Origin of the sequence: Streptomyces sp. NPDC088812, from assembly GCF_044750285.1 — a bacterium.
GTDB lineage: Bacteria > Actinomycetota > Actinomycetes > Streptomycetales > Streptomycetaceae > Streptomyces.
This window is the reverse complement of sequence record NZ_JBIVJP010000009.1, coordinates 1-55,466: the sequence shown is the minus strand read 5'-3', so window position 1 is coordinate 55,466 and position 55,466 is coordinate 1. Positions and strand designations below refer to the sequence as shown.

Sequence of the window (55,466 nt, the reverse complement as noted above, 5' to 3'; positions counted from 1 at the left end):
TCCCCCTCAGGACATGAAGCGCGTCTTCCGTATCGCGCTGCACAGGAGACTCATGGGTGCCAGAGGCAGTTGCAGCGATCTTGATTACGATTCAGGCATGGCGAAGAAGCTGGTGATCAAGGTGACGGCGGGGGCCGACGCCCCCGAGCGGTGCTCGCAGGCGTTCACGGTGGCGGCGGTGGCCGTGGCCAGCGGGGTCGAGGTGTCCCTGTGGCTGACCGGGGAGTCCGCCTGGTTCGCGCTGCCGGGGCGCGCCGCCGAGTTCGAGCTGCCGCACGCCGCGCCGCTGCCCGACCTGATCGACTCGGTCATGGCGGGCGGCCGGCTCACGCTGTGCACGCAGTGCGCGGCCCGGCGGGACATCACGGAGAAGGACGTCCTGGAGGGCGTACGGATCGCGGGCGCGCAGGTGTTCGTGCAGGAGTCACTCGCCGAGGACACCCAGGCCCTGGTCTACTGACGGCGCTTCTTGCCGTCCAGCTCGTCCCACCACTCGTCCGACGTGGGGTCCCCCGACGGGTCGTCCCACCAGCGGTCGTCAGGGCCCCGGCGGTTGGCGACCATCGCGGCGAGCGGCGGGATGACCATCGCGACCACGCACATCCCGACGGCCACGGGCACCGACCACAGGCGCACGACGCCCCAGGCCAGGACGAAGAGCCCGATGCAGACGCCCATCATGGCGAAGTACGTGTGGCGCCGCCGTGCGTACATACGTTCAGGGTAGGTCCGTGCCGCCGGCCCGGGCAGCCCGAAGGGCCGCACCCCTGGCGTCCAACCCGCGGGGTGCGGCCCTTCGGTCGTTCATCGGTCCGTTCAGACCGTCACCGGTCCGTCCGGACCGTCAGCGGTCCGTTCAGACCGCGATCGCGACCTCCGCGAGGCCGCCCTTCTGGGCGACGACCGTGCGGTCGGCGGTGCCGCCGGGAACGAGCGCACGGACGGTCCAGGTGCCCTCGGCCGCGTAGAAGCGGAACTGGCCCGTGGCGGAGGTCGGGACCTCCGCGGTGAACTCGCCGGTCGAGTCCAGCAGACGGACGTAGCCCGTCACCGGCTCGCCGTCGCGGGTCACCTGACCCTGGATGGTGGTCTCACCGGGCTTGATCGTCGAGGCGTCCGGGCCGCCGGCCTTCGCTCCACACATGTCTTTCTCCAGAAGGGGTCTGACCAGAAGGTCGGTCGGGTGGGGTTACTTGTTGGCGCCGAGCTCGATCGGCACACCGACGAGGGAGCCGTACTCGGTCCAGGAGCCGTCGTAGTTCTTGACGTTCTCCACGCCCAGCAGCTCGTGCAGCACGAACCAGGTCAGGGCCGAGCGCTCGCCGATGCGGCAGTACGCGATGGTGTCCTTGGCCAGGTCGACCTGCTCCTCGGCGTAGAGCTCCTTGAGCTCGTCGTCCGACTTGAAGGTGCCGTCGTCGTTGGCGTTCTTCGACCACGGGATGTTGCGGGCGCTCGGGACGTGGCCCGGGCGCTGCGACTGCTCCTGCGGCAGGTGGGCCGGGGCGAGCAGCTTGCCGGAGAACTCGTCGGGCGAGCGGACGTCGACCAGGTTCTGCGCGCCGATCGCGGCGACGACGTCGTCACGGAAGGCGCGGATCGACGTGTCCTGCGGCTTGGCCTTGTACTCGGTGGCCGGGCGCTCGGGCACCTCGGTGCCGTCGACCAGCTCGCGGGCGTCCAGCTCCCACTTCTTGCGGCCGCCGTCGAGAAGCTTGACGTTCTCGTGGCCGTACAGCTTGAAGTACCAGTAGGCGTAGGACGCGAACCAGTTGTTGTTGCCGCCGTAGAGGATCACCAGGGTGTCGTTGGCGATGCCCTTCGCCGACAGGAGCTTCTCGAAGCCCTCCTGGTCGATGAAGTCACGGCGGACCGGGTCCTGGAGGTCCTGCGTCCAGTCGATCCGGATCGCGTTCTTGATGTGATTCTTGTCGTACGCGGACGTGTCCTCGTCCACCTCTACGACGGCGATGTTCTCGTCGTCCAGGTGGTCCTGCAGCCAGTCGGCGTCGACCAGGACGTCGCTGCGGCTCATGCTCGTTCTCCTCCGGGGCAGTTGCGGCGGGGGTGTGCAAGAAAGAGGGTGCGCGACCGGGCTTCGCCGGCGGCCGGCGCACGGATGCCCTCGAGCGAGGGCGCCGGGAGGCGCGGAAGGCCGGCGGCGCTTCCGCTCAGGAGGCAGGGCGACAGAGCATGGCGGCGACGCGGCACAGGTCTACTGCCCGCCGCTTCGTGAGATCCGCCTGTCGCTGCATCATGCGGTCGATCGTAGGGACGGACAGGCGGGCATGTCACCGGCGTGTCGTATGGTGAGACGCGATCGTCCGAATGGCGGAAGGCGGAGGCGATCCGGGAGGTCGCCGCGGGCACGCCGACGGTGCGCGCCCGCCGTCCCATCTGCGGTGCGGACGCGGGCGTCTCGCCCTTCGGACCGAGGTCGCCCGGTGGGGGCGTCGAAGGCGCTCCTACCCGGCCAGCCGGACGTCGGAACCCTTCACGGAGATCTGCACGCCGTTCGCCCCCGCCTCGACCTTGTCGAGCTGGATGCCACCGGGCAGGTCGTCGATCTTCTGCTCGAAGTCGGTGATGGAACGGACCTCGTCCTCGGCGGTCTGCACACCGCCGAAGCTGGGCAGCGAGTCGGCGTGGACGCGGACGGTGTCGCCCTCGACGGCGACCGAGCTGAGGAGGGGGTAGGTCTTCTTCGCGCCCAGCGCGGTGACCTCGACATCGACCTTGATCTTGCCGTTGCCGCCGTCGGAGAGGCCGACGACCTGGGCCGTCACCCCGGGGAAGACCTGCGTCGCCTCGGGCTTCGCGGCCTTCAGCAGCTCGGTGTAGGTGAGGGAGGCCGTACCGGTGGCGGTGGCCGCGGTGGCGGAGCTGTAGTCGCCGGAGAACTCGACGCCCTTCATGTGCGCCTCGAGGTCGTCGATGCGGATCGTGCCGCCCTCGGTGCCCGCCGCCTCGTAGGTCGGGATGCCGACCTCCACGTCGTCCAGCTCACCGCCGACGACCTGGGTGAGGAAGGGGAAGCCGTTGATGGACACGTCCGGGGTGGCCGCGAGGTTCTCGCTCGTCTTCAGCCGGTCCGCGACCTCGCCCTCCGCGAAGTTCACGGCGAGGCGGTCGGCGAGCACGAAGAGGCCGCCGAGGACCACCACGAGGACCAGCAGTATTCGAAGCGCGCGCATTGCGGTCGTTCCCCCACCCGGACGGTCTGACAGTCAGTTCATGGACGAGTCACGGTAACCCCGCGCGGAAGGGGCGCCACCGGATTGTCGATCACCTGTGACAGACGACGCGGGGGGCGGCGGTCGGCGGCGGCGCGCCCCGGCCCGCCGCCGCCGACCGCTCAGCCCAGGGCCCGGCCGAGGACGTAGACGGCCGGTGCCGCGGCCGCCAGCGGCAGTGCCACACCCGCCGTGAAGTGGACGAAGCGCGACGGGTAGTCGTAGCTCGCGGCCCGGTGGCCGATCAGGGCGCACACCGCCGCTCCCGCGCCGAGGAACGCGCCCCGCGCGCCCAGATCCGTCAGCCCGCCCACGGCGACGCCCGCGCCCGCGGCGGCGAGCAGCGAGACGACCACCGACGCCGGGGTCGGCAGAGGCAGCGCACGGGCCAGGACGGCGACCGCGACCGCGGCGGCACCGACCGTCACCGCATCCGGGTCGGCCCCCAGGTGGCCGGTGGCCATGATGGCGAGCGCGGCCGAGGCGACCGTCGCCATCAGGCCGTACATCCGCTCGTCGGGGTCCGCGTGCGAGCGGAGCTGGAGGACCAGGCAGAGCAGGGCCCAGACGCCGAGCGTGCCGAGGATGGCGGCGGGCGCGTGGGCGCGGCCCGCGACGAGGAGCGCCACGTCGGCGACCAGCGCGCCCAGGAAGGCCAGGGCGATGCCCTGCCGGGCCGGCCACATGCCGTTCAGCCGGAACCAGCCCGCCGCCGTCACGGCCTGGAGGGCGACCAGCGGGACGAGCAACGCGTACGTGCCGACGGCCGCCGTACCGGACAGCAGCAGGCCGAGGAGCGCGGTGAGCGCGGCCGGCTGCATACCGGGCTCGATGATCGGCGAGCGGCCCTCCAGGCGGGCCCGCTGGGCGTCGGTGACGCGGGCGTTGCCGGCGAGGGTGGCGGGACCGTAGGAGGAGCGGTCGGAGCGCTCACCCTCCTGTTCCGGCCGGGGCTCGGGGGTGGGAGCGGGGGCCGCTGAGGGGGCGTGCGCGGAGGCGGAGGCGGCAGGCGCGGGAGCCGGGGCGGTGGGTTCGGCGGCCGGGGGCGTGTAGGACGCCTGCGGCCGCCCGTAGGAGGTCTGCTGCCCGCCGTACGACGCCTGCTGCCCGCCGTAGGAGCCCTGCTGCCCGCCGTACGACGCCTGCTGCCCGCCGTACGAGTCCTGCCGCCCGCCGTACGAGTGCTGCTGACGTCCGTCCGGCGCCTGCTGCTGTCCATGCGGCTGCGGCTGCCCGAGAGGCGGTGTCTGCTGTCCGTACGGTGTCTGCTGCTGCCAGGCCGGGGACGGTGCCGGCGCCGCGGCCGGGCCGGCCGGGGACGGGCTCTGCGGGCCGCCGTACGACGGGGCGTCGCCGGTCTGCGGCGGCAGGTACGCCGTCTCGGCCGCGTCCACGGCGGGGACCGGCGATTGCAGGCCGGTCTCCCAGGTCTGGCCCTGCCACTGCTGCGTGTGCTGGAGCCGGTCCTGCGGGTCCTCGTACCCGGGCCGGTGCTGTCCGGGCCACGCCTGCGGATGCTGCGGCTGCGACTGCGGCACCGGCTGCTGCTGATGCTGTGGCTGGTAGGGGTCGTAGCCCTCGTACCCCTGCCCGTACGGCTGGTCGGTCATCGTCACCCTCCTGCGAACGGCGGGAGCACCTCGACCGTGCCGCCGTCGGCCAGCCGTACCGTCTCATGTGCGCGGGTGCCCACGGGGTCGCCGTCGACGAGGAACGAGCACCGCAGCAGCACCCGCACGAGTTCACCGGGGTGCCGCCCGCGGGCGGCCTCGAGCGCCTCGGCGAGCGTGGCCGCGTCGTACGGCTCCTCGGCGACTCCCGCCGCGGCCTTGGCGGCCGCCCAGTAGCGCACCGTGCCCTTTGCCATCTCGTTCCTCAGTCAGTCCATCGACGGTCAACAGGGTCAGGCTAGCCCGCCCGGGAGACCGCCCACTCCCCGATGCGGGCCAGCAGGCCGTCGCCGGCGGCGTGCTCGGCGTGGCCCATTCCGGGCTCCAGCCAGAGTTCGCCGTGTTCACCGGCGGCCTCGGCCAGCATCCGCGGGTGGTCGACCGGGAAGTAGCCGTCCCGGTCGCCGTGGACGATCAGCAGCGGTGTGGGCGCGATCCGCGGGACGGCCTCCGTCGGGGACAGCGGTACGGGGTCCCAGTCCCGGTGGTGGATGCGGGTACGGAAGCCGTAGCGGCCGACCAGGCGGCCCTCGGGGCGGGTGACCAGCCAGTGCAGGCGGCGCATCGGGGCCGTGCCCCGGTAGTACCAGCGGGCGGGCGCGCTGACCGACACCACCGCGTCGACCGTGCCCGGGTGCAGTGCCGCGTGCCGCAGCACCACCGAGCCGCCCATGGAGAAGCCGACGGTCACCACGCGCGCGTGCCCGAGCGAACGCGCCCACTCCACGGCGGCCGCCAGGTCCAGGACCTCGCGGTCGCCCACCGTGGAGCGTCCGCCGGAGCGGCCGTGGCCCCGGAAGGAGAAGGTGACGACAGCCCCGTGGCGGCGGAGGACCGAGGCGATCCGGCGCACGTGCGGACGGTCCACGTCACCGGTGAAGCCGTGGGCCACGACGAACACGGGGTGACCGGAGGGTGGCGTGGAGGCGTCGTATACGACGGCGCCCGGATCGTATACGGAATCGACGGACAGGCCGTCGGCCGTGTGCAGAAACGTCCGCAATGGTGCGCGTCTGCTCGTCTCGGAGTGCGGACGAGCGGTGGAACGCGCCACATGACCTGCCCGGCTGTTGCTCATGTGGGCTATTCTGCTGGGCAGAGGACTCGGGCAGCGTAGCCCCCGGGTCCTTTTGTGCTTTCGGAAGCGTTGTATACGAAGCGGGAAACCGCAGGTGTACGGGGCCCCGGGATCGCAGAGCAGTGCCGCACCGCACACGTCCTCGCAGGGACCGAGGAGGAACCAGACGTATGAGTTCTCTGCTGCTCCTGACCAACGCCCTCCAGCCGTCGACGGAGGTGCTCCCCGCACTCGGCCTTCTGCTGCACAACGTGCGGGTGGCTCCGGCGGAGGGCCCCGCCCTCGTCGACACCCCGGGTGCCGACGTCATCCTGATCGACGGGCGCCGTGACCTGCCGCAGGTGCGCAGCCTGTGTCAGCTGCTGCGCTCCACCGGACCCGGCTGTCCGCTCGTCCTCGTGGTGACCGAGGGCGGTCTCGCCGCCGTCACCGCCGACTGGGGCATCGACGACGTGCTGCTCGACACCGCCGGCCCGGCGGAGGTCGAGGCACGGCTGCGGCTGGCCATGGGCCGCCAGCAGATCGTCAACGACGACTCCCCCATGGAGATCCGCAACGGCGACCTCTCCGTCGACGAGGCCACCTACTCCGCGAAGCTCAAGGGCCGCGTCCTCGACCTCACCTTCAAGGAGTTCGAGCTCCTGAAGTACCTCGCGCAGCACCCGGGCCGCGTCTTCACGCGCGCGCAGCTGCTCCAGGAGGTCTGGGGCTACGACTACTTCGGCGGCACCCGGACGGTCGACGTCCACGTACGGCGCCTGCGCGCCAAGCTCGGCCCCGAGCACGAGTCGCTGATCGGAACCGTCCGGAACGTCGGTTATCGATTCGTTACCCCCGAAAAGATCGACCGTACCGCCGAGGACGCCAAGGGCAAGGCGGACCGGTCAAAGGCGGACGATGCGGACAACGCGGTCTCCGTGGGCGCGGAAGAGGTCGCGGCGGAGGCGTGACGCCGCCCGGGCCGGGCACCGCTCCCTCGGGCCGGGGCGGGCTCCGGCGACGGGAGGGTGCTCCACGCCCTGCCCGTGACAGGTCCATCCGCGTAGACTCCGCGCGTGGCCAAGGTAACCAGGGATGACGTGGCGCGGCTGGCGGGGACGTCCACTGCCGTCGTCAGCTATGTCATCAACAACGGACCCCGGCCGGTCGCCCCGGCCACGCGCGAGCGTGTCCTCGCCGCCATCAAGGAGCTGGGGTACCGGCCCGACCGGGTCGCGCAGGCGATGGCCTCCCGGCGCACGGACCTCATAGGCCTGATCATCCCCGACGCCCGCCAGCCCTTCTTCGGGGAGATGGCGCACGCGGTCGAGCAGGCCGCCTCCGAGCGCGGGAAGATGGTCCTCGTCGGCAACACCGACTACGTCGCCGAACGCGAGGTCCACTATCTGCGCGCCTTCCTCGGGATGCGCGTCTCCGGGCTGATCCTCGTCAGCCACGCGCTCAACGACCTGGCGGCCGCCGAGATCGACGCCTGGGACGCCCGGGTCGTCCTGCTGCACGAGCGACCCGAGGCCATCGATGACGTCGCCGTCGTCACCGACGACCTGGGCGGCGCCCAGCTCGCCGTACGGCATCTGCTGGAGCACGGCTACGAGTACGTCGCCTGCATGGGCGGCACCGCCGAGACGCCCTCCGTCGGCGACCCCGTCTCCGACCACGTCGAGGGCTGGCGCCGGGCCATGGACGAGGCCGGCATCGGCACCGAGGGCCGGCTCTTCGAGGCGCCGTACAACCGCTACGACGCCTACCGGATCGCCCTGGAGCTGCTGTCGGGGCCGGACCGGCCGCCCGCGGTCTTCTGCTCCACCGACGACCAGGCCCTCGGCGTGCTGCGGGCCGCCCGCGAGCTGCGCATCGACGTCCCCGGCGAGCTGGGCGTGGCCGGCTTCGACGACATCAAGGAGGCGGCGCTCGCCGATCCGCCCCTGACCACCGTCGCCTCGGACCGCTCGGCGATGGCCCGCGCCGCGGTGGACCTCGTCCTCGACGACGGGCTGCGGGTCGCGGGATCACGCCGCGAGCGGCTGAAGGTGTTCCCGTCGCGGCTGGTGGTGCGGCGGTCCTGCGGCTGCTCCTGACGCCTCGCTCCGCACGGGAGCTGTCTCATGAGGGCTTTGTGACATGAGGGCTTTGTGACATGAGGGCTTTCTGAGAAGCGCGGCGCCCCTTCCCACGGCCCCTTTATATCGGGCGAAGGAGCTTCTGCCGGGCTTCTCAGGGAGCGCTCAGGGAGCTCTCATCGTCAGGCGACAAGCTCATTGTCATGACCGAGAGCATCCGCCGCGACGGCGAGTACGAGACCGCGTACCAGACCCCCTACCAGGGCGCCCAGCTGCACGCCTCCGCCCCCGTCGACCCGGAGTGGCCGCCCCCGCCGGCCCACCAGCCCGCGCCGGGCGCCGACAGCGGCGGCACCGCTCTCCTCACCCACCCCGCCCCCGCCGCGCCCGCCGTCCCCCCGGTCGCCGAGCCCCCCGCCCGGAAGAAGCGCAACCGGGGCCCGATCGCCCTGCTCGCCGCCGTGGCGATCGTCGCCGCGGCCATCGGCGGCGGCACCGCCTACGGCATCCAGGAGCTGACCGGCAAGAACGACGTGGTCTCCTCGTCCACGACCACCAGCGTCGTCCCCTCCAGCAGGACGGGTGACGTGGCCTCGATCGCCGCGGCGGTCAGCCCGAGCGTCGTCGAGGTCAACGCCACCCTCAGCAGCGGCACCTCCACCGGCTCCGGCGTGATCATCACCAGCGACGGCGAGATCGTCACCAACAACCACGTGATCTCCGGCGCCTCCTCCATCAAGGTGAAGACCAGCGACGGCAAGGAGTACACCGCGCAGGTCGTCGGCACCGACAGCGCCAAGGACCTCGCCCTGATCAAGCTGGAGAACGCCTCCGGCCTGAAGGCGGCGACCCTCGGCGACTCCGACGGCGTCCAGGTCGGTGACACGGTCGTCGCGATCGGCTCCCCCGAGGGCCTCACCGGCACCGTCACCAGCGGGATCGTCTCCGCCCTCGACCGTGACGTCACCGTCTCGACCGACGAGAGCCAGGGACAGCAGCAACAGCAGCAGGGCGGTGGCTGGCCGTTCGAGTTCGGCGGACAGCAGTTCAACGGCGAGACCGGCTCGTCGACCACGACCTACAAGGCGATCCAGACGGACGCCTCCCTCAACCCCGGCAACTCCGGCGGCGCCCTGATCGACGCGAGCGGCAACATCATCGGCATCAACTCCGCGATGTACTCCGCCGCCGACGCCACCTCCTCCTCCGAGGCCGGCAGCGTGGGCCTCGGCTTCGCCATCCCGATCAACACCGTCAAGTCCGACCTGGCCACGCTGCGGGCCGGCGGCTCCGACAGCAACAGCTGACCCGTCCGTCCCACGCCCAGGGAGCACGTCATGATCAAGCAGGTTCCGCACACGGTGACCGGCGTCGGCCCGGCCGACCTCGCTCTGGCCCTCGGCGTGGCGTACGAGCTGCACCCGCCCGTGCGGCGGGCCCCGCGGGCCCCCGAGGTGGCGTCGGCCGCCGCCGGGACCACCGCGGGGCGGCGGACCACGGCCCACCGCCGCAGGACCGCCCGCGCCTGAGCACCTTTAGGCTGAATGAGTTCGTTCAGCCCCGACGCCCCACCGCACCGAGGAAGCCACGCCCATGAGCCCCGCCGAAGGCGACCGTGACCCCCAGCGCATCCTGATCGTCGACGACGAGCCGGCCGTGCGCGAAGCCCTCCAGCGCAGCCTGGCCTTCGAGGGCTACGACACGGAGGTCGCCGTCGACGGCGCGGACGCCCTGGAGAAGGCCACGGTCTACCGCCCCGACCTGGTGATCCTCGACATCCAGATGCCCCGCATGGACGGTCTGACCGCCGCCCGCCGCATCCGCGGCGCCGGCGACACCACCCCGATCCTCATGCTCACCGCCCGCGACACGGTCGGCGACCGGGTCACCGGCCTCGACGCGGGCGCCGACGACTACCTGGTCAAGCCCTTCGAGCTCGACGAGCTCTTCGCCCGCGTCCGCGCCCTGCTGCGCCGCAGCTCCTACGCTTCGGCGCAGACGGAGGACGTCCACGATGACGAGGCGCTCTCCTTCGGCGACCTGCGCATGGACCTCGCCACGCGCGAGGTCACTCGGGGGGCGCGGCCCGTGGAGCTGACCCGCACGGAGTTCACCCTCCTGGAGATGTTCATGGCGCACCCGCGCCAGGTCCTCACCCGGGAGCAGATCCTCAAGGCGGTCTGGGGCTTCGACTTCGAGCCGTCGTCCAACTCCCTCGACGTGTACGTGATGTACCTGCGCCGCAAGACCGAGGCGGGCGGCGAGCCGCGGCTCGTGCACACCGTGCGGGGCGTCGGGTACGTGCTGCGCCAGGGCGGGGCGGAGTGAACGGGTTCGTCCGCCGGTTCCGGACACTGCCGATCCGGGCGCGGCTGTCGATGCTGGTCGCGGCGGCGGTCGCGTTCGCGGTGGCGGCGGTGTCGGTGACGTGCTGGTTCATCGTGCAGGGGAAGTTGTACGAGCAGGTCGACGACGACCTGCGGCAGGCGAGGATGAAGGGGCCCGAGCAGCTCGCCCAGGTCACGGCCGCGGTCAACAACTGCACGCAGACTCCGCCGCAGGACGACGCCCCCTTCCGCAACAACCTCTACTCCCAGGTGGTCACGGCGGACGGGACCGCCTGCGTCATCGACGACTCCCTGGGCCTGGTCAAGGTCACCCAGGCCGACAAGAACGTGATCGAGAACGCCAGCTCCGGTGAGGGCGTCATCCGCAACGGCACCGACGAGGACGGCAACCCGGTACGCGTGCTCACCATGCCCCTGCCGCTGGAGAACACCAGCACGGGCGCCCACTCCTACGCCGCCCTCACGGTCGCCGTCTCCCTCAAGGGCACCCAGTCCACCCTCAACGACCTCGCCCTCATCCTCCTCCTCGTCTCCGGCATCGGAGTCGTCGGCGCCGGTGCCGCCGGTCTCGCCGTCGCGCGGGCCGGTCTGCGTCCCGTCGACAAGCTCACCGAGGCCGTCGAGCACGTGGCGCGGACCGAGGACCTGGGCGTCCGCATCCCGGTGGAGGACGACAGCGACGACGAGGTGGCCCGGCTCTCCCGGTCCTTCAACTCGATGACCTCCTCCCTGGCCAACTCCCGCGAGCTGCAACAGCAGCTCATCGCGGACGCCGGGCACGAACTGCGCACCCCCCTGACCTCCCTGCGCACGAACATCGAACTGCTCACCCGCAGCGAGGAGACCGGCCGGCCGATCCCCGCCGCGGACCGCAAGGCGCTGCTCGCGTCGGTGAAGGCGCAGATGACGGAACTGGCGTCGCTCATCGGCGACCTCCAGGAACTGTCCCGCTCCGAGGGCCAGCGCGGTGAGCGCGTCCAGGTGGTCTCGCTGGAGGACACCGTGGAGGCCGCCCTGCGCCGGGCGCGGCTGCGCGGGCCCGAGCTGTCCATCACGGCCACGCTCGAACCCTGGTACACCCGGGCGGAGCCGGCGGCGCTGGAGCGCGCGGTGGTCAACATCCTGGACAACGCGGTGAAGTTCAGCCCCGAGGGCGGCACGGTCGAGGTGCGGCTCAGCGAGGGTGTCCTGACCGTGCGGGACCACGGCCCCGGCATTCCCGAGGACGAACTCCCGCACGTCTTCGACCGGTTCTGGCGCTCCCCGAGCGCCCGTGCCCTGCCGGGATCGGGGCTGGGCCTGTCGATCGTCGCCCGCACCGTCCAGCAGGCGGGCGGCGCGGTGACCCTGGCCCGCGCGGAGAGCGGCGGCACGGTGGCCACCGTACGGCTGCCGGGGGCGCCGACCCCGCCGCCGGAGACCCCGGCCGTCTGACCCTCCGCCCTTCTCGCTCCCCGTCCCCGGCAACCTTTCCGTTCCGTGTGGCGACCCATCAGCGGTCCCCATCCCCCACACGGAACGGAAGAGCCGCATGAACGCACCCCGCGTCACAGACCCCGGCAAGCCCCGCCACCGCCGGCGCAGGCAGGCTCTCACGGCCGGTGTACCGCTGGCCCTGACCGCGGCCTGCGCGCTGGCGTACGGCACGGTGTCCGGACTCGGCGCCCCGCAGACCGCGTCCGCCGCCACCGCCGCCGCGCCCGCCTGGGCGACCGCCACCGCCGACGGGTTCGCCTCCGTCGACGCGCTCGGGCAGAACGGGACGTACGGCGGGCGGGACGGCGCGACCGTGACCGTCCGGACCCTCGCCGATCTGGAGAAGTACGCGACGGCGGCCGAACCGTACGTCATCGTCGTCGCCGCCGCCATCACCCTGGACACGGTGGGCAGGGAGATCAAGGTCGCCTCCGACAAGACCATCGTGGGCTCGGGGACGTCCGGGCAGATCGTCGGGGGCGGCTTCTTCCTCGGCACCGGCGTCCACAACGTGATCATCCGGAACCTCACCATCCGGGACACGTACCAGGGCACCTGGAACGACAAGGACCACGACTACGACGGCATCCAGATGGACGGCGCCCACCACGTCTGGATCGACCACAACGACATCCGGACCATGGCCGACGGCCTGATCGACGTCCGCAAGGACAGCACGAACGTCACCATCTCCTGGAACGAGCTGAGCAACGACAACAAGGCGCTCGGCATCGGCTGGACCGACAACGTCACCACCGACATCACGCTGCACCACAACTGGATCCGCGAGACCGAGCAGCGCAACCCGTCCGTCGACAACTGCGCCCACGCGCACCTCTACAACAACTACCTGGAGGACGTCTCCGGGACGAGCATCACGTCGTCGTACGGCAACTACGCGCGCGGCGGCACCAAGATGCTCCTGGAGAACAGCTACTTCCAGGGCTTCAACAACCCGGTCATCAAGGACAGCACCGCCTCGCTCGTGCAGAAGGGCAACGTCTTCTCCGGCACCTCGGGTCGCAACGAGTCCGGCGGCACGGCCTTCGACGCGACGTCCTACTACGCGTACACGCTGGACTCCGCCTCCACCGTGCCGTCCGTGGTGAAGGCCGGGGCGGGCCCGACCGGTTCGATCGGCACGACGTCCGCCTCCACCGTGGGCGCCTCCACCCTGGCCGCCGCCGCGACGACGCTGACCGTCGCCAAGGACGGCAGCGGCCAGTACACGACCGTGCAGGCCGCGGTGGACGCCGTACCCGCGAACAACACCTCGCGGGTCGTCATCTCCGTCGCGCCGGGCACGTACCGCGAGACGGTCAAGGTGCCCTCGAACAAGCCGTACGTCACCATCCAGGGCAGCGGTTCCAGCCGTAAGGACACGGTGATCGTCTACAACAACGCGGCCGGCACGCAGAAGCCCGACGGTTCGGGCACGTACGGCACCTCGGGCAGCGCCACCGTCGCCGTCGAGGCCGACGAGTTCCAGGCCCGCAACCTGTCGATCACCAACGACTTCGACGAGGGCGCCAACCAGTCCCTCTCCGGACACCAGGCGGTCGCCCTGCGCACCGCCGCCGACAAGATTTTCCTGGACAGCCTCATCATCACCGGTGACCAGGACACCCTGCTCCTGGACTCGGCCGCCAAGGACAAGATCGGCCGGGTCTACGTGACCAACTCCTACGTCCTCGGCAACGTCGACTTCATCTTCGGCCGCGCCACGGCCGTGATCGACAAGTCGATCATCACGCTCCGCAAGCGCTGGGACGGCTCCTCCGCCGGGTACATCACCGCACCCAGCACGGCCGCAGACCGCAAGGGCTTCCTCATCAACAGCTCCACGGTCAACGGGGACGTCTCCAGCAGCAGCTTCTATCTGGGCCGGCCCTGGCACGCGGGCGGCGACACGACCCTCGACCCGCAGACCACCGTCCGCAACACCAGCCTCAGCGCCGCGATCAAGTCCACGCCGTGGACCGACATGAGCGGCTTCTCCTGGAAGGACGACCGGTTCGCCGAGTACAAGAACACCGGCGCCGGCGCGGGCAGCGCGAGCAGCGACCGGCCCCAGCTGACCGACGCCCAGGCCGCCGACCAGGAGGTCGCGGACTGGCTGGCGGGCTGGACGCCCACCGCGTCCTGACCGGGGGCCGGGACGCGGGCGGGTGTCGCGACGGGTGTCCCGGCGGGTGTCCCCGGCGGGTGCCCTGGCAGGTGTCCCGGTGAGTGTCCCGGTGAGTGTCCCCGGCGGGTGTCCCGGCACGCCTTCGGCCGGACCGTGTCGGTCCGGCCGAAGAGCCGTCAGTGGGGCCGTGGGGCCGTCGACGGGGCCGTCGACGGGGCCGTCGACGAGCCTCCCCGCTCATCTGCGCAGCATCAGGGTGTCGTCGGAGAGGGTGCCGCCCGGCGTCGGCGCCGTGGGCCAGGGGGTGGCCAGCCGCGCGTAGGCGGGGCACCGCGCCATCAGCTCGTCGTGCGTGCCGGCGTCCAGCAGGCGGCCGTCGTCGACGACGAGCACGCGGTCGGCGTCCGGCGCGAGGCTGAGGTCATGGGTGATCATGATCGTCGTACGGCCGGACATCAGACGGCGCAGGGGCTGGACGACCTGGCGGGCGGCGACCGAGTCGAGGCCGGCGGTCGGTTCGTCGAGGACGAGGACGGGGGCCTCGCGGAGCATCGCGCGGGCGATGGCGATGCGCTGGAGCTGGCCGCCGGAGAGGGCGGCGGTACCGGGGGCGATGAGGGTGTCGTAGCCCTCGGGGAGCGCGGCGATGAAGTCGTGCGCCGCCGCCGACCGCGCCGCCCGTTCGATCTCCCGGTCCGTGGCGCCCGGCCGGCCGCACCCGATGTTCTCGCGGATCGTGCCGTTGAGGACGAGGGTCTGCTGCGGGAGCAGGGCGACGTTCTCCCGGAGGAACTCCAGCGGGACGTCCGTCAGCGGGACGCCGTCCAGGCAGATGACGCCGGTGCCGGGGTCGTAGAAACGGGTCAGGAGCTTGGCGAGGGTCGACTTGCCGGCGCCGCTCGGGCCGGTGACGAGGAGCAGTTCGCCCGGCCCCGCGGTGAAGGTCAGGCCGCGCGTGGAGTCCTTCGCCGCTCCGGGGTAGCGGAAGGTGACGTCGTGGAAGGCGACCCAGCCGCGTACCGGCCAGGGGGCGACCGGGTTCTCGGGGTCCCGTACGGCCGGCTCGGCCTCCAGGAGTTCGCCGATGCGTTCCGCGCCGGCCGTGGCCGCGGTGACCGTCAGGCCCAGCTGGCCGAGGTCGCGGACGGGCGGGTACAGGTAGCCGATGAAGGCGGCGAAGGCGAGCAGGTCGCCCAGTGACATACGGTCCGCGGAGATCTCCCAGACGCCCAGGCCGATCACCGCCAGCACGCACAGCGTCTCGACGACCTCCACGAACTGCTCGTACATCTCGCTCAGCCGCGCCCCGCGCACGCTCGCCCGCATCCACGCGCGGGCCTCCTTGTCGAGGCGCCGTTCCTCGTCCCGGCGCCGGTTGTACGCCTGGGTGAGGACGATGTTGCCGAGGGACTCCTCCACCACCGAGGTGATCGCGCCGTCCGCGACCCGCTCGTCCTGCGAGGCCTGCTTGATGCGGCCGGAGAAGCGGCGGGCGGCGAGGAGGAAGAGGGGCGCGAGGACGAAGGTGGCCAGGGCCAGGTCCCAGCGGAGGTAGAGGGCGGCCGCGGCGTAGAACACGGCGGAGAAGGCGGCGGAGACCGTGCCGACGACACCCGAGACGACCATCTGCTCGATGGCCTCGACGTCACCGGTGAGGCGTTCCACCAGGTCGCCCTGGCGGTGCCGCTGGAAGAAGTGGGGCGGCAGGTCCTGGACGTGGCCGAAGACTCCCGCACGCAGGCGGAGCACGAATCTCTCCGCCGTCCAGGTCGCGAGCGAGTTGCCGAGGTAGCCGACGAGCGCGCCGAGCACGGCGACGCCCAGCCAGGCGCCGGCCGGTCCCCAGAACGCGGAGAGCGACCCCGCCTCCAGGGCGTTGTCGGTCAGTTCGGCGAACAGCAGGATGGACGCCGTCTCGGCGAGCGCGGAGACCACCACGCACGCGATGATCACCAGCATCCACTTGCGGTCGCCGCGGGTCAGCGGCCAGAAGCGGCGGAAGGCCTCCCGGGCCTCTCTCATCTCAGCGACTCCCTCGTTCGAGCGCGGACACGGTGGACACGGCCGCAGACACGGCGGACACGGCCGCGGACACGGCGGAGGCGGGGCCCGGTGCGGGCTGGTTCGCCCGCACCGTCGGCCCCGCCTCGGACACCGCGTCAGCCCTTGTTGCCGACCGGGCGCTTGGCGGCCTTCTTGACGGCCTTCTTCTTGGCGGCCGGCTTCGGGGCGGCGGCCGTCTTGCGGGTCTTCTTGACCGGGGTGATCTTGTGGAAGCTCATGGACGTGTCCCTCTCTCGGTGATCAGTTGTGAATTGCTGTGCTTAAGCGGCGTTTACTTACGGCCGCCGACGGGGCGCTTGGCCGCGGTCTTCTGGGCGGCCTTCTTCTTGGCGGCCGGCTTCGGGGCGGCGGCGGCCTTGCGGGTCTTCTTGACGGGGGTGATCTTGTGGAAGCTCATGAGAGTGCCCTTTCGCTGATGATTAGCTGTGATTAGCTTTGCTCAAGCCAAGTGCTACTTATGGCTACCGACCGGGCGCTTGGCGGCGACCTTCTTGACGACCTTCTTCTTGGGCGCGGGCTTCGCGGCCTGGGCAGCGGTCGTGCGGGTCTTCTTGACCGGGGTGATCTTGTGGAAGCTCATGGTCTGTCTCCTTGTCCTGTGTTCGCGACTTCGCTTTCGCGTCGTTCGCTTTCGACATGGAAAACACTACGGGACGCCGAAGCCGAAAAAAGCCAATTCCGCTGAGACCTCGATGAATTGCGGCTGAGACAGTTTTCAGGCGCCCCGGGGAACCAAACCCGCCCTTACACAGAATTGATAAAACGCGAAAGGGGCCCGGTCCGTACGCGTGTCGCGTACGGGCCGGGCCCCTGCGGGCCGTGGAGCCGTGGAGCCGTGGAGCGGTGGAGCCGTGGGGCCGTGGGATCTACTGCACGATCGTGATCCGGTTCGCCGCCGGGGGAGCGATCGGCGCCGAGGCCGAGGAGTTGGCCGTCAGGTACTGCTCCAGGGCGGTCAGGTCGTCCGCACCCACCAGGTCGTTCGTGCCCTGGCCCAGGGTGGTGAAGCCGTCGCCGCCGCCCGCGAGGAAGCTGTTCGTCGCGACGCGGTAGGTGGCGGCCGGGTCGACGGCCGCACCGTTCAGCCGGACGGAGTCGGTGACGACCCGGTCGGCGCCGGTCTTCGTCAGGTCCAGCGTGTACGTCAGGTTGGCGGACGGCTGGAGGATCTTCGGCGCGGCCGCGTTCGTCCCGCTCACCTGCTCCTGGAGCACCTGGATCAACTGGGCGCCGGTGAAGTCCTGGAGGTTCACGGTGTTGGAGAACGGCTGCACGGTGAATCCCTCGGCGTACGTCACCACCCCGTCGCCCTCGGTGGCCTTGGCCGCGTAGGTGAGGCCGGCCCGGACACCGCCCGGGTTCATCAGCGCCAGGTCCGTCTCCGCGTCGAGCTCCCTGCCGTACCAGAGCTGCGCGTCGGCGATCAGATCCCCCATGGGGGACTCGGTGCCCGTGTTCGGCACGTCACCGGATATGTAGCCGATGGCGCGGTTGCCGATGGGGGCGGCGAGGGTGTTCCACTCGCCGATCAGCTCGGTCATGTCCGGCGCCTTGGCCACGGTCCGGGTGACCACGTGGTTCGCCGACTTCACCGCCGTGCGGGCGATGTCCCCGGTGAAGCGGTCGTACGTCAGCGTGGTGTCGGTGTAGAGCCGGCCGAACGACGCGGCCGAGGTCACCGTGCGCGGCGTGCCCGACGGGTCGTCGATCGTGCACGCGTACGCGGCGTGGGTGTGACCCGTCACCAGCGCGTCCACCTGCGGCGTGATGTTCTTCGCGATGTCCACGATCGGGCCGGAGATGCCGTCACCGGCGCCCGGTGAGTCGCAGTCGTAGTTGTACGAGGCGGAGGCGGGCTGGCCGCCCTCGTGGATCAGCGCGACGATCGACTTCACGCCCTGGCGCTGGAGCACCTTGGCGTACTTGTTGATCGTCTCGACCTCGTCCTGGAACTTCAGGCCCTTGACGCCCTCCGCGGAGACGATGCCGGGGGTGTCCTCCAGCGTGACGCCGATGAAGCCGATCTTGACGTCCTTCTTCTTCCACACCCAGTACGGCTTCAGGATCGGCTTGCCGGTCTTCTCGTCCAGCACGTTCGCCGCGAGGTAGGGGAAGTCGGCGCCCTCGAACGTCTCGTCCGTGTAGCAGCCGTCCGTCGGGTGGCAGCCGCCGTTCTGGAGGCGGGCCAGTTCCGTGGCGCCCTCGTCGAACTCGTGGTTGCCGACGGAGGTGACGTCCAGGTCCAGCTTGTTCAGCGCCTCGATGGTGGGCTCGTCGTGGAAGAGGCCCGAGACCAGCGGGGAGGCGCCGACCATGTCGCCGCCGGCCGCGGTGATCGAGTACGCGTTGCCCTGCCGGGCCTGGCGCAGATGCGTGGCGAGGTACTCCACACCGCCCGCGTCGATCGTCTTCGTCGTGCCGTCGGCCTGGGTCTCCGTGACCCGGCCGGACGAGCCGGACGGCGGCTCCAGGTTGCCGTGCAGATCGTTGAAGGACAGCAGCTGCACGTCCTGGTAGCGGCTGGGCAGCGGCTTGCCGTGCTTGCCGTCGTGCGCGTCCGCGGGGAGCGCGGCGACCAGGGCGCCGACGGTGGCCAGGCCGGCGGCCGCCGCGAGCAGACCGTGACCACGGCGTCTGCGGGTCGGATACGACTGGGAAGTGGCTGGCATGCGCCCCCCTGTGGTGTCGGCGTCCTCCGGGCCGGGCGGCCCTGAGAGGCGGTCGGGATGAGTGGCCCGGCGTGTGGGACGCGTGGCCACGTCCGGCCGCAGCCTAGAGTCAACGCGCGTAGCGCGACAGGGGGTTCACGGTTACATCCTGGTTTCCCTTTGCCCTTCGCCCGTCGCACGCTTTGGCTTCCCGTTCCCCTCCCTCCCGTGCCGCCACTTTGCGGGGTCCGCCCCTTACCCTCGTACGCATGACCAGCGACGACACCGCACGGATCCACGGCTCCCGATCCATCGAGACCCACTCCGCGCTCTCCCCCGAGCAGACCGAGGCCGTCCTCGCCCTGCTCGCGGACGCCGCTCACAGCGACGGTCAGCAGGCGGTGTCCGAACAGGGCCGGCTGCAGCTGCGCGGTGGCGCCCGGGAAGGCGTCGGCCATCTGCTGCTCTTCGTGGGCGACGACCTCGTCGGCTACGCCCAGTTGGAGGACACCGACCCCGTCGAGGCCCCGGCCGCCGAACTCGTCGTCCACCCCGCCCACCGCGGGCACGGGCACGGGCGGGCACTCGGCTCGGCCCTGCTCGCCGCCTCCGGCAAGCGGCTGCGGGTGTGGGCCCACGGCGGCCACTCCGCCGCGCGGCACCTGGCGCAGGTGCTGGGGCTGACGCTGTTCCGCGAACTGCGCCAGATGCGCCGGTCCTTGACCGACCTCGAACTGGCCGAGCCGGTGCTGCCCGACGGCGTGACCGTCCGCGCCTTCGTCCCCGGGCAGGACGACGGCGCCTGGCTCGCCGTCAACAGCGCCGCCTTCGCCCACCACCCCGAACAGGGCTCGCTCACCCAGCGCGACCTCGACGACCGCAAGACCGAGCCCTGGTTCGACCCCGCCGGCTTCTTCCTCGCCTTCCGCGGCACCGAACTCGTCGGCTTCCACTGGACGAAGGTCCACGCCGAGGAGCAGCTGGGCGAGGTGTACGTCCTCGGCGTCGCGCCCGGCGCCCAGGGAGGCGGCCTCGGCAGGTCCCTCACCACCATCGGCCTGCGGCACCTCGCCGCGCAGGGGCTGCCCACGGCGATGCTGTACGTCGATGCCGACAACAAGGCGGCGGTGTCGGTGTACGAGCGGCTCGGATTCGTCACGCACGAGACGGACCTGATGTACCGGACCGAGACGTGAGGGAACGTCCGGTTGAGGGCTGCCGCCCCCAGGCCTCCCAGGCCCTGAGCCCCCCGCTTCGGCCCTGAACGGGCCTCGTCCTCGGACTCCCCCGGAGGGCGCGTCCCCGGACGGGCCGGAACGCCCTCACCGGCGCCGAAGGGCCACCGTGGAACGAGCCGGGCTATCCGATGCGTGGGGACCGGCGTCGTAGGGGTTCCGGTGTGCAGACCGCCGTCGTCGCGACGGCGCCTGCCAGCAGCAGCGCCCATCTCATCTGCGTCGCCTCCCACCACGGCTCTCCCGGCATCGCCGACAGCCCCCACCGTGCGGGGACGAGCACGACCAGGGCCGCGGCGGTCCCGAGGCGGACCGCCGTCCGTCTGCCCACCTCCGCCGCGCTCGTGAAGCGGACGGCGACGGTGGCGAGGGCCAGTGCGGAGGCGGCCGTCGCCGCGGCCTCCACGGTGGCGTGGCCGAGGGGCGGGCGGGTCGGCGTGGGTATGAGCAGCAGGGCGGTCGTCCACCACAGGGCCACGAAGGGAGCGGTGAGCGCCAGCCGCAGACCGGCCCGGAGCGGCCGGCCGAGCGGGGTCGTCCAGGTCGTCCGGCGGGCGGGGTCGTCCAGCAGGAAGGCCAGCCCGAGCGCGCCGCTCAGCGCGACGAGCCGCAGCAGAACCAGCCCGACCTCCTCGCCCGGCGCCCGCTCCCGCAAGCGCACCACCACGGCCGGCAGCAGGCCCAGTCCTCCCGCCACGGCCAGTGCCCGCCAGGGGAGCGTCCGCCAGACCAGGGGGAGAAGGGACCGGAGGAGGGCGGGGGCGGGCATCGTCCACCGCGCCCCGTCCCGGGAGACCGTCCTGGTCCTCGCTACTCCTCGCACGATTCCGCTCCCTCCGGTGCGGCGACGCCCAGCAGCTTCGCCGCCTCGGCCGTGGACGTCTCCGGTGACGTCAGCTGCGTCCAGTGGGCCTTGACCCGCGCGGAGACCTCCGCCCGCGGGCGGGCCGCCAGCTCACGCACGACGGTCGTCTGCTGCGCCGTCAGAGACATCCCGTCGGTGGGCGACAGCACTATTCCGGAGCCGGTGATGCTGTCGTCGAGGCGCACGTCGCCGAAAGTGGACAGGGGGGTGGGGTCGGTGCCCAGGACCAGCCACATGACCGTCACCGCCCGCGCTCCGCACATCTGCTGGGCCGCGTCCTCCGACCCGGCGACCAGGACCGAGGCGACGCCGACCGCGAACTCGGGGACGCGGTTGCCGCCCCAGCGGGTGCCGACGGTGACCTCGGCCGGAGTGGTCGAGGGAGTCAGCGAGGTGTCGACCTCCACACCGCCGCTGGTGTCGATGTGCTGCCGCACCGTCAGCGGGGTGCGTGCGGCGGTGCCGCCCGCCGCCGACCGGACCCGGTCGACGACGCGGGCCCAGTCGTCGCGCACGCCGGTCCACTCGGGGAAGGAACAGTACGTCGACCCGCCGTACGTCGTGCACGACTGGACCTTCCGGGGCGTCGTGGACGCCGTCGTCCGCGCCGCCTCGAGGGCCGCCGTGTCCCGCGGGAGCTGGCCTGCCACGCCGGCCGCGGTGGCGGCGAGGGCCAGGGCGGTGGCCGTCCTGACGGCACGGGTGCGCCCGCCGGACGTCAGGAGTGCCGCGCACATCAGCAGGGCGCACAGTCCGGCCAGGTAGAGCGCGTGCCAGGCGGCCGGGCGGCCGATCAGGGCGGAGGGGACCGGGTCGCCGCCGGCGATGTCGGAGACGACGATCGGCGAGAGCCACACGGCCCAGGTGTCGTCCGCTCCGGCCGCCGAGGCCATGACACCGCCCACGTACACCGCCACCACGAACAGCATGGGCACGAAGGGCGAGGGCAGCAGTCGCGCCAGCAGCACGCCCGTGACCCCGGCCAGCAGGACGGTCAGCGGGCCCGCGGCCAGTTCGCCCACGGAGCCGTGGCCGATCGCGCCGGGCTTCAGCGCCTCCCGGGTGAACTCGACGCCGACGACGATCGCCGTGAACGCCGCGTACGGGAGGACGGAGAGCAGGTGGGCGAGGGTGCGCCGCCAGGGCTCCATGGCCAGGACGTCGAACTGCTGGACCGTGCCGTGTCTGCGGGAGCGCAGGACGGCCGCGTTGCTGCAGACGAGCAGCGCGATGGCGAGCAGCAGCGGCGGTGTCTGGGTACTGCGGTCCACCACGTGGAGGACGGGGTAGTCGTCCATGCCCTCCTGGCGCGTCATGCGCAGGGCGATGAGGCCGATGTAGAGGACGGAGAAGAACAGCACCGGGATCTGGGAGAAGAGCTCGCGGGCCTCGAAGCGGGCCAGGGCGAGGACCGCGCCGGTGCGGCGGGGAGGGCGGGGAGCGTCGGGGAGCGCGGCGGCGGATGCGTCGACGGGTGTGATGGTGGCGCTCACGCGGTCACCGTCCTGTTCTCGCCGTCGAGAGCGAGCAGATAGCCGTCCTCCAGGGTGGGTTCGAGGAGGTCTGCGCCTTCCGGTGGGTCGCCGATGTTGCGGAAGGTGCCGGTTCCGGTGCGCCAGCCGGCCAGGGCTTCCGGATCGCGTTCGGTACTGCTCCAGACCCGGCCGTCCGCGCGGGCGGTCAGCTCGGCGGGGGTGCCTTCGAAGCGGACACGGCCGTCGGCGAGGACCACGACGCGGTGGCAGAGCATGGCCACGTCCTCCGTCTGATGGGTGGACAGCAGGACCGTGCGGCCCTCACCGGCCTCGGCGATCAGCTCTCTGAAGCGCATGCGCTGTTCGGGGTCGAGTCCGACGGTCGGCTCGTCCAGGACGAGGAAGCCGGGGTTCCCGACGAGCGCGGCGGCCAGGGCGACGCGCTGCCGCATACCGCCGGACAGCCGCTTGATGCGCTTGCCGCGCACGGCGGACAGGTCGACCGCCTCCAGCACGCGCCGGACCTCCTGGTGCCGTGCGCCGCGGTCGGTGAGCTCCTTCAGGATGGCCACGTAGTCGACGAACTCGAAGGCCGTGAAGTCCGGGTGGAAGCCGGGGGTCTGGGGCAGGTACCCGAGGCCGCGGCGCAGGGACAGACGGCCGGCCGCCGTCGCCGGGTCGTGGCCCAGGACGGTGAACTCGCCCCGGTCGGGCGGCACGGCGGTGGCCAGCACCCGCAACAGGGTGGTCTTCCCCGCACCGTTGGGTCCGAGCAGGCCGGTGACGCCCCGGGCCAGCCGCAGCGACACGCCGTCGAGGGCGTGGGTGCCGCCGTAGCGCAGGGACAGGCCGGAGGCCGTGACGGTGGTGGGCTCGGAGGTGGGCGTGGTGGGCGTGGTGCTCATGGGTGCTCCTGGTGGTCCGGGCGGTCGGCGGGAGGGGCGGGGGCGGCGGCGAGAGCGGGGACAGGGGCGGGGGCGAGAGCGGGGACAGGGGCAGGGGCGAGAGCGGGGACAGGGGCAGGGGCAGGGGCGGGGGCGGGGACGGGGACAGGGGCAAGGGCGGAGGCGGGGGCGGTGTCAGAGGGCGCCCCCGTCTGGGAAACCTCCGACGGGACGGACGTCGAAGCGGTCGCGGGTCTGGTGGAGCAGCACGGCGGCGAGCACCGCGACCGCCGCCGCGGCCGACTGTCCGCCCGCCGTGAACGGGGCGAGCGTGCCGTCGCCGTGGGCCCGGACCTGGGCCACCACCAGCAGCGTCAGCCAGACGGCACCGACCAGGGCGGGCGCGAGGGCCGGGCCCAGCCGGGGGGTGAGCGCCAGTCCCGTCGCGGTGAGGGCGAGCGCGGGCAGCAGCCAGGCCAGGGCCAGCAGCCCGTACCCCGGCAGGGCGAGCGTCGCCAGGCCGTTGCACACCAGGCCCGCGGTGAGCACGGCGACCGTGCGGATCATCAGCAGCCGGAAGCCGTGCATCGGGGCGACGAGTGCCATCTCGTGCGTCGGGTCGAGCGCCGGGCCGTAGGAGAGGGCGACCCCGGCGAGCGGGAGGAGCGGGGCGAGGGCGAGGAACAGCCCGGGCCGGTCCGCCAGGTGGACCGCGAGGACGGTCATGACCAGCAGCGACACCACCGCCAGCAGCCAGGAGCGGCGCAGCACCGGGGTCGCCGTCAGCAGCCGCGCGGTGTGGTCGGCCATGCCGAGCCGCACCAGCAGCCGCTCGCACAGAGCCGGCCGCGGCGCGTCCAGCTCGGCGTCCAGCCGCTCCCAGCCGGCGTCCAGCGCGACCGGGTCGACGGCGCCCGCGAGCCGGTCCCGGCACCGCACGCATCCCGTGAGATGCGTGTCGGCGGACCACAGCAGGGGCGGCGCCAGTTCGCCCCGCGCATAGGCGCGCAGGTCCTCTTCTGCCACGTGCCACGTCATGCCAGCGCCTCCCGCAGTTGCTTGCGGGCCCGCAGCGCCCGCGTCTTGACCGTGCCCGCGGGGATGCCGAGCAGGACGGCAGCCTCCCGGGTGGTGAGTCCGTCGATGACGGTGGCCTGCAGGACCGCCCGCAGCTCCGGCGAGAGCCGGATGAGGGCCCCGGCGAGGTCCCCGTGCTCCACCCCCGCGAGCACGCGGTCCTCCGCCGACACCTCGTCGCGGTGCCGCAGCCGGGCGAGGGCCTGGCGCAGCCGGCCGCGCGCGCCGTCGCCCCGCAGGGCGTCGACCAGCCGGCGGGAGCCGATGCGCCACAGCCAGCCGGCGGCGTCCTCGGAGGCGCCCTCCTGCCGGTAGCGCGCGCTGCCCCGCCAGACCGCGAGGAACGTCTCCTGGACGACGTCGTCGACTATCCCGGCGTCGGCGCAGCGGCTGCGCATGCGCGCGGTCAGCCACGGCGCGTATCGCCGGTACAGCTCCTCGAAGGCGTGACGGTCCCGGTCTGCCGCGATGGCCCGCAGCAGCTCCGCGTCACTTCGCGTTTCGCTCACACCCCCTCATCGGACGGGCCCCGCCGATCGGTTCACGGTTGGCCGCACGATTTTTGCGCCTCCGCGTCCAGCGCCGTCTCTTCCGCCTCTCCGCCTCTTCCGCCTCTCCGCCTCTTCCGCCTCTTCCGCCTCTCCGCCTCTCCGCCTCTCCGCCTCTTCCGCTCGGGGCACCGACCGCCCCCGCCATGCCCCTCCGCCCCGCCGGCCCCTCCCGCCCCTCTCCTCCGAGACACCGCTTGACGCACCCACCCCCCCTGCACCACCCTTTCACTACTCAATTAGTGAAAGGGTGGTTGTCGAAGTGGTCGAATACCGCATCGACCGGCACAGCGGCGTGGCCACCTACGTCCAGATCGTCCAGCAGACCAAGCAGGCCCTCCGCCTCGGCCTGCTGCGCCCCGGCGACAAGCTGCCCACGGCCCGTGAGGTCGTCGAGGCGACCGCCATCAACCCGAACACCGTGCTGAAGGCCTACCGCGAGCTGGAGCGCGACGGACTCGTCGAGGCCCGCCGCGGCCTGGGCACCTTCGTACGGCGCGGGCTGAGCACCGCTCCGGCCGACTCGCCCCTGCGCACGGAGCTGGACGCGTGGGCGGACCGGGCCCGCGAGGCCGGCCTGGACCGCGACGACGTGGCCGCGCTCTTCACCGCCGCACTCGACAGACATTTCAACGGCAACGGCAACAGCAACAGCAACAGCAACAGCACCGGCCACGGCCACGGCAGGCCCGACGACCGTCAGCCCGCCCACGACCAGCACTCCCAGGGGGACGCTTCATGACCGACACCGCCATGGCGGCGACCGCGCTCGGCAAACGCTTCGGCCTCGGCCGGCGCCGGGGCTGGGCGCTGCGCGACTGCGCGTTCCGGCTGCCAGCCGGGCGCGTCTGCGCCGTCGTCGGGCCCAACGGAGCGGGCAAGTCCACGCTCCTCGCCCTCGCCGCCGGACTGCTGGCCCCCACCGAGGGCACGGTCACCGTCCTGGGTACGGACCCGGCGTCGGCACGCGCGCGTGTCGGCTACGTGGCCCAGGACAAGCCGCTGTACCCGCAGCTCACGGTCGCCGAGACGCTGCTCGTGGGCGCCGATCTCAACCCGGGCCGCTGGGACGCCGAAACCGCCGAGCGGATCGTTTCCGCAGGGGATCTCGACCCCAAGGCGCGGATCCGCTCCCTCTCCGGCGGCCAGCGCACCCGCGTGGCCCTCGCCCTGGCCCTCGGCAAGCGGCCCGAACTGCTGCTCCTGGACGAGCCGATGGCCGACCTCGACCCGCTCGCCCGGCACGAGCTGATGGGCACCCTGATGGCGCAGGCGGCGCAGCACGGCACGACGATCGTGATGTCCTCGCACGTGGTCGCCGAACTGGAGGAGTCCTGCGACCGCCTGCTCCTGGTGGGCGGTGGACGGATCCGCCTGGCCGGGGAGATCGACGACCTGCTCGCCGCCCACGCGCGCGTGCACGGGCCCTCGGACTGCGTGGACCTGAGCCGGCACACGGTCGTCGAGTCCCGTGTCACCGGACGCCAGCTCACCGCGCTGCTGCGCCCGACGGGCCAGCTCCCCGAGGCCTGGCAGCCAGCTTCCCCGTCCCTGGAGGAGCTCGTCCTCGCCTACCTCCGCAACCCGCAGGCGGACTCCCTGGTCCCCGCGCCACCCGGGGAGGACGAGAAGACCCCACCCGCGGGAGACAACAAGAAGAACGAGAAGAACGAGAAGAACGAGAAGAACGGGAAGAACGGGAAGAACGGGGAGAACGAGAAGAGCGGGGAGGACGCCGCATGACGACCCTCGCCCCGTCCGCCGCCCCCCGCGCCGCCGGACACCCCGGTCCCACCCGGCGGCACCTCCGCTGGCTCCTGCGCCTCCACCGCCCCGGCCTGCACGTCTGGACGGCTCTCGTCGCCCTCCTCGCGCTGGCGCTGCTGTGGCTGTGGGGGCCGCTCACCGAAGCCGCCGCCGGAAGCTGGCGGCAGTACAACGCCTGCGACGACTACGACCCCTGCGCCTACTACCAAGAGCCGATCCTGCGCTACAAGGACGTGTACGCCTACACGACCGCCGCCCTGAACGCCCTGCCCTTCCTCGTCGCCGCCTGGTCGGGCGCCGCGCTCGTCGGGCGCGAACTGGAGCACGGCACCGCGCACCTCGCCTGGACCCAGGGCCTGACCCCGCTCCGCTGGCTGACCCTCAAGCTCGCTGCCCCGGCCGTCCTGATCACCGCCGGCACCAGCCTGCTGGTGCTGCTGCACCGCCTCGCCTGGACGGCGGGCCGGGGCCGCATCGACACCGCCAAGAGCTGGTACGACGGTCCGACCCTCTACGCCAACGGCCCCACCACGGTCGCCCTGGCCCTGGCCGGCCTCGCCGCCGGCGCCCTCGCCGGCCTGCTGCTGCGCCGTACGCTGCCCGCGCTGCTGACCGGCCTGGCCGTCACCGCCGGTCTGCGCCTCCTGGCCGACCTGGCCATGCCGCACCTGTGGCCGGCCGTCACCCGCGTCACCAGCCGGAACACCGGCTACCTGTACGAGGGCCCGGTGGCCGACTCGGGCCTGGTCACCTCCTCCGGCGCGCACATCGCCGACCCCGGCTGCGGTCCGGCGTTCGCCGAGGACTGCCCCACGCTGTACGACCGGCTCGACGTCACCGGCTTCTACACCAGCTACCACCCCGAGTCCCACCACTGGGCCCTCCAGTTCACGACCTCGGCCCTCCTCCTGGCGGTGGCCGCCGCCCTCACCGTGGCCGCGTTCGTGCTGCTGAAGCGATCGACGGCCCCTTCCCCCGCCGCCGACGCCACCCGCGCGCCCCGCGCCAAACGCGCCACCCGCGCCACCCGCTCCACCCGTCAGGGGCCCGCCGTATGACCGCCGCGGCCGCAGCCGACGCCTCCGCCGACGGCACCACGGGCCCGGCGCCCCGCCGGGACGCCACGGACCCGGCGCCCCGCTGGGGCACCGCCCGGACCGTGCTGCGGGTGCACCGCACCGCCCTCGCCGTCTGGGGCCTGGCCGTGCTGGGCCTGACCGGATGGCTGGTGTGGCTCACCGAGGTCACCGCGGACGAGGCACGGGCGCGGCAGGAGGCCTGCCACCTCACGGCCCCGGTCTGGTGCGACCCGACGTACGGCACCGGCTACGACCTCGGCAGCTCCCTCGACCTGGCCGCTCTGCTGACCGCCCACGCCTTCCTCGCCGTCGCGGCGTTCGCGGGCGGGGCGCTGATCGGCCGCGAACTGGAGAACCGCACCGCGCACCTCGCCTGGACCCAGGGCGTCTCCCCCGTCCGCTGGCTGGGCGCCAAGCTCGCCGTCGCCGCGTTCTTCGTGGCCCTCGGCACGACCACGCCGGTCCTGGTGTTCCGCTGGGTCCGGACCGCCGACGAGGACCTGCTGGTGGGCACCGGGTGGACGGCGGACCACATGTTCGCGGCCGGCGGCCCGGTCACGGTCGCGTACGCCCTCTGCGCCCTCGCCCTGGGCACCCTCACGGCGCTCCTGCTGCGCCGCGCGCTGCCCGCGCTCGGTGTGTCCGTCGCCGCGACGTGGCTGCTCGGCCTCTTCCTGGCGGCGCACCGCGCGTCCCTGTGGCCGGCGGCGTCCCGTTTCTCGGCGACCCGCCCGGTCGAGGCGCCCGACTCCGCGTGGGCCCTGGAGACCGGCGCCCTGGTCCACGGCCGCCGCGTGCCGGACGTCCAGTTCTGGCGGTGCGAGAGCGCCGCCGAGGTCCGCAGCCGCTGCCTGGACGACCTGGGCGTGACCGGTTTCTACACCACGTACCACCCCACCTCCCATTTCTGGCCCCTCCAGCTCGTGGAGACGGCGATCGTCCTCGTCGTCGCCGCCCTCGCGACCACGGCGGCGTTCCGCCTGCTGAAGCACCGCACGGCCTGACACGGGCTCCGCCTGGCCCCTGGAGAACCCTCCCCCAGGCCCCCGTCCCCCTCGGCCCCCGCCCCTCCGCTCCGGGCCGGGGCCCGAGGGACGCACTCGCCCCCGCCCCTCCGCTCCGGGCCGGGGCCCGAGGGGCGCACTCGCCCCCGCCCCCACCCGCGCCCCCACCCGCGCCCCCACCCGCGCCCCCGCGAGCCGCCCCCCGATATCCCACACGCCATGTCTCCGTAACCATTGGTTCAGACGGCCTTGCGACGCTCGGTCAATGAACCCCGCCGTGCCCGAGGCTTCGCCACCCCCCGAGGGGAACCGCCCCGACGGGAAGGCCGCCGCGCTCCCGCCCGCACGTTCCGACGCGCCTGTGCCGGTCCTGGCGCGGAAGAATGGGTCCATGAGCCAGCACACCCAGGCAGACGTCCAGCACGCGCAGCCCTCCGTGGGCTCCATAGCCGCGCACCGCCCGCACACCGTGGCCGCCGTGGTCTCCGACCTCGAACCCGACATCGACGCCGATCTCGACGCGTACGAGGAGTCCCGGGAGGACGGGGCGGAGCTGCCGCAGGGTCGTTTCCTCGACCGGGAACGCAGCTGGCTCGCGTTCAACGAGCGCGTCCTGGAGCTCGCCGAGGACCCGAACACGCCCCTGCTGGAGCGGGCGAACTTCCTCGCCATCTTCGCCAGCAACCTCGACGAGTTCTTCATGGTCCGGGTGGCCGGCCTGAAGCGCCGTATCGCCACCGGCGTCGCCACCCGCTCCGCGTCCGGCCTCCAGCCCCGCGAGGTGCTGGAGATGATCTGGGCCCGCTCCCGCGAGCTGATGGCCCGGCACGCCGCCTGCTACCACGAGGACGTCGCCCCCGCGCTCGCGGAGGAGGGCATCCACCTGGTGCGCTGGAGCGAGCTGACGGAGAAGGAGCAGGCCCGCCTCTTCACCCTGTTCCGGCACCAGATCTTCCCGGTGCTGACCCCGCTGGCGGTCGACCCGGCGCACCCCTTCCCGTACATCTCGGGCCTCTCCCTGAACCTCGCCGTCGTCGTCCGCAACCCCGTGAGCGGCCACAAGCACTTCGCGCGCGTCAAGGTGCCGCCGCTGCTGTCCCGCTTCCTGGAGAGCTCCCCCGGCCGGTACGTCCCCCTGGAGGACGTCATCGCCGCCCACCTGGAGGAGCTGTTCCCGGGTATGGAGGTCCTGGAGCACCACGCCTTCCGGCTCACCCGCAACGAGGACCTGGAGGTCGAGGAGGACGACGCGGAGAACCTGCTCCAGGCGCTGGAGAAGGAACTCATGCGGCGCCGCTTCGGACCGCCGGTGCGGCTGGAGGTCGAGGAGTCGATCGACCGCGAGGTCCTCGACCTGCTCGTACGGGAGCTGAAGATCACCGAGGCGGAGGTCTACCCGCTGCCCGGTCCCCTGGACCTCACCGGCCTCTTCCGCATCCACGGCCTGGACCGGCCCGAGCTGAAGTACCGCAAGTTCATCGCCGGCACCCACCGCGACCTCGCCGAGGTCGAGTCCGCGACGCCGCCGGACATCTTCGGCGCGCTGCGCGCCCGGGACGTCCTCCTGCACCACCCGTACGACAGCTTCTCCACCTCCGTCCAGGCCTTCCTGGAGCAGGCGGCCGCCGACCCGGACGTCCTGGCGATCAAGCAGACCCTGTACCGGACCTCCGGCGACTCCCCGATCGTCGACGCGCTCATCGACGCCGCCGAGTCCGGCAAGCAGGTCCTCGTCCTGGTCGAGATCAAGGCCCGCTTCGACGAGCACGCCAACATCAAGTGGGCCCGCAAGCTGGAGGAGGCGGGCTGCCACGTGGTCTACGGCCTGGTCGGCCTGAAGACCCACTGCAAGCTGTCCCTGGTGGTCCGCCAGGAGGGCGAGACGCTCCGCCGGTACAGCCACGTCGGCACCGGCAACTACCACCCGAAGACGGCCCGGCTGTACGAGGACCTCGGCCTGCTCACCGCCGACCCGCAGGTCGGCGCGGACCTCTCCGACCTCTTCAACCGGCTCTCCGGCTACTCCCGCCGCGAGACCTACCGCAGGCTGCTGGTCGCCCCCAAGTCGCTGCGCGACGGCCTGATCTCACGGATCAACAAGGAGATCCAGCACCACCGTGCCGGACGTCCGGCCTACGTCCGCATCAAGGCCAACTCGATGGTGGACGAGGCCATCGTGGACGCCCTCTACGGGGCGTCCCGGGCGGGGGTCCCCGTCGACGTCTGGGTGCGCGGCATCTGCGCGGTGCGCCCGGGCGTGCCGGGCCTGTCGGAGAACATCCGCGTCCGCTCGATCCTCGGCCGCTTCCTCGAGCACTCGCGGGTGTTCGCCTTCGGCAACGGCGGCGAGCCCGAGGTGTGGTTCGGCAGCGCGGACATGATGCACCGCAACCTCGACCGCCGTATCGAGGCCCTGGTCAGGGTCACCGACCCGGCTCACCGCGCGGCCCTGAACCGGCTGATGGAGACCGGCATGTCGGACACCACCGCCTCCTGGCACCTCGGCCCGGACGGCGAGTGGACCCGGCACGCGACCGACGGGGACGGCCAGCCCCTGCGCAACGTCCAGGAGATGCTCATAGACGCCCGGAGGCGCCGGCGTGGCACAGCGACACCATGACCCCACGGGCCCCACGGCCGGGTCCGTGACGACGGGGGACGCCCTGGCGGCCTACCTACGGGCGCAGGCCACGGAGTTCCTCCGCGCCCTGCGCCTGCACCGGGAGGGCGGCAGCGCGGCGAACGGCGCCCCCGGTGTCACGGGCTCCGCCGACGCGACCACCGCCCTGCGCCGCTCGGCCCGCCGCATCAGCGCCAGCCTGCACACGTTCCGGCCCCTCCTCGACCCCGGCTGGTCCGAGGAGATCCGCCCCGAACTGGCGTGGCTCTCCGGCACCCTGGCCCTCGAACACGCCTGCGAGGCCCGTCTGGAACGCCTGCTGCTGGCCCTGCACCGGCTGTCGGGCGCGACGGCGGTCCCGACGCAGCCGGCGGGGGCGGGGAGCCCCGCGCGCCCGCCGGGAGCGGAGGCGACGGCCGGCGGCGGCGCGGCCGCCCCGGTCTCCCTCGTCTCCGCCACCGCGGGCCGCCGCGCCACCGGCGCTGCCACCACCGGCCCTGCCACCACCGCGCAAAAGCCTCCCGCTGGCCCTACCGCCGCGCAGAAGCCGCCCGCCGGCAACGCCGGGCACCCCGCGCGCCCGGCCGCTCCGGACCGCGGCAACCTCACCGTGGGCGCGGCCAAGGCGGGCGCCCTCCTGGACCGCCAGCTCACCCTGGCCCGCACCCGGGCCCACTCCACCGCCCTCCAGGCGCTGGGCTCGAGCCGTTTCCACGCCGTGGCGGACAAGGTCGCCGTCCTGGCCAGCGACGTCCCCCTCACGCCCGCCGCCGCGAGCGCCGATCTGCGCACCCTCGCCACGGCGGCGGAGGAGCGCCTCACGGACGCGGCCGCCGCGCTGCCCCTCCTCACCGCGGGCCACCCGTACAACGCGGAGGCCCTGGTCCACGGCCTGTCCCCGGACCCTGCCCCGCACCCGCAGGACGCGCCCTGGCACCAGGTCCGCCTCCTGCTGCGGCTGCACCGCTACGCCCTGGAGGTCCTGCGCGGCGACATCCCGCCCGACATGCGGCTGCTCTCGGCCGGCCAGGCCCTGGACCGGCACCGCGACGCCTCGGAGGCGGCCGCCGCGGCGGCCCAGGCGGCGCGCACCCCGCGCATCGCCCCGGCGACGGCGTACGCGCTCGGCGTGCTCCACGCCGACCAGCGGCACGAGGTGGAGGCGGCACGGTACGCCTTCCAGCGCTCGTGGCAGAAGCAGCCCATCGGCACGAGCACGCCGTAGCCGACCGACCTGACCGACCCGACCGACCCGGAGGCGGTGACCCGGTGAGCTTTCCCGACGACACCCCGGTCCAGGCGGCCGGCTGCGTCCTGTGGCGCCGCTCGCCGGTCGACGGCGGGCTGGAGATATGCCTGGTCCACCGGCCGAAGTACGACGACTGGTCGCACCCCAAGGGCAAGCTGAAGCGTGGCGAGGAAGCGGCGGCCGCCGCGGTGCGCGAGGTGGCCGAGGAGACCGGCTGCACCGCCCGTCTGGGCGCCCGGCTGCCCACCCTGCGCTACCTCGCGCAGGGCCGCCCCAAAGAGGTCCACTACTGGGCCGCCGAAGCCGTCTCCGGCACGTTCACCCCGAACGACGAGGTGGACCGCGTGCTGTGGCTCCCCCCGACGGCGGCCGGAAGCCGCCTCACCCAGCCGAGGGACCGCACCCTCGTACCCGCCCTCCTCACCACCCTGCACCTGATCTAGACACAGCCCGCTCATGGCAACCCACGGCACCACACCGTGTCCTCGACGTGAGCGTTCCGTGACCTAACCGCACCGTCCACAGGGGTTCACCTCGCGTTCACGTGCGCCCGTAGGCGGCTTCACCTGATCTGCCTAATTTCGGCCTTACGCGGTACGCAACGCGCCCTCACGGACGCGTCCGCGCCACCCAGATCTCGCGCACGCCGCCGGAATCAGGACGGCGGCTCCTGGAAGGATCTCCCTCAAGTGAAGCTTCAGCGCATGAACCGGCGGGCCCTCACCCTCGGTGCTCTCGCCGTCTCCGGCGCCCTGGCCCTCACGGCGTGCGGTTCCGACGACACCGGGTCGGACAGCAGCGGCGGCACGTCCTCCGCGGCCGCCGCGGCGGGTTCCATCAAGTGTGACGACGCCTCGGGCCAGCTCCTCGCCGACGGCTCCTCCGCGCAGAAGAACGCGATCGACGCCTGGGTGAAGAACTTCACCCAGGCCTGCAACGGCGTCCAGGTCAACTACAAGGGTTCCGGCTCCGGCGCCGGCGTCACCGCGTTCACCCAGGGCCAGGTCGCGTTCGCCGGTTCCGACTCCGCGCTGAAGTCCGAGGAGATCGAGGCCTCCGCGAAGATCTGCTCCAGCGGCCAGGGCATCGACCTGCCGATGGTCGGCGGCCCGATCGCCGTCGCCTTCAACGTCTCGGGCGTGGACGACCTCACCCTGGACGCCGCGACGATCGCCAAGATCTTCAACGGCAAGATCACCAACTGGAACGACGCCGCGATCAAGAAGCTCAACCCCGACGCCGAGCTGCCCGACCTCAAGATCCAGCCGTACCACCGCTCGGACGAGTCCGGCACCACGGACAACTTCACCAAGTACCTGATCGCCACCGCCAAGAGCGACTGGCCCTACGAGGGCGGCAAGGCCTGGCAGGCCAAGGGCGGCCAGTCCGCCGCCGGCTCCTCCGGTGTCGCCCAGGGCGTGAAGCAGACCGACGGCGCCATCGGCTACATGGAGCTGTCGTACGCCAAGGACGGCCTGGGCACGGTCGCCATCGACACCGGCGCCGCGTCGCCGGTGAAGGCCTCCTCCGACGGCGCCACCAAGGCCATCGCCGACGCCAAGGTCGTCGGCACCGGCAGCGACCTGGCGCTGGAGATCAACTACGGCACCACGGCCGAGGGCGCCTACCCGATCACCCTGGTCACGTACGAGATCGTCTGCGACAAGGGCAACAAGTCCGACACCCTGCCCGCCACGAAGGCGTTCCTGCGCTACATCGCGAGCGAGGAGGGCCAGGCCATCCTCTCGGGCATCGACTACGCGCCGATCCCCGACGCCATCATCACCAAGGTCCGCTCCACCATCGAGGGCCTGAGCTGATCTGAAGTGGTGCGGTCCGGCGCCGGGTGAACCCGGTCCGGACCGCACCGTCCGGTGCACCGCCGCCAGGGGCCGTCCGCAGACCCGGCCCCGTCCGAGCCGCCCAGCGAGCGGCTCCGCAGACCGGAGAACTCATGGACATCACGACGCAGAACCCCACAGACGCCGTCCCTCCGCCCGCGGCTCCGCCGAGCCCCGCCGAGCAGAAGCGCGCCGCCCGCGGCGCCACCCGACCCGGTGACCGGATCTTCCTCGGTCTCTCCCGCGGCTCGGGCATCCTGCTGCTGGTGATCATGGCCGCGATCGCCGTCTTCCTCACCTACCGGGCCTCGCTCGCCATCGGCAAGGACGACGGGAACTTCCTCACCACCTTCGAGTGGAACACCGGCCTCGTCCCGCCGCACTTCGGCATCGCGGTGCTGGCCTTCGGCACGGTGGTCTCCTCGGTCATCGCGATGGTGATCGCGGTCCCGATCGCGGTCGCCATCGCCCTGTTCATCACCCACTACGCCCCGCGCCGCTTCGGCGGCACCATCGCGTACGTGATCGACCTGCTCGCCGCCGTCCCGTCCATCGTGTACGGCCTCTGGGGCGCGCTGATACTCGTGCCGCAGCTGGACGGACTGTTCGGCTGGCTGAACGACTACCTCGGCTGGACCGGGATCTTCTCCTGGGACGAGGGCGCCCCGCGCTCGATGCTCACGGTCGGCATCCTCCTGGCCATCATGATCCTGCCGGTCATCACCAACGTCAGCCGTGAGGTCTTCCGCCAGGTCCCGCAGATGCACGAGGAGGCGGCCCTGGCGCTGGGCGCCACCCGCTGGGAAGTGATCCGCATGGCGGTCATCCCCTTCGGCCGCTCCGGCGTGATCTCGGCGTCGATGCTCGGCCTCGGCCGCGCGCTGGGCGAGACGATGGCGGTGGCCACCGTGCTGTCGCCCGACTTCGACATCCACGCCAGCCTGCTCAACCCGGGCGGCGGCACCTTCGCCCAGAACATCGCCAGCAAGTTCAACGAGGCGACGGAGTTCGGCCGGGACGCGCTCATCGCCTCCGGTCTCGTCCTGTTCGTCATCACCCTGCTGGTCAACGGCGCGGCCCGCGCGATCATCGCCCGCCGCAAGGAGTACTCGGGGGCCAACGCATGAGCCACGCCGTCGTCACCGACAAGCCCGCCAGCACGCTGCGCGGCGCCAGCCTGCCGCCGTGGACCCCCTGGGCCACCGCGGCCGGTTCCCTCGCCGTGGCCGTCGCCATCGGCCTGGTCGCGGGCCTCGACAGCCGCGTCCAGTGGGGCCTGATCGCCGGCCTCGTCTTCCTCCTGGCCACCTACGGCATCGCCGCCCGCGTCGAGGGCCGCCGCCAGGCCAAGGACCGTATCGCCACCGCCTTCGTCTGGGTCGCCTTCCTCCTCGCCGTCGTCCCGCTGGCGTCCCTGATCTGGGCGACGGTCCAGCGCGGTGTGACGGTCCTGGACGGCTACTTCCTCACCCACTCCATGGGCGTCGTCGCCGACTCCGAGCCGGGCGGCGGCATCTACCACGCCATCCTCGGCAGCCTGGAGCAGGTCGGCCTCGCCACCGTCATCGGCGCCCCGATCGGCATCCTCACCGCGATCTACCTGGTGGAGTACGGCCGCGGCGGCCTCGCCAAGGCGGTCACCTTCTTCGTCGACGTCATGACGGGCATCCCGTCGATCGTGGCCGGCCTGTTCATCCTCAGCCTCATGCTGATGTTCGACATGCAGCCCTTCGGCTTCGCCGGCTCGCTGGCGCTGGCGATCCTGATGATGCCGGTCATCGTCCGCTCGACGGAGGAGATGCTCAAGCTCGTCCCGAACGAGCTGCGCGAGGCGTCCCTGGCGCTCGGCGTCCCGAAGTGGCGCACGATCCTGAAGGTGGTCGTCCCGACCTCCATCGGCGGCATCATCACGGGCGTCATGCTCTCGGTGGCCCGTATCGCCGGTGAGACGGCCCCCGTCCTGCTCCTCGTCTTCGGCAACCCGTTCATCAACGCGAACCCCTTCGAGGGCGCGCAGGCGTCGCTGCCGCTGTACATCTACCAGCAGTACTCGCAGAGCGCGGGCTCGCAGGCGGCCTACGACCGCGCCTGGGCGGCGTCGCTCACGCTGATCGCCTTCGTGATGATCCTCAACCTGGTCGCCCGCGGCATCGCCCGCTGGAAGGCCCCGAAGACCGGTCGCTAAGGCGACGATTTCCGGCTCCGCCGGTCGGGGCCCTCAGCGACTGACTGGAAGTGAAGTAGAGACATGGCCAAGCGAATCGATGTCAGCGGACTGACGGCGTTCTACGGCTCCCACAAGGCGATCGACGACATCTCCATGACCGTCGAGCCGCGCTCGGTGACGGCGTTCATCGGCCCGTCCGGCTGCGGCAAGTCGACGTTCCTGCGCACGCTGAACCGGATGCACGAGGTGACCCCCGGCGGCCGCGTCGAGGGCAAGGTGCTCCTGGACGACGAGGACCTGTACGGCCACGGCATCGACCCGGTGTCGGTCCGCCGCGAGGTCGGCATGGTCTTCCAGCGCCCGAACCCGTTCCCCACCATGTCGATCTTCGACAACGTGGCGGCGGGCCTGCGCCTGAACGGCAGCTACAAGAAGTCGGAACTGGCCGACGTCGTCGAGAAGTCCCTCAAGGGCGCGAACCTCTGGAACGAGGTGAAGGACCGCCTCAACAAGCCCGGCTCCGGCCTGTCCGGCGGCCAGCAGCAGCGCCTGTGCATCGCGCGGGCGATCGCCGTCGAGCCCAAGGTCCTCCTCATGGACGAGCCCTGCTCCGCCCTGGACCCCATCTCGACCCTCGCCATCGAGGACCTGATCGGCGAACTGAAGGAACGCTTCACGATCGTCATCGTCACCCACAACATGCAGCAGGCGGCCCGGGTCTCCGACCGCACCGCCTTCTTCAACCTCGCGGCGGTCGGCCAGCCCGGCAAGCTGATCGAGATCGACGAGACGGAGCGGATCTTCTCCAACCCGTCCGTCCAGGCCACGGAGGACTACATCTCGGGCCGCTTCGGCTGACCCGGGGCCCCCGTCCCGACCCCTCGCGGTGCTGCATGGCGGTGCCACCGCGAGGCAACAAAAGGGCCCGCCCCCCGCATCCGGGGGGCGGGCCCACGCCGTTGACGTCACCTCTTGCCGAAACGGCCGGCCCGGCTTGCCCAGGGGCGCGGGGAACTGCGCGACCGGCCACGACGAGACACTCAGCCGCCCGCCGGGCACAGCCGGAGCGGACTCACGGCGCCGCCCGCCGGGCACAGCCGAAGCGGACTCACGGCGCCGCCCGCCGGGCACAGCCGAAGCGGACTCACGGCGCCGCCCGCCGGGCACAGCCGAAGCGGACTCACGGCGAGGACGAGCGGGCCGAGGCCCGCCCCTACAGCACCGCCAGGTTGACGATCCAGAACGCGCACGCCGCGACCACCGCCGCTGCCGGCATCGTGATGAACCAGCCGAGGACGATGTTCTTGGCGACCCCCCACCGCACGGCGTTGATCCGCTTGGTCGCCCCGACACCCATGATCGCCGAGGTGATCACATGGGTCGTCGAGATCGGCGCCTTGAAGAGGAACGCCGTGGTGAACATGATCGACGCCCCGGTGGTCTCCGCAGCGAACCCCTGCGGCGGGTCCAGCTCGATGATCTTCCGCCCGAGCGTCCGCATGATGCGCCACCCGCCGGCGTACGTGCCCAGCGACAGCATCACGGCGCAGACGATCTTCACCCAGACCGGGATGGGATCCCCGTAGTCCTCGACGTCGGCGATGACCAGCGCCATCACCACGATGCCCATCGTCTTCTGCGCGTCCTGGAGACCGTGACCGAGAGCCATGCCGGCCGCCGACACCGTCTGCGCGATCCGGAAGCCGCGCTTGGCCTTGTGCGGATTGGCCCGCCGGAAGAGCCACAGGATGGCGGTCATGACCAGGTAGCCGATCACCAGGCCGACCACCGGCGACAGGAACATCGGGATGACGACCTTCTCCAGCACCCCGTGCCAGTAGACCGTCGTCCCGCCCGCGAGCGCCGCCCCCACCATGCCGCCGAACAGCGCGTGCGACGACGAGGAGGGCAGCCCGAAGTACCACGTGACCAGGTTCCAGGCGATCGCGCCGACCAGCGCCGCGAAGAGGATGCCCATCCCCTTCGAGCCCTCGGGCGTCTCGATCAGCCCCTCGCTGACGGTCTTGGCGACGCCGGACCCCAGGAACGCGCCGGCGAGGTTCATCACCGCCGCCATGGCCAGTGCCGCCCGGGGCGTCAGCGCCCGCGTCGACACGGACGTGGCGATGGCGTTGGCGGAGTCGTGGAAGCCGTTCGTGTACGTGAAGAAGAGCGCGACCAGGACGGTCACGATCAGAGCCAAGGTGTCCATGAAGGGGTCAGGACTCCTTGACGGCGATGGTCTCCACCGTGTTCGCGACGTGCTCGAACGCGTCCGCCGCCTCCTCGAGCACGTCCACGATCTGCTTGAGCTTCAGCACCTCGATCGCGTCGTACTTGCCGTTGAAGAGGTGGGCGAGCAGCTTGCGGTGGATCTGGTCGGCCTGGTTCTCGAGCCGGTTGACCTCGATCCAGTACTCGGTGAGGTTCTCCATGGTCCGCAGGTTCGGCATGGCCTCGGCGGTCAGCTCCGCCGCCCGCGCCAGCACCTCGATCTGCTGCTCGACGCCCTTGGGCAGTTCCTCGACGTTGTAGAGGACGACGAGGTCGACGGCCTCCTCCATGAAGTCCATGATGTCGTCGAGGGACGACGCGAGGGAGTAGATGTCCTCACGGTCGAACGGCGTGATGAACGAGGAGTTCAGCTGGTGGAAGATCGCGTGCGTGGCGTCGTCACCGGCGTGCTCCGCGGCCCGCATCCGCTCTGCGATCTCGGCCCGGCCGGCGGTGTCCGCCCCGAGCAGTTCCATGAGGAGCTTCGAGCCCGTGACGATGTTGTCCGCGGATGCGGCGAACATGTCGTAGAAGCTCGTCTCCCTGGGGGTCAGACGAAAGCGCACGTGGGGTCCTCGGGATGCATCGGTTTCGGTCAGGCTGATGCTAGGCGCATCATCCGGCCACGGCTAATGGGCCGTCCACCAGTGTCACCCATGAAACGGGACGAACGGCAGGGGGGCCGCGGGGTGGTCCAGTCCACAGGCCGTCCCCAGCGGGGTCGGCCACAGGTCCCGTACCCTGCGAAGTTCGGTACGATATACCCAGTAGGGGTATAGGTGCGGAGTATCTGGAGGACGCGATGACGACCACCGAGGCCGGGGCGGCCACCGAAGAGGTCGCGACCGACCACGACCGCGGTGTGCACGGCTACCACAAACAGAAGAACGAGCACCTCAAGCGCCTGCGCCGCATCGAGGGCCAGATCCGCGGCCTGCAGCGCATGGTCGACGAGGACACCTACTGCATCGACATACTCACCCAGGTGTCCGCCTCCACCAAGGCCCTGCAGTCCTTCGCGCTGCAACTGCTGGAGGAGCACCTGCGCCACTGCGTCGCCGACGCGGCCCGCGAGGGCGGGGACGAGATCGACGCGAAGGTGGAGGAGGCGACGAAGGCGATCGGCCGCCTCCTGCGCACATGAATCCCGTTGTAAACGTGACGTAAATGACACCTGTCACCGGGCGCCCGTCAGGTGAGGAACGTCAGCCCCGCCGTCGTCCCGGTCCCCTCACTCCCGGCTCCCCGGCCGCGTCCCGTTCCTCCCCCACCCTCAGGACCGCGTCGATGCTCTCCAGGCTGAGCCGCTCCTCGGCCGCCGAGGCCGCGATGATGAGTTCTCCGCACAGCTCTATCTCGGCGAGGGCCTCGTGGTCCTGTACCGCCGTACCGCCGACCGGAGCCACGCGCATCACCTCGTCCCTGCCGTCACCGGCTTCCTAGAGTAGGGAGCGCCCCGCACGCCGCGCATGGCACGGACGGGCTAGTCCTCGCGCCCGCCCCTGACCGGATCCGCCCTTCCGCGGACGGCCGGGACCACGCTCACTCCTCGGCGATCCGCCCCGCGTAGATGTCCCGGCCCGCCGGCAGCCGTACGTCGACGGGGGTGCCGAAGTCGTACAGCAGCGTCGTCGAGGCGACCGCGACGGCCTCCTTCCGGCCGCCGTTGACGAAGCTGAAGCGGTGCCGGACCTTGCGGATGCGGCCCTGTTCGTCGAGGTAGACGTCGAAGGGCACCTCGGCCGTGGCGAACCCTTTCGCCGCCGCGCCCAGCGGTCCCCGGCCGCCCTCGGAGGAGTGCGCGGCGGCCGCGGCCAGGTCGGCCGTCCCGCGGTAGTGCCGCACCTCGGTCCCGGCCAGCCGGGTCGTCCCGACGTACGTCGCCGTGCGCGTGCCGCGCAGCACCTCGGCGGCGGCGTACGGGTCGGTGGCGCCGCCGGTGACCAGGTTGCCGTCGGACAGCGTCGCCGTCTCCACCCGCACCCACTTGTCGGCGGGCACCCCGGCGCCCCGGTTCTTCATGTAGAGGGCGCCGGGGGCGAGGAGTTCGGTGATGGGACGGTGCTCACTGGTCCCGGCCGGGTCCTGCGGCAGCACCACCTCCAGCGCGCCGAGCCGCTCGCGGTAGTCGTACAGCCCCTCGCCCCGGATGGTCACCCGGGTGCCGCCGGTGGCCATCTCCATCGACGTCCGGGCCTTCGAACTGCCCGCCTCCACCAGGGTGTCGGCGGCCCGGCGCAGTGTCTCGACCGGGTCGGCCGGGTGGCCGTCCTCGGCGGCGGCCCCGCTGCCGGAACACCCGGCGGCGCCGGCGGCACAGACCCCGGCGACGAGCCCCGCGACGACCGCCGTACCCCACCGCCGCTGCTGCCGCTCCGCCATCGCCTGCCTACCCCCAGCCGGTACGTCCGTCACGGGCCCCGTGTTGTTGCGTTCAACGACGCTCGGGCGGGCCCCGTCACGCCGGCCGAATCTCCCGCCGTCCGCGTGCAAGGTCCCGGCCGGTGCTGGGTAGCGTTCTCCGTGTGACCCAGCAGGACAGCGAGGCACCCTCCCCCACCGGCGAAGAACTCCACCGCACCACGACCGTCGAACGCGGCCCCTTCTGTCTCGCCCACTGCTCCTGCGGCTGGCGCGGCCCCGCGCGCAGGGCGAGAAGCCTGGCCAGAACGGACGCGGAAGGCCACAACCGCGGCTAGGGAACGCTCCTGACGCTCCCTCACCGCCTCCCCTCCCGGCCGGGGAACCCCGTCCCCCCGGCCGCCGTCTCGCTCCATGAAGCCGACGGAAGGCACGGGACGACACGACATGGAACGACGTACGTTCATCGCGGGCGGCACGGCCGCCGTCACGGCGTTCACGACGACCGCGTGCCGGGCGACGGCCCACGACGGCGGCACCCCCACCCCCGCCGCCGGTGCCACCGGTACCGCGCGCACGTCCACCGGCGCCACGGCCGCCCCCGACTGGGCGGCCCTCGCCCGCGACCTGGACGGCACCCTGGTCCGCCCCGGCGACGCCTCCTGGGACACGGCCCGCCGGCTGTACAACACGCGCTTCGACACGCTCAGGCCGGCCGCGGTCGCCTACCCCGCGCACACCGACGACGTCCGCACGGTCCTGGCGTACGCCCGCGCCCACGGCACCCGGGTCGCCGTCCGCAACGGCGGCCACTCCTACGGCGGCTGGTCCTCGGGCGACGGGCGGCTGATCCTCGACGTCTCCCGGCTCAGCCGGGTCCGGGCGAGCGGCGGCACGGCCGTGGTCGGCGCCGGGGCCAAGCTCATCGACGTCTACCGCGCACTGGCCGCGCAGGGCGTGACCGTCCCGGCGGGCTCCTGCCCGACGGTCGGCGTCTCGGGCCTGGTCCTCGGCGGCGGCCACGGCGTGGTCTCCCGCGCGTACGGCCTGACCTGCGACAGCCTCACCCGGGCGACGCTGGTCACCGCCGACGGCCGGCAGCTCACCGCCGACGCGACGACGCACGAGGACCTGTTCTGGGCCCTGCGCGGCGCCGGCAACGCCACCTTCGGCGTGGTGACGGAACTGCACTTCACCACCCACCCGGCCCCGCAGGCGGTGACCGGATACCTCACCTGGCCCTGGTCGAGGGCGGCCGCGGTGGTCGGGGCCTGGCAGGAGTGGGGCCCGGACCAGCCCGACGAGATCTGGTCCTCCCTCCATCTGTCCAACACCCCCGGCGGCACGCCCCGGATCTCCGTCGCCGCGTTCTCCCTCGGCGCGTACGGCGAGCTCCAGAACGCGGTCGACCGCCTGGCGGACCGGATCGGTGCCCAGGCGACCGGCGTCTCACTGCGCCGCCGTACCTACGAGGAGGCCATGGAGGTGTACGCCGGCTGCTCGTCCTTCTCCACCGACGACCGGTGCCACCTGCCCGGTTCGACCCCCGGCCGCACCCCGCGGGGCGAACTCGCCCGGGAGACGTACGCGGCCGGCTCCGACTTCTTCGACCGCTCCCTGCCGGCGGCCGGCGTCCGCACGCTGCTGGACCGGCTGAGCACCGTCCGCGGCGGCGCGGGCAGCATCGCGTTCACGGCCCTGGGCGGCGCGGTGAACCGCGTCTCCCCCACGGCGACGGCCTTCGTCCACCGCCGCTCCCGCATGCTGGCCCAGTACCTCGCCTCCTGGCGCTCCGGTACGTCCGGCGCGGCGGCCCGCTCCTGGCTGGCCTCGGCCCACGGGGCCATGAAGCCGTACGCCTCGGGCGCCGCCTACCAGAACTACGCGGACCCCACCCTCGCAAACTGGAAGCAGGCCTACTACGGCGACGCGCTCCCGCGCCTGACCCGGCTGAAGCGGCAGTACGACCCGGAGGGCTTCTTCACCTACCCGCAAGGCCTGTGAGGCCCACAGGGCTTGTGAGCCCCGCACAGCCTGTGAGGCGCGGCCTCACGCGGCGAGATCCCGCTCCTCGCTCGCCGTCTCCTCCACCCGGGCCCCCGACACCTGCGCACCGCCGCCCGCCTCGCGCGCGGAGCGGCTCCGGACCACCCATCCCACCCGGGGCGACCGCTCCACCGCCCGCAGCACGGGCGTCAGCAGCATCGAGGCCACCGGGGACAGCAGCAGCGCCACGGCCGTGCCGAGCGCGAAGCCGCCGACCACGTCGGTCGGGTAGTGCACGCCCATGTAGACCCGGCAGAACCCCTCCAGCAGACCGATGGCTATGCCCACCAGCCCGAACTTCCGGTTGGTGACGAACAGCGCGACGCCCATCGCCATGGTGATCGTGGCGTGGTCGCTGACGAAGGAGTAGTCGGTCTTGCCGGATATCAGCACCTCCAGCCCCTGGTGATCGAGGAACGGCCGGGGCCGCTCCACGAAGCCGCGTATCGGCACGTTCACCAGCACCGCGACCCCCGCGGCCAACGGCACCCACACCAGCGCCGCCACGGACGCGGCGGCCTCCTCCGCGGAGCCGGGCCGTCTGCGCACCGTCCACCAGCACCACAGCACCAGCAGGACCATGGCCAGCAGGAGCCCGTACTCGCCGACGAACTCGACGACCCGGTCCAGCCAGTGCGGGGCCTCCTGGGCGAGGCCGTTGATGTCGTAGAGCAGGTCGACGTCGGGGTTCGACCCGGATGCGGCGAGTCCAGCCATGGTGCTGCGGCCCCTTCGTCGTGTCGTGCCCGGCGCGCCTCACGCGCGCCGCTCGTACCCACCCCCGTGGTGTGTAGATCCGCTTCCGCCGGTGTGTTCAGTCTCAGGCATGGCTCGGCTACGTCAACAGGAACGCACAGCCCCCCTGAATACGTTCCGCTCTCCACCGAATGATCACGCAGACGTTATCGAAGAGAGATACGTCTTCGCAGCTCAGAAGGGGCGTTACCGGCCGGTTCAGACCGTCGTGGGGAGCGCTTTCGCGCCATCTTCGGTCACCCGGGTGGCCCCGAAGTACTTGCGGGTGTCGATCGGGTCGAACCGGATGACGGCCCCCGTGTGCGGCGCGTCGATCATGTACCCGCCCCCGACGTAGATCCCCACGTGGTCGATGGCCCGCGAGTTGTTGAGATCGGTCGAGAAGAACACCAGGTCGCCCGGCAGCAGTTCGTCCCGCGCCGGGTGCGGCCCGGCGTTGTACTGGTCGTTCGCCACCCGCGGCAACGTGATCCCCACGCTCTCGTACGCCGCCTTGGTCAACCCCGAACAGTCGAACCGTCCCCCCTGGTCAGCCGTACCGTTCCCACCCCACAGATACGGCGTCCCGAGCTTCTTCTGCGCGAAGTAGATGGCCCCGGCAGCCTGCTCGGAGGGGTCCACTCGGGTGACGGGGGCGGCGAAGCTCTTCTCCAGCGTGCGGATCGTCTTGACGTAGTTCTGCGTCTCGCTGATCGCCGGGACTCCGCCCGCGCGGATGACGCGGTAGGGGCCCGCGTTGTAGGCCGCGAGCATGTTGTCGGTGGTGTCGCCTGGTACGTCCTGCACGTCCTGCGCGAGCGCGCAGTCGTACGACGCGGCCGACGGGATCGCGTCATTCGGGTCCCAGATGTCACGGTCCCCGTCCCCGTCGCCGTCGATGCCCTGCGTGGCCCAGGTGCTGGGGATGAACTGGGCGATACCGCGGGCGTCGGCGTGACTCACGACGTCCGGATCCCATCCGCTCTCTTGGTACAACTGCGCCGCCAGAAGGGCCGGGTTGAGGGAGGGGCAGAGGTTTCCCCACTTCTGGACAAGCGTCTGATAGGCCGACGGCACAGCCCCCTTGGCCAGTCCGACACTCCCCTGCCCGACGCCGTTGACGAGATTCCCGGCCACGACGTACACGCCGACGACGAGCAGCATCACGAAGCTCAGCCCGAGCCCGACCGCGGCTCCGCCGATCACCCAAACTTTTCGCACGCCTCAACCCTCCCCCACCGCGGCGCGGTTTACCGGCCGATTCCGAACCAGTTGCTGTCGTGTGCGCTACTGCGAGACGAACCCGCGGCAGTCAATACTGGCGTACTGCCTGGTCCCTTGGACATGGAGGAAGAGCACCGTCCAGTCGCCGGGGTCGTTCGCGACGGGGATCGCGTCGCTGTACTTCTTTCCCTCCACCGTCTGCTGGAAGTCGTCGGGGTACGTCAGCTCCACCCATTCGTAGCCCATCTCGACGGGCTTGCTGATGTATCCCAGGTCCAGGTTCGCCTGGGGCACGCCCTCGATGGGCTTGCCGGTGTCCGCGTCGATCGCGTGCGGGGGCTTCACGGACACGGAGACGTAATACGGGCCGGACTGGGGAGTGGTGTAGCTGATCCGGATTCCGATCCGGACCTTGCCCGCCGTGTAGGCGGCGTCGGAGTCCGCCGCCGAGATCGAGGCCTGGAAGTACTCGTTGCGTTCCTCCGCCGGCAGCCCGCACGCCCCTTCCCCGTCCTCCGCATTCGGGTCGGCGGTCCACCAGTCGCGGGACGGGTTGGTCTGCTCCACGTAGGCGGGCGGCTGGAGTTCCGCCTCGTCACTGCGGGCCGTGGTGGCCGCCGCCGAGGTGGTCCCCGGGCCGGCCTCGTCGTTCTTGCCGTCACCGCCGTTGCCGTCACCTGTGCCGGGCAGCAGGACGAGTGCGGCGACGGCGCCCACCACGACGGCCAGTCCGGCCGCACCGGCGATCAGCCAGGGCTTCCCGCGCCGAGGACGGGTGGCCGGCGACGGCTGGGTCACGTGGGTGGGTGTGTAGCCGTTGCCGCTGGGGGCAGTGGCCGTGGGCATGTCGTGCGGGCCGAGCGGCCTGTGGGCCGGAGGAGGGAGTGGCGGGGGCGGGACCGTGGACATCGACGGGACCGCCTCGCCCAGTGCGGCCAGTCCTCCGTAGGACGTGTCCTCGACGAGCGCCGTTCGCACCCCGCAGCGTACGATCACGTCGGCGAGGCCGGGACGTGACCCTGGATTCTTGGCCACGCACCACTCGACGAGTGCGGCCAACTGCGGCTCCACGTCGACGATGTCGATCGCTTCGTGCACGGCGCGAAAGCTCACCCCCGCCGGATCCCCGTGCCCGAAGGGTGGCCGGCCGGTCGCCGCGTAGGCGAGCGTCGCACCGAGGGCGAAGACGTCGGCGGCAGGGCCGACCTCGTTTTGCAGCAGTACCTCGGGTGCGGTGAAGCCGGGCGTGCCGGGCGCGACCCCCGCCTCGGTGAGTGCTGTCTGCGCCGCGCTGCGGGCGATCCCGAAGTCGATGAGCTGGGGACCCTGGGCCGCAAGGATCACGTTCTGCGGTTTGAGATCCCGGTGGGTGACGCCCTGCGCGTGCACCGCCGAGAGCCCTTCCGCCAGCGCCGCGAGCAGCGCACGGCACGTCTCGGCGGGCAACGGTCCCCGCGCCGCCACCGCCTTGCTCAAGGTGGGCCCCGGGATGTATTCGGTCGCCAGCCAGTACGGGGGCGCGTCCAGCGCGGCGTCGATCAGGTTCGCCGTATAAGCGCTGCGCACCGCCCGGACCGTCTCCACCTCCCGCCGGAACCGCGCCAGCGCCTCCGGATGGTCGGTGATCTCGTCCCGGATGACCTTGATGGCGACGAGCCGTCCGCCAGGTGAGCGGCCGAGGTAGACCTGCCCCATGCCGCCCGCGCCGAGCCGGGCGAGCAGGGTGTACACACCTATCCGTGCCGGATCGTGAGCCCTCAGTACGTCCACCGAACGACCATGCCACACGGGTCAGTTCAATGGGCCCCCGGCACTCGGCCCACAACAGGTCGCCCGTGCCCGACCTCGCCGTCGAGGGGCGGGGTTACCGTGGGCATGGAAGTCTCCACGCCCTCCTCTCCACTCCCAAGAAGGACACCCCATGTCTGACGTCCCGTCCGACCTCACCTGGATCCGCGCCGCCCCGCCGGAGGCGACCGGTCCCGGCCCCTGGATCGAGATCGCCTTCGGCGACGGCGACGGCGGCGAGGCCCCCGTCTACCTCCGCGAGACCAGCGACCCGGAGAACGTCGTCACCACGAACCGCCGCAAGTGGGACGCGTTCGTCCTCGGGGTGCAGGCGGGCGAGTTCGACCACTTCGTGGAGGGCGTCGAGACGGAGTACTGACGCGTCCGTCACGGGGCGGCATGAGACCATCGTGACGGGTCTCTCACCCGACTGGCCGTCAGGACGGGAACAGGGCCGTGAAGTGGGACAACGACGGAACCACACACCAGGTTCCGCACCGAGCTCATTGCCCGGCGTGACCTGCCGTGATACACAGAGTGACCGTACGAGCTATTCGTACGAATCCCGCCCATCAATGACGCCAAGTCGACATACGACGGCGGCATTGTCGGCGAGAATGAGGCTGACCTCTGCACACCGCAGGGGACCGACTGCGGAACTACCCACCAGGGGCGGTGACTTACATGCTCTTTGCGGCCGACAAGGGAGACATCAACACCATCATCGGCGGGATCGCTCCGGACTGGGGGCCCTTCGGCAGCCTGGGCAACGAGGCCAAGGTGATGATCGAGGTCGTGATGGCGGTCGCCATCCTGCTCTGCCTCGGCATCGCCATCTGGGGCGCGGCCAAGCAACGCATCGGTGCCACCGCCCTGCGGGACACCTTCAGCGCGGAACAGGGCAAGGGCCTCATCATCGCGGGCCTGACGGGCGTCTTCATCATCGGCTCACTCGGCACGCTGTTCACGATCGTGTACGGCATGGCCGTCTAGCCGTCCCGGGTCTCCCCCGTCCCGTCCGGGCACGCCCGGGCCTCTCCACCCCACCCACCCGTCGTGCCCACCGGCTGAGGTTGCGTTTCCCTGATGTCGAGTCACCACACCGCGCCCGCGCGGGAACCAGCACGGCTACCGTCGTACTACTACGCGTTCCGGTACGGCAGCGAGGGGGCGTACGCGGTATGAGTCCCGGCGACGACCACGACTACGGCGAACCCGCGGGCACCCGTGTCCGCCTGCCCGACGCCGACCCCTACGGCGGCGCCCGCCGTCCCGGCCGCTCCTCCTCGCGCGGCCTGGTGACGGTCGTCGCCGTCGTCGTCCTCCTCATCGCCGCGATCGCCATCGCCAACCGCGGAGGAGACGATTCCTCATCGTCCTCCGCGACGAGCAAGGGCGACCAGCCGAAGACGTCGACCACGGCCGCGAGCGGGACGAAGCCGGTCCAGACGAAGAGCGCGGGCATCCCGACGGGGTACACGCGCGATGAGCAAGGTGCGCAGAGCGCGGCGGCCAATTACTGCGTCGCCCTGGGCTCAGCGGGGATGTTCGACTCCGAGCGGCGACGCGAGATCGTCGACACCGTGTACGCGCCCGCCGTCGCCGAGGCCCGGCGGTCTGCCCTGGACACCGCCTACTCGGACGAGACGTTCCTGGGCAATATCGGCCTGAACAAGGACGGCACCGCCCCGGACGGCCAGACCTTCGTCTCGCGGATCGTCCCTGTGGGGTCCAAGGTCACAGCTTCCAGCGAGGACGCGGCCACCGTAGAGGTCTGGTACACCTCGCTCTTCGGTCTCTCGGGCGAAGCCTCGACCAATCCCGTGTCCCAGAGCTGGTACACCACCACCTACCAGCTCAAGTGGATCAACGATGACTGGAAGGTCACCGACTTCCAGCAGAAGGACGGGCCCGTTCCGATCGGGCGCGACCAGAAGGCCTCCACCGCCGACGACATGACGAAGGCCGTCGAGGAGTACGGAGGGTTCACCTATGCGCGCTAAGCACCTCTCGCTGAAGCTGACGGCCGCCGTGGCCGCCGTTCAGACCACATCGGTGCTTCTCACGGCCCGCGCCTTCGCCGCGCCGTCGCCCGACCCGAGCCCCTCTCCGTCGGCATCGCCGTCGGCGTCCCCCTCTCCCAGCGACAGCACCTGCGACCTGATCCGCGGTCCCGCGGAGGAGTATTGCCAGAGGGGGGACACCTCCTCTGGCACCACCACCCCCCTCACCGACACCACCGACCCCCTCTCCTCCCTCGCCAAGGGCTGCGCCGAAGCCGCCGCCTGGACCGTCGACAAGCTCAGCGACGCCGTCCAGGACACCGCGAACGTCGACTTCACCAACCCCAAATTCCTCCAGCAGTACGCGGTCGTCTTCGCCGCGTCGACGGTCCTGACCCTCCTCCTGTGGCTGCTGGCCGTGGCCAAGCGGGCGGTCCGCGGGGTCCCGGTGACCACCGCCATCGGCGAAGCCGTCGGCTTCCTGTGGCTCACGGTGCTCGCCTCCGCCTTCACCCCGCTGATCCTCTACACGGTCGTGTCGGCCACCGACGGCATCACGGACGTCCTGGCGAAGACCACCGGCGACCAGACCGACACGTTCTTCGGCACCTTCTCCGCCGCCCTGGCAAAGGGCGAGGACATCGGCGGCGGCCCGATCATGCTGATCGTGGTCTCCCTGGTCTCCATCCTCGCCGCCGGCGTGCTCTGGCTGGAGCTGGTCATCCGGGCCGCGCTCCTCTACGTCGGCGCCCTGCTCGGCACGGTCGTCTACGCCGGCCTGGTCGACAAGAACCTGTGGAGCCACGTCCGCCGCTGGGCGGGCATCATGATCGCGGTCATCCTGGTCAAACCGGTCATCGTGATCGTCCTCGGCCTCGCCGGCGCGCTCTCCGCCGACGACGGCCCGGACGCCTTCTCCGCCGTCGTCTCCGGCCTCGCCATCATCCTGCTCGCCATCTTCGCCAGCGCGATGATCTACCGCTTCGTCCCCGGCTTCGGCGACGAGATCGCCGGCTCGCGCAACAACCGCCTCATGCAGGGCGCGGAAGGCAAGGCCGCCGCCGTCATCAGCTCCCCGGCGACCCTCGTCGCCCAGGGCATCAAGACGCACAGCACCCGAGCCGACAGCAACGGTGGCGGTGCGTCCTCCGGCGGCCCCCGCCCGGCCCACCAGACCGCCGGCGGCGTCGCCGCGCACAGCTCGCGCACCCCGAACACGGGCGGCGGATCCGTCCCCACCGCCGCGCCCCCGCCCCGCACCGGCAGCCCGGTCAACACGCCCCACGCCAGCAACACCCGCAACAGCAGCAACAACCGCCCGGGAGGTGAAGGGCGTTGACGACTGATGCCCACGTGGCCCATGTGTCCCACACGGTCACGCCCCGCCGTACCTATCTGATCGGCCGCGCCCGGCCGAACGCGATCGTCGGCCGCAACCGCGAGACCGGCGAGATCGCGCTCATCGTCATCGGCGCGTTCCTCGGCATGATGTGCGGGCTCCTCGTCCCCCTCCTCACCCTGCGCATCGTGCTGCTGGCCGGCTTCCCCATGCTCGCGCTGGCCGTGGTCTACGTGCCGTACAAGCACCGCACGTTCTACAAGTGGTTCGAGATCAACCGCAGCTACAAGCGCACCCTGCGCCAGGGCACCACGTACCGCTCCGGCGTCATGGAGGCCGGCACCCGGATCGACGGGCAGGAGATCGAGGTCGGCCCGCCGCCCGGCATCGGCCGCATCACCTGGCTGGCCGCCCCCTTCGGCCCCGACGAGATCGCCGTGCTCCTGCACGCCGACCGCCGCACGGTCACGGCCGCGATCGAGATCGAGGGCCCGGGCGTCGGCCTGCGCGACAGCGAGGACCAGGAGGCCCTCGTCGACCGCTTCGGCACCCTGCTCAAGCACGTGGCCAACGGCGACGGCTTCGTCACCCGCCTGCAGATGCTCGCCCGCACCCTGCCCGCCGACCCCGACGCCCACGCCAAGGACGTCACCCAGCGCGGCGACGACAAGGCGCCCGGCTGGCTCCAGCAGTCCTACGACCAGCTCCAGTCGATGGTGTCCACCAGCAGCGAGCAGCACCGCGCCTACCTCGTCGCCTGCATGCACTACACCCGCGAGCTCGCCGCCGAGGCCCACGCCATGGCCCGCGCGGCCCGCCCGCAGAACGGCCGCAAGCTGGACCGGGACGCCGGCCTCGCCGTCGTCATGGCCCGCGAGCTGACCGACATCTGCTCCCGCCTCCAGGAGGCGGACATCCGCGTCCGCCAGCCGCTGGGCCAGAGCCGCCTCGCCTCCCTCGTCCACTCCATGTACGACCCGGACCACCCCATCGACCACATCCAGGCCATGACCCGGCGCAATGCCTGGCCGGCCGAACTGGACGCGATGGAGCCCACCTTCCTCCAGGCCAAGACCCGGGAGTCGTCGACCCGCGCCCCCTGGTGCCACGCCACCGCCTGGATCAAGGAGTGGCCGATGACCCCGGTCGGCGTGAACTTCCTCGCCCCGCTCCTCGTCCACACCCCGGACGTCATCCGCACGGTCGCCGTGACGATGGACCTCGAACCCACCGAGGTCGCCATCGAACGCATGCTGACCGAGAAGACCAACGACGAGGCGGAGGCCAGCCGCGCCGCCAAGATGAACCGCACCGTCGACCCCCGCGACGTCGCCGCCCACTCCCGCCTCGACCAGCGCGGCGAGGACCTGGCCAGCGGCGCGGCGGGCGTCAACCTGGTCGGCTACATCACCGTCTCCTCCCGCACCCCCGAGGCCCTGGCCCGCGACAAGCGGACGATAAGGGCGTCGGCCGGCAAGTCGTACCTCAAGCTGGAGTGGTGCGACCGCGAGCACCACCGCGCCTTCGTGAACACACTCCCGTTCGCCACCGGCATCCGAAGGTAGGGGCTTTCCATGCGGGACCCGATGTCCGTCCTCACCGACGCCTTCACGTCCTTCCTGTTCGGCAAGGTCGAGACGACGCGCCTGCCGGTCCGCACCTCGACCGGCCAGGCCCAGGCGGTCTACCTCCCGACCGCCGCCCCCGGCCTCGGCGACTCGGGTGTGATCATCGGCCGCGAGGTCTACTCCGGCAAGGGCTACATCTACGACCCCTTCCAGCTGTACGGCCAGCAGCTCCCGGCCCCGCACTGGCTGGTCCTCGGCGAGTCCGGCAACGGCAAGTCGGCGCTGGAGAAGACGTACGTCCTGCGCCAGCTCCGGTTCCGCGACCGCCAGGTCGTCGTCCTGGACGCCCAGGGCGAGGACGGCGTCGGCGAGTGGAACCTCATCGCGGAGGCGCTGGGGATAACGCCCATCCGCCTGGACCCGACGGCCGCCCTGGACCACGGCATCCGTCTGAACCCGCTGGACCCGTCGATCACCACGACGGGCCAGCTGGCGCTTCTGCGCACCATCATCGAGGTCGCGATGGGCCACGGCCTCGACGAACGCTCGGGCTTCGCCCTGAAGGTCGCCCACGCCTACGTCAACGAGACGATCGTCGAACGCCAGCCGGTCCTCACCGACATCGTCGAGCAGCTGCGCCACCCGGAACCGGAGTCGGCGGAGGCGATGAACGTCGCCATAGAGGACGTACGGGCCTGGGGCCTGGACGTGGCGCTGGTCCTGGACCGTCTGGTCGACGGTGACCTGCGGGGCATGTTCGACGGCCCGACGACGGTCGGCATCGACCTGGACGCCCCGCTGATCGTGTTCGACCTGTCCCACATCGACCGCAACTCCATCGCCATGCCGATCCTGATGGCGATCGTCGGCGTGTGGCTGGAGCACACCTGGATCCGCCCCGACCGGAAGAAGCGCATCTTCCTCGTCGAGGAGGCCTGGCACATCATCAACAGCCCGTTCGTGGCGCAGCTCTTCCAGCGGCTGCTGAAGTTCGGCCGCCGTCTGGGCCTGTCCTTCGTGGCCGTCGTGCACCACCTGTCGGACGTCGTGGACGGAGCGGCGGCCAAGGAGGCGGCCGCGATCCTGAAGATGGCCTCCACGCGGACGATCTACGCCCAGAAGGCGGACGAGGCGAGGGCGACGGGCCGGGTGCTGGGCCTGCCGCGCTGGGCCGTGGAGATCATCCCGACGCTCACCCCCGGCATCGCCGTCTGGGACGTCAACGGCAACGTCCAGGTCGTCAAACACCTGATCACCGAGAGTGAACGTCCCCTGGTCTTCACCGACCGCGCGATGACCGAGTCGTCGGCCGACCTGGCCGACGACGACGCCCTGCGCGCCGCCGAGCTCGAACAGGAGCAGCGGGCGGCGGCCTTCATGGAACAGCACCTGGCCGACTTGGACGGCTCGTCCGAGTCCACGGTGGCGTGAGGTCGGGGGTGCGCTGCCATGAGAGCCGGTGACGAGCGCCGCGACGGCCAGGGCGGCATCCCCGACGGTCTTCTGGTCGGCATCCTCGCGTTCCTGCTCGGCATGACCCTGCTGGTGTGGACGGCCACGGGGCTGGCGGCCGTCCTCTCGCACGGCTCCTGGCCCCCCGGCATCGCCTTCACCCGCACGCCCCTGGCGATGCGCCACCTCGTCGCCCGCCCCCACGACCTCGCGGGCGCCTGGCCGGACGCGGACCCCGCCGCCCTGTCCGGCTACGGGCTCTTCTGGGGCCTGTTCATCGGCGAGCTCATGCTGCTGTTCGTCCTCACGGTCTTCGTGATCGGGACGGTGGCGCGCTGGCGGGCGGTACGGGCGAGGAGGGCGGCGGCCGTCGCACCCCCGGTACCGCCGGAGACGCCGGCCCACCACGAGGTCCCGACCCCGCGAACGGCACCGGCACCGCCCCCGAGCCCGGAACCGGTCCGGACCCCGCTCACCTCCCTGTCCACGGCGGGACGGCCCGCCGCGCGGGAGACCCGACGCCCGGAGACGGGCGTGCTCTTCGCCTCGCCGGAGGGCCGGCACACGACCGCCGCGCAGGCCGTGCGCGACGCGGAGGGCCCCGTCCTGGTCGTCACGTCGGCCCCCGACCTCTGGCACACCACCAAGGACGCCCGGTCCAAGCTGGGCCCGGTCCTCCTCTACGACCCCACGCACCGGTGCGACACCCCGGCCCGCCTCCACTGGTCCCCCACCGCCGGCTGTGAGGACCGGACCACCGCCGCGGCGAGGGCGACCGCCCTCCTGGCCCCCGTGCGTCCCACGGCCCGTCTGGGCCAGGCCGTCACCGACACCGCGGAGACCCTGCTGCGCTGCTGTCTGCACGCCGCGGCCATCGACGGCCGCACCATCCGCCATGTGCACCGCTGGGCCCAGGGCACCGGCCTCCAGGAGGCGGTACGCACCCTCCGTACGAATCCGAAGGCGGCCCCCGGCGCGGCCGGCGAACTGGAGGCGGCCCTCACCTCCCATCCCGAACGCCGTGACATCGCCCAGGAGCTGACGGCCCGTGCTCTGTCGGCGCTCTCCACGGTGAACATCCGCGAGGCCTGTACTCCCAACCGAACGGATGCGCTCGGCCTGGATTCCTTCGTGAACGAAGGGGGAACGCTGTACGTGGTCGGTGAATCCATCGAGGACCCGAGGACCAGCCCCGGCGCGATGCCGCTCCTCACGGCCCTCGTCTCCAGCGTGGTCGAGCGCGGCCGGCGCGTGGCCGAACGGTCATCCTCCGGTCGCCTCGACCCACCACTGGCCCTGGTCCTGGACGACGTCGCGGCGGTGGCTCCGCTCCCCCAGCTCCCGGACCTCCTGTCCACGGGCCCGGAACGCGGTCTCCCCACGCTGGCCCTCCTCCGCTCCCGCGAACAGGCCCGCACCCGCTGGCCCCACACGGAACTCCCGGTCTGACCGCGGTACGACGGCCGCCCTAGGGACGTCGCAGTACGAACTCCAGCTCCCGGCTGTCCGGATCGGCCGTCATCGGTACGACGACGCCGCTGGGCTCGAATCCCGCCCGGCGGTAGAAGGCACGGGCCCGCCCGTTGTCCTCGTGGACGATGAGCCGTACCCGTTCCACCCCACGGTCCCACGCCCACTCCAGCGCGGCGTCGAACAGCACCTCGGTCAGCCCGATCCCCCGGCACTCGGGCCGTACGAACACGCCGACGAGGTGCCCCTGCCGCTGTTCGACCGGGAATCCCGCCCAGTCCTCCGTGCCGGCCTCCTCGACCAGCACGGTCACGGTCCCGACCCATTCGCCGTCCGGTCCCTCGGCGATGATCTGCTGTGCGTGCTCCGCCTTCTCGGCGGCGCCGGCCGTCCGTTCCCGCCAGAAGGACTCCGGTTTCGCCAGGGCCTGCTCGTACGTCTCCAGGAACGCCAGGGGTGCGACCGGGTCCCGCAGCGCCAGTAGCCGCAGTTGCCTCGCCGCGGCCCACTCGTCGGCGCGCACGGACCGAATGACGTAGCTCATGCAGGTCACCGTAGTACCCGGGCCGGACACCCTCACCCGAATAAGGCCCTGAACGCAGAAATCCCCCGTGCCGTCCGGCACGGGGGATTTCTCAAAAATTGTTCGGCGGCGTCCTACTCTCCCACAGGGTCCCCCCTGCAGTACCA

Annotated in this window: 56 protein-coding genes; 30 read left to right on the top strand and 26 right to left on the bottom strand. The window is 71.8% G+C overall.

The genetic code is table 11. The features are described from left to right. The first annotated feature begins 97 nt into the window (after nt 1-97). Nucleotides 98-460: a DsrE family protein gene (locus ACIP67_RS17495; RefSeq protein ID WP_401692608.1), complete on the top strand. Its 363-nt coding sequence runs from the start codon at nt 98-100 to the stop codon at nt 458-460. Here ACIP67_RS17495 and ACIP67_RS17490 read toward each other — a convergent pair. The 8 genes from ACIP67_RS17490 to ACIP67_RS17455 form a co-directional block, all read right to left on the bottom strand. After that, nucleotides 454-714 (bottom strand): DUF3099 domain-containing protein, encoded by a 261-nt coding sequence (locus ACIP67_RS17490; protein WP_401692607.1) that lies wholly within the window; start codon nt 712-714, stop codon nt 454-456. The two genes, ACIP67_RS17495 and ACIP67_RS17490, sit on opposite strands and share 7 nt — an antisense overlap. Before the next feature lie 142 nt (nt 715-856). After that, entirely contained in the window at nt 857-1,144 is a 288-nt protein-coding gene (locus ACIP67_RS17485) for a DUF1416 domain-containing protein (RefSeq protein ID WP_009189358.1), read from the bottom strand. Nucleotides 1,145-1,189: 45 nt separating this feature from the next. Continuing rightward, a complete protein-coding gene (locus ACIP67_RS17480; RefSeq protein WP_401692605.1) occupies nt 1,190-2,035 on the bottom strand; it encodes a sulfurtransferase in 846 nt (281 codons plus the stop codon). Nucleotides 2,036-2,171: 136 nt separating this feature from the next. Further along, nucleotides 2,172-2,255, bottom strand: coding sequence for an Ms5788A family Cys-rich leader peptide (locus tag ACIP67_RS17475; protein WP_385102562.1), 84 nt, complete (start codon nt 2,253-2,255; stop codon nt 2,172-2,174). Between the two features lie 210 nt (nt 2,256-2,465). Next, on the bottom strand, nt 2,466-3,194 hold the full coding sequence (locus ACIP67_RS17470; RefSeq protein WP_401692604.1) for a DUF2993 domain-containing protein: 729 nt from the start codon (nt 3,192-3,194) through the stop codon (nt 2,466-2,468). A gap of 161 nt (nt 3,195-3,355) precedes the next feature. After that, complete coding sequence (locus ACIP67_RS17465; RefSeq protein WP_401692602.1) at nt 3,356-4,843, bottom strand: hypothetical protein; 1,488 nt, start codon at nt 4,841-4,843, stop codon at nt 3,356-3,358. Nucleotides 4,844-4,845: 2 nt separating this feature from the next. Next, the gene (locus ACIP67_RS17460; protein ID WP_385070311.1) at nt 4,846-5,100 is read right to left on the bottom strand and encodes a MoaD/ThiS family protein; all 255 of its coding nucleotides are present in this window, start codon (nt 5,098-5,100) and stop codon (nt 4,846-4,848) included. A gap of 41 nt (nt 5,101-5,141) precedes the next feature. Next, complete coding sequence (locus tag ACIP67_RS17455; RefSeq protein WP_401692600.1) at nt 5,142-5,981, bottom strand: alpha/beta hydrolase; 840 nt, start codon at nt 5,979-5,981, stop codon at nt 5,142-5,144. A gap of 170 nt (nt 5,982-6,151) precedes the next feature. On the opposite strand from ACIP67_RS17455, the gene ACIP67_RS17450 reads away from it, so the two are divergent. From ACIP67_RS17450 to ACIP67_RS17420, 7 genes are all read left to right on the top strand, one after another. After that, nucleotides 6,152-6,931, top strand: a complete 780-nt coding sequence (locus tag ACIP67_RS17450) for a winged-helix domain-containing protein (RefSeq protein WP_401692599.1) — start codon at nt 6,152-6,154, stop codon at nt 6,929-6,931. 105 nt (nt 6,932-7,036) lie between these two features. Then, a complete protein-coding gene (locus ACIP67_RS17445; protein ID WP_401692597.1) occupies nt 7,037-8,059 on the top strand; it encodes a LacI family DNA-binding transcriptional regulator in 1,023 nt (340 codons plus the stop codon). A 185-nt stretch (nt 8,060-8,244) separates the two neighbouring features. Beyond that, nucleotides 8,245-9,348: a S1C family serine protease gene (locus ACIP67_RS17440; RefSeq protein ID WP_401692596.1), complete on the top strand. Its 1,104-nt coding sequence runs from the start codon at nt 8,245-8,247 to the stop codon at nt 9,346-9,348. Between the two features lie 30 nt (nt 9,349-9,378). Then, nucleotides 9,379-9,570, top strand: a complete 192-nt coding sequence (locus tag ACIP67_RS17435) for a hypothetical protein (RefSeq protein ID WP_401692594.1) — start codon at nt 9,379-9,381, stop codon at nt 9,568-9,570. A 64-nt stretch (nt 9,571-9,634) separates the two neighbouring features. Further along, nucleotides 9,635-10,369 (top strand): response regulator transcription factor, encoded by a 735-nt coding sequence (locus ACIP67_RS17430; RefSeq protein ID WP_401692592.1) that lies wholly within the window; start codon nt 9,635-9,637, stop codon nt 10,367-10,369. Continuing rightward, nucleotides 10,366-11,823 (top strand): ATP-binding protein, encoded by a 1,458-nt coding sequence (locus ACIP67_RS17425; RefSeq protein ID WP_401692591.1) that lies wholly within the window; start codon nt 10,366-10,368, stop codon nt 11,821-11,823. Before ACIP67_RS17430 ends, ACIP67_RS17425 begins: the two co-directional genes overlap by 4 nt. Nucleotides 11,824-11,920: 97 nt before the next feature. Beyond that, nucleotides 11,921-14,011 carry a pectinesterase family protein gene (locus ACIP67_RS17420; RefSeq protein WP_401692589.1) on the top strand — a complete coding sequence of 697 codons (2,091 nt, stop codon included), beginning with the start codon at nt 11,921-11,923 and terminating at the stop codon, nt 14,009-14,011. Between the two features lie 219 nt (nt 14,012-14,230). Here the strand turns inward: ACIP67_RS17420 and ACIP67_RS17415 are convergent, their stop codons facing one another. The 5 genes from ACIP67_RS17415 to ACIP67_RS17395 form a co-directional block, all read right to left on the bottom strand. After that, entirely contained in the window at nt 14,231-16,015 is a 1,785-nt protein-coding gene (locus tag ACIP67_RS17415; RefSeq protein WP_401692588.1) for an ABC transporter ATP-binding protein, read from the bottom strand. A 137-nt stretch (nt 16,016-16,152) separates the two neighbouring features. Then, nucleotides 16,153-16,275 (bottom strand): hypothetical protein, encoded by a 123-nt coding sequence (locus ACIP67_RS17410; protein ID WP_401692587.1) that lies wholly within the window; start codon nt 16,273-16,275, stop codon nt 16,153-16,155. A 53-nt stretch (nt 16,276-16,328) separates the two neighbouring features. Then, nucleotides 16,329-16,454 carry a hypothetical protein gene (locus ACIP67_RS17405; RefSeq protein ID WP_401692586.1) on the bottom strand — a complete coding sequence of 42 codons (126 nt, stop codon included), beginning with the start codon at nt 16,452-16,454 and terminating at the stop codon, nt 16,329-16,331. 54 nt (nt 16,455-16,508) lie between these two features. Then, entirely contained in the window at nt 16,509-16,637 is a 129-nt protein-coding gene (locus tag ACIP67_RS17400) for a hypothetical protein (RefSeq protein WP_401692584.1), read from the bottom strand. A 286-nt stretch (nt 16,638-16,923) separates the two neighbouring features. Next, on the bottom strand, nt 16,924-18,726 hold the full coding sequence (locus tag ACIP67_RS17395; RefSeq protein WP_401692582.1) for a bifunctional metallophosphatase/5'-nucleotidase: 1,803 nt from the start codon (nt 18,724-18,726) through the stop codon (nt 16,924-16,926). Between the two features lie 248 nt (nt 18,727-18,974). Between ACIP67_RS17395 and mshD the strand changes: the two genes are divergently transcribed. After that, the gene (gene mshD / locus ACIP67_RS17390; protein WP_401692581.1) at nt 18,975-19,901 is read left to right on the top strand and encodes a mycothiol synthase; all 927 of its coding nucleotides are present in this window, start codon (nt 18,975-18,977) and stop codon (nt 19,899-19,901) included. 163 nt (nt 19,902-20,064) lie between these two features. On the opposite strand, the gene ACIP67_RS17385 is transcribed toward mshD, so the two are convergent. The 5 genes from ACIP67_RS17385 to ACIP67_RS17365 form a co-directional block, all read right to left on the bottom strand. Then, nucleotides 20,065-20,763, bottom strand: coding sequence for an ABC transporter (locus ACIP67_RS17385; protein ID WP_401692579.1), 699 nt, complete (start codon nt 20,761-20,763; stop codon nt 20,065-20,067). Continuing rightward, nucleotides 20,751-22,298 (bottom strand): ABC transporter permease, encoded by a 1,548-nt coding sequence (locus tag ACIP67_RS17380; RefSeq protein WP_401692578.1) that lies wholly within the window; start codon nt 22,296-22,298, stop codon nt 20,751-20,753. The genes ACIP67_RS17385 and ACIP67_RS17380 overlap by 13 nt, the downstream gene beginning before the upstream one ends. Further along, entirely contained in the window at nt 22,295-23,185 is an 891-nt protein-coding gene (locus tag ACIP67_RS17375) for an ABC transporter ATP-binding protein (RefSeq protein WP_401692577.1), read from the bottom strand. The genes ACIP67_RS17380 and ACIP67_RS17375 overlap by 4 nt, the downstream gene beginning before the upstream one ends. A 174-nt stretch (nt 23,186-23,359) precedes the next feature. Continuing rightward, the gene (locus ACIP67_RS17370) at nt 23,360-24,202 is read right to left on the bottom strand and encodes a zf-HC2 domain-containing protein (RefSeq protein ID WP_401692576.1); all 843 of its coding nucleotides are present in this window, start codon (nt 24,200-24,202) and stop codon (nt 23,360-23,362) included. Continuing rightward, nucleotides 24,199-24,750 carry an RNA polymerase sigma factor gene (locus tag ACIP67_RS17365; protein ID WP_401692575.1) on the bottom strand — a complete coding sequence of 184 codons (552 nt, stop codon included), beginning with the start codon at nt 24,748-24,750 and terminating at the stop codon, nt 24,199-24,201. The genes ACIP67_RS17370 and ACIP67_RS17365 overlap by 4 nt, the downstream gene beginning before the upstream one ends. Nucleotides 24,751-25,051: 301 nt before the next feature. On the opposite strand from ACIP67_RS17365, the gene ACIP67_RS17360 reads away from it, so the two are divergent. The 11 genes from ACIP67_RS17360 to pstB all read left to right on the top strand — a co-directional run bounded on the left by ACIP67_RS17360 (nt 25,052) and on the right by pstB (nt 37,374). Continuing rightward, nucleotides 25,052-25,531 (top strand): GntR family transcriptional regulator, encoded by a 480-nt coding sequence (locus ACIP67_RS17360; protein ID WP_401692912.1) that lies wholly within the window; start codon nt 25,052-25,054, stop codon nt 25,529-25,531. Continuing rightward, the gene (locus tag ACIP67_RS17355) at nt 25,528-26,532 is read left to right on the top strand and encodes an ABC transporter ATP-binding protein (RefSeq protein WP_401692573.1); all 1,005 of its coding nucleotides are present in this window, start codon (nt 25,528-25,530) and stop codon (nt 26,530-26,532) included. The genes ACIP67_RS17360 and ACIP67_RS17355 overlap by 4 nt, the downstream gene beginning before the upstream one ends. Then, nucleotides 26,529-27,614, top strand: coding sequence for an ABC transporter permease (locus ACIP67_RS17350; protein ID WP_401692571.1), 1,086 nt, complete (start codon nt 26,529-26,531; stop codon nt 27,612-27,614). The genes ACIP67_RS17355 and ACIP67_RS17350 overlap by 4 nt, the downstream gene beginning before the upstream one ends. Next, nucleotides 27,611-28,639 carry a hypothetical protein gene (locus ACIP67_RS17345; protein ID WP_401692569.1) on the top strand — a complete coding sequence of 343 codons (1,029 nt, stop codon included), beginning with the start codon at nt 27,611-27,613 and terminating at the stop codon, nt 28,637-28,639. Before ACIP67_RS17350 ends, ACIP67_RS17345 begins: the two co-directional genes overlap by 4 nt. A 391-nt stretch (nt 28,640-29,030) precedes the next feature. Beyond that, nucleotides 29,031-31,259: an RNA degradosome polyphosphate kinase gene (locus ACIP67_RS17340; protein ID WP_401692568.1), complete on the top strand. Its 2,229-nt coding sequence runs from the start codon at nt 29,031-29,033 to the stop codon at nt 31,257-31,259. Next, complete coding sequence (locus ACIP67_RS17335; protein ID WP_401692567.1) at nt 31,240-32,484, top strand: CHAD domain-containing protein; 1,245 nt, start codon at nt 31,240-31,242, stop codon at nt 32,482-32,484. The genes ACIP67_RS17340 and ACIP67_RS17335 overlap by 20 nt, the downstream gene beginning before the upstream one ends. Nucleotides 32,485-32,528: 44 nt before the next feature. Then, nucleotides 32,529-32,951, top strand: a complete 423-nt coding sequence (locus tag ACIP67_RS17330; RefSeq protein WP_401692566.1) for an NUDIX hydrolase — start codon at nt 32,529-32,531, stop codon at nt 32,949-32,951. 246 nt (nt 32,952-33,197) lie between these two features. Next, entirely contained in the window at nt 33,198-34,328 is a 1,131-nt protein-coding gene (gene pstS / locus ACIP67_RS17325) for a phosphate ABC transporter substrate-binding protein PstS (protein WP_401692565.1), read from the top strand. Nucleotides 34,329-34,462: 134 nt separating this feature from the next. Continuing rightward, the gene (gene pstC, locus ACIP67_RS17320) at nt 34,463-35,476 is read left to right on the top strand and encodes a phosphate ABC transporter permease subunit PstC (RefSeq protein WP_401692563.1); all 1,014 of its coding nucleotides are present in this window, start codon (nt 34,463-34,465) and stop codon (nt 35,474-35,476) included. Further along, nucleotides 35,473-36,534 (top strand): phosphate ABC transporter permease PstA, encoded by a 1,062-nt coding sequence (gene pstA, locus ACIP67_RS17315; RefSeq protein ID WP_401692561.1) that lies wholly within the window; start codon nt 35,473-35,475, stop codon nt 36,532-36,534. The genes pstC and pstA overlap by 4 nt, the downstream gene beginning before the upstream one ends. Before the next feature lie 63 nt (nt 36,535-36,597). Then, nucleotides 36,598-37,374, top strand: coding sequence for a phosphate ABC transporter ATP-binding protein PstB (gene pstB, locus ACIP67_RS17310; protein WP_401692559.1), 777 nt, complete (start codon nt 36,598-36,600; stop codon nt 37,372-37,374). A gap of 355 nt (nt 37,375-37,729) precedes the next feature. Here the strand turns inward: pstB and ACIP67_RS17305 are convergent, their stop codons facing one another. After that, nucleotides 37,730-38,728 (bottom strand): anion permease, encoded by a 999-nt coding sequence (locus ACIP67_RS17305; RefSeq protein WP_401692557.1) that lies wholly within the window; start codon nt 38,726-38,728, stop codon nt 37,730-37,732. Nucleotides 38,729-38,735: 7 nt separating this feature from the next. Continuing rightward, complete coding sequence (locus ACIP67_RS17300) at nt 38,736-39,356, bottom strand: DUF47 domain-containing protein (RefSeq protein WP_187748798.1); 621 nt, start codon at nt 39,354-39,356, stop codon at nt 38,736-38,738. Between the two features lie 236 nt (nt 39,357-39,592). On the opposite strand from ACIP67_RS17300, the gene ACIP67_RS17295 reads away from it, so the two are divergent. Then, nucleotides 39,593-39,934, top strand: a complete 342-nt coding sequence (locus ACIP67_RS17295; protein WP_401692556.1) for a metal-sensitive transcriptional regulator — start codon at nt 39,593-39,595, stop codon at nt 39,932-39,934. Between the two features lie 61 nt (nt 39,935-39,995). Here the strand turns inward: ACIP67_RS17295 and ACIP67_RS17290 are convergent, their stop codons facing one another. Both ACIP67_RS17290 and ACIP67_RS17285 read right to left on the bottom strand, forming a co-directional pair. Further along, entirely contained in the window at nt 39,996-40,202 is a 207-nt protein-coding gene (locus tag ACIP67_RS17290) for a hypothetical protein (RefSeq protein ID WP_401692555.1), read from the bottom strand. Between the two features lie 130 nt (nt 40,203-40,332). After that, a complete protein-coding gene (locus ACIP67_RS17285) occupies nt 40,333-41,172 on the bottom strand; it encodes a hypothetical protein (protein WP_401692554.1) in 840 nt (279 codons plus the stop codon). Between the two features lie 143 nt (nt 41,173-41,315). Here ACIP67_RS17285 and ACIP67_RS17280 point away from each other — a divergent pair, with 143 nt between their 5' ends. Both ACIP67_RS17280 and ACIP67_RS17275 read left to right on the top strand, forming a co-directional pair. Next, nucleotides 41,316-41,489, top strand: coding sequence for a hypothetical protein (locus ACIP67_RS17280; protein ID WP_401692553.1), 174 nt, complete (start codon nt 41,316-41,318; stop codon nt 41,487-41,489). A 109-nt stretch (nt 41,490-41,598) separates the two neighbouring features. Further along, entirely contained in the window at nt 41,599-43,155 is a 1,557-nt protein-coding gene (locus ACIP67_RS17275; protein WP_401692552.1) for an FAD-binding oxidoreductase, read from the top strand. A 45-nt stretch (nt 43,156-43,200) separates the two neighbouring features. Here ACIP67_RS17275 and ACIP67_RS17270 read toward each other — a convergent pair whose 3' ends face one another. The 3 genes from ACIP67_RS17270 to ACIP67_RS17260 all read right to left on the bottom strand — a co-directional run bounded on the left by ACIP67_RS17270 (nt 43,201) and on the right by ACIP67_RS17260 (nt 46,926). After that, the gene (locus ACIP67_RS17270) at nt 43,201-43,914 is read right to left on the bottom strand and encodes a phosphatase PAP2 family protein (protein ID WP_401692551.1); all 714 of its coding nucleotides are present in this window, start codon (nt 43,912-43,914) and stop codon (nt 43,201-43,203) included. Between the two features lie 237 nt (nt 43,915-44,151). Then, nucleotides 44,152-45,096, bottom strand: a complete 945-nt coding sequence (locus tag ACIP67_RS17265; protein ID WP_401692910.1) for an NlpC/P60 family protein — start codon at nt 45,094-45,096, stop codon at nt 44,152-44,154. Nucleotides 45,097-45,219: 123 nt separating this feature from the next. Beyond that, the gene (locus ACIP67_RS17260; RefSeq protein ID WP_401692550.1) at nt 45,220-46,926 is read right to left on the bottom strand and encodes a serine/threonine-protein kinase; all 1,707 of its coding nucleotides are present in this window, start codon (nt 46,924-46,926) and stop codon (nt 45,220-45,222) included. Nucleotides 46,927-47,077: 151 nt separating this feature from the next. Here ACIP67_RS17260 and ACIP67_RS17255 point away from each other — a divergent pair, with 151 nt between their 5' ends. From ACIP67_RS17255 to ACIP67_RS17225, 7 genes are all read left to right on the top strand, one after another. Beyond that, complete coding sequence (locus ACIP67_RS17255; protein ID WP_401692549.1) at nt 47,078-47,323, top strand: DUF397 domain-containing protein; 246 nt, start codon at nt 47,078-47,080, stop codon at nt 47,321-47,323. Between the two features lie 305 nt (nt 47,324-47,628). Beyond that, complete coding sequence (locus ACIP67_RS17250; RefSeq protein ID WP_003991275.1) at nt 47,629-47,937, top strand: hypothetical protein; 309 nt, start codon at nt 47,629-47,631, stop codon at nt 47,935-47,937. A gap of 188 nt (nt 47,938-48,125) precedes the next feature. Continuing rightward, nucleotides 48,126-48,947, top strand: a complete 822-nt coding sequence (locus tag ACIP67_RS17245; RefSeq protein ID WP_401692548.1) for a hypothetical protein — start codon at nt 48,126-48,128, stop codon at nt 48,945-48,947. Beyond that, on the top strand, nt 48,937-50,286 hold the full coding sequence (locus tag ACIP67_RS17240; protein ID WP_401692547.1) for a hypothetical protein: 1,350 nt from the start codon (nt 48,937-48,939) through the stop codon (nt 50,284-50,286). Before ACIP67_RS17245 ends, ACIP67_RS17240 begins: the two co-directional genes overlap by 11 nt. Before the next feature lie 14 nt (nt 50,287-50,300). After that, nucleotides 50,301-51,851 carry an SCO6880 family protein gene (locus tag ACIP67_RS17235; protein WP_401692908.1) on the top strand — a complete coding sequence of 517 codons (1,551 nt, stop codon included), beginning with the start codon at nt 50,301-50,303 and terminating at the stop codon, nt 51,849-51,851. 9 nt (nt 51,852-51,860) lie between these two features. Beyond that, the gene (locus tag ACIP67_RS17230) at nt 51,861-53,285 is read left to right on the top strand and encodes an ATP-binding protein (protein WP_401692545.1); all 1,425 of its coding nucleotides are present in this window, start codon (nt 51,861-51,863) and stop codon (nt 53,283-53,285) included. A gap of 18 nt (nt 53,286-53,303) precedes the next feature. Further along, a complete protein-coding gene (locus ACIP67_RS17225) occupies nt 53,304-54,755 on the top strand; it encodes a type IV secretory system conjugative DNA transfer family protein (protein WP_401692543.1) in 1,452 nt (483 codons plus the stop codon). A 19-nt stretch (nt 54,756-54,774) separates the two neighbouring features. Here the strand turns inward: ACIP67_RS17225 and ACIP67_RS17220 are convergent, their stop codons facing one another. Beyond that, complete coding sequence (locus tag ACIP67_RS17220) at nt 54,775-55,320, bottom strand: GNAT family N-acetyltransferase (RefSeq protein WP_401692541.1); 546 nt, start codon at nt 55,318-55,320, stop codon at nt 54,775-54,777. Nucleotides 55,321-55,466: the final 146 nt, after the last annotated feature.

What these genes read in the sequence shown, in the direction of transcription:
- ACIP67_RS17495 (WP_401692608.1), top strand. Translation starts at nt 98, where the DNA reads ATGGCGAAGAAGCTGGTGATCAAGGTGACGGCGGGGGCCGACGCCCCC.
- ACIP67_RS17490 (WP_401692607.1), bottom strand. Translation starts at nt 714, where the DNA reads ATGTACGCACGGCGGCGCCACACGTACTTCGCCATGATGGGCGTCTGC.
- ACIP67_RS17485 (WP_009189358.1), bottom strand. Translation starts at nt 1,144, where the DNA reads ATGTGTGGAGCGAAGGCCGGCGGCCCGGACGCCTCGACGATCAAGCCC.
- ACIP67_RS17480 (WP_401692605.1), bottom strand. Translation starts at nt 2,035, where the DNA reads ATGAGCCGCAGCGACGTCCTGGTCGACGCCGACTGGCTGCAGGACCAC.
- ACIP67_RS17475 (WP_385102562.1), bottom strand. Translation starts at nt 2,255, where the DNA reads ATGCAGCGACAGGCGGATCTCACGAAGCGGCGGGCAGTAGACCTGTGC.
- ACIP67_RS17470 (WP_401692604.1), bottom strand. Translation starts at nt 3,194, where the DNA reads ATGCGCGCGCTTCGAATACTGCTGGTCCTCGTGGTGGTCCTCGGCGGC.
- ACIP67_RS17465 (WP_401692602.1), bottom strand. Translation starts at nt 4,843, where the DNA reads ATGACCGACCAGCCGTACGGGCAGGGGTACGAGGGCTACGACCCCTAC.
- ACIP67_RS17460 (WP_385070311.1), bottom strand. Translation starts at nt 5,100, where the DNA reads ATGGCAAAGGGCACGGTGCGCTACTGGGCGGCCGCCAAGGCCGCGGCG.
- ACIP67_RS17455 (WP_401692600.1), bottom strand. Translation starts at nt 5,981, where the DNA reads ATGAGCAACAGCCGGGCAGGTCATGTGGCGCGTTCCACCGCTCGTCCG.
- ACIP67_RS17450 (WP_401692599.1), top strand. Translation starts at nt 6,152, where the DNA reads ATGAGTTCTCTGCTGCTCCTGACCAACGCCCTCCAGCCGTCGACGGAG.
- ACIP67_RS17440 (WP_401692596.1), top strand. Translation starts at nt 8,245, where the DNA reads ATGACCGAGAGCATCCGCCGCGACGGCGAGTACGAGACCGCGTACCAG.
- ACIP67_RS17435 (WP_401692594.1), top strand. Translation starts at nt 9,379, where the DNA reads ATGATCAAGCAGGTTCCGCACACGGTGACCGGCGTCGGCCCGGCCGAC.
- ACIP67_RS17430 (WP_401692592.1), top strand. Translation starts at nt 9,635, where the DNA reads ATGAGCCCCGCCGAAGGCGACCGTGACCCCCAGCGCATCCTGATCGTC.
- ACIP67_RS17420 (WP_401692589.1), top strand. Translation starts at nt 11,921, where the DNA reads ATGAACGCACCCCGCGTCACAGACCCCGGCAAGCCCCGCCACCGCCGG.
- ACIP67_RS17415 (WP_401692588.1), bottom strand. Translation starts at nt 16,015, where the DNA reads ATGAGAGAGGCCCGGGAGGCCTTCCGCCGCTTCTGGCCGCTGACCCGC.
- ACIP67_RS17410 (WP_401692587.1), bottom strand. Translation starts at nt 16,275, where the DNA reads ATGAGCTTCCACAAGATCACCCCGGTCAAGAAGACCCGCAAGACGGCC.
- ACIP67_RS17405 (WP_401692586.1), bottom strand. Translation starts at nt 16,454, where the DNA reads ATGAGCTTCCACAAGATCACCCCCGTCAAGAAGACCCGCAAGGCCGCC.
- ACIP67_RS17400 (WP_401692584.1), bottom strand. Translation starts at nt 16,637, where the DNA reads ATGAGCTTCCACAAGATCACCCCGGTCAAGAAGACCCGCACGACCGCT.
- ACIP67_RS17395 (WP_401692582.1), bottom strand. Translation starts at nt 18,726, where the DNA reads ATGCCAGCCACTTCCCAGTCGTATCCGACCCGCAGACGCCGTGGTCAC.
- mshD (WP_401692581.1), top strand. Translation starts at nt 18,975, where the DNA reads ATGACCAGCGACGACACCGCACGGATCCACGGCTCCCGATCCATCGAG.
- ACIP67_RS17375 (WP_401692577.1), bottom strand. Translation starts at nt 23,185, where the DNA reads ATGAGCACCACGCCCACCACGCCCACCTCCGAGCCCACCACCGTCACG.
- ACIP67_RS17370 (WP_401692576.1), bottom strand. Translation starts at nt 24,202, where the DNA reads ATGACGTGGCACGTGGCAGAAGAGGACCTGCGCGCCTATGCGCGGGGC.
- ACIP67_RS17355 (WP_401692573.1), top strand. Translation starts at nt 25,528, where the DNA reads ATGACCGACACCGCCATGGCGGCGACCGCGCTCGGCAAACGCTTCGGC.
- ACIP67_RS17350 (WP_401692571.1), top strand. Translation starts at nt 26,529, where the DNA reads ATGACGACCCTCGCCCCGTCCGCCGCCCCCCGCGCCGCCGGACACCCC.
- ACIP67_RS17345 (WP_401692569.1), top strand. Translation starts at nt 27,611, where the DNA reads ATGACCGCCGCGGCCGCAGCCGACGCCTCCGCCGACGGCACCACGGGC.
- ACIP67_RS17340 (WP_401692568.1), top strand. Translation starts at nt 29,031, where the DNA reads ATGAGCCAGCACACCCAGGCAGACGTCCAGCACGCGCAGCCCTCCGTG.
- pstC (WP_401692563.1), top strand. Translation starts at nt 34,463, where the DNA reads ATGGACATCACGACGCAGAACCCCACAGACGCCGTCCCTCCGCCCGCG.
- pstA (WP_401692561.1), top strand. Translation starts at nt 35,473, where the DNA reads ATGAGCCACGCCGTCGTCACCGACAAGCCCGCCAGCACGCTGCGCGGC.
- pstB (WP_401692559.1), top strand. Translation starts at nt 36,598, where the DNA reads ATGGCCAAGCGAATCGATGTCAGCGGACTGACGGCGTTCTACGGCTCC.
- ACIP67_RS17305 (WP_401692557.1), bottom strand. Translation starts at nt 38,728, where the DNA reads ATGGACACCTTGGCTCTGATCGTGACCGTCCTGGTCGCGCTCTTCTTC.
- ACIP67_RS17295 (WP_401692556.1), top strand. Translation starts at nt 39,593, where the DNA reads ATGACGACCACCGAGGCCGGGGCGGCCACCGAAGAGGTCGCGACCGAC.
- ACIP67_RS17290 (WP_401692555.1), bottom strand. Translation starts at nt 40,202, where the DNA reads ATGCGCGTGGCTCCGGTCGGCGGTACGGCGGTACAGGACCACGAGGCC.
- ACIP67_RS17285 (WP_401692554.1), bottom strand. Translation starts at nt 41,172, where the DNA reads ATGGCGGAGCGGCAGCAGCGGCGGTGGGGTACGGCGGTCGTCGCGGGG.
- ACIP67_RS17275 (WP_401692552.1), top strand. Translation starts at nt 41,599, where the DNA reads ATGGAACGACGTACGTTCATCGCGGGCGGCACGGCCGCCGTCACGGCG.
- ACIP67_RS17270 (WP_401692551.1), bottom strand. Translation starts at nt 43,914, where the DNA reads ATGGCTGGACTCGCCGCATCCGGGTCGAACCCCGACGTCGACCTGCTC.
- ACIP67_RS17265 (WP_401692910.1), bottom strand. Translation starts at nt 45,096, where the DNA reads ATGCTGCTCGTCGTCGGCGTGTACGTCGTGGCCGGGAATCTCGTCAAC.
- ACIP67_RS17255 (WP_401692549.1), top strand. Translation starts at nt 47,078, where the DNA reads ATGTCTGACGTCCCGTCCGACCTCACCTGGATCCGCGCCGCCCCGCCG.
- ACIP67_RS17250 (WP_003991275.1), top strand. Translation starts at nt 47,629, where the DNA reads ATGCTCTTTGCGGCCGACAAGGGAGACATCAACACCATCATCGGCGGG.
- ACIP67_RS17245 (WP_401692548.1), top strand. Translation starts at nt 48,126, where the DNA reads ATGAGTCCCGGCGACGACCACGACTACGGCGAACCCGCGGGCACCCGT.
- ACIP67_RS17240 (WP_401692547.1), top strand. Translation starts at nt 48,937, where the DNA reads ATGCGCGCTAAGCACCTCTCGCTGAAGCTGACGGCCGCCGTGGCCGCC.
- ACIP67_RS17230 (WP_401692545.1), top strand. Translation starts at nt 51,861, where the DNA reads ATGCGGGACCCGATGTCCGTCCTCACCGACGCCTTCACGTCCTTCCTG.
- ACIP67_RS17225 (WP_401692543.1), top strand. Translation starts at nt 53,304, where the DNA reads ATGAGAGCCGGTGACGAGCGCCGCGACGGCCAGGGCGGCATCCCCGAC.
- ACIP67_RS17220 (WP_401692541.1), bottom strand. Translation starts at nt 55,320, where the DNA reads ATGAGCTACGTCATTCGGTCCGTGCGCGCCGACGAGTGGGCCGCGGCG.